We start from the raw sequence: 57,671 nt of genomic DNA, 5'->3' as shown, positions 1-57,671 counted from the left end.
TGCATGAAGGCCACGGGCCCGATGGCCGGTTCGCCCGGGTAGCCTAGGTACAAACTCAGGTCTACGTCGTCGTTCACAGCGTGGGTGTAGCTAGCCGAGAGGCCCGAAATCAGGTCGTGCGGGTGCTGCCGGTCAATCAGCGGCTGCCCTTTGTACGACTCGCCGGTTTGGAACAGCAGCGGGTAGCCACCGTTGGTTTCGGTGAGGGGGTCGAGCGATACCATCAGGCTCAGGTTGAGCAGGCCCCGGGCGCCTACCTCGCGCTGGGCCATGGCCATGGCCCAGTTGGGGCCATCGAAGGCGTTGTCGTGCCCGCGGCGGTTGCGGTTGTTGAAGTTTTGGCTGGTGTAGCGGGCATACGCGGCACCGTGGTACATGAGCATCCAGGGGCCTTTGTGCTGCATCCACATGTACATGGGCGTCTGGTCGGGGTGCCAGCTGGTGCCCGAGCCGTTGCGGCTCATGGGCAGGTTGCGCGAAAGGGCGTGGCTCATGCCGGACATGGCCATGCCGCTGTCCTGGGCCATATCCATGTGCATGGCGTGGTCGCCGGCCGGCATGTCCATGCCGGGGGCGTGCTGCATCTCGCCGGCTTTCATGGTTTCGCCGGGCTTCATGTCTTCCATGTTATGCGCGGGCGCAGCGGGAGCAGCCGGAGCTCGGCTGGTTTTGGCAGGAGCAGCAATGGTCGGCGCTGGCGTGGGCCGGGCCTTGGAGGTCTTAGCTGGGGCCGGTTTGGCCGGAACGGGCTTGGCCGCTTTCGGCTTGGTTGCTTTGGGCTTCGGCATGGGCATCGACATGTCCATGTGCTCGTGTGTTTGCGCTACGGCAACAAGCAGCGGCGCCGCAGCCAGCAGTGCGGCCAGGGCCAATTTATTGAATAGATGCAGCATGAGAAGGCGGGTAGTAATATGGCAATGCCATGGTGTAATACCCGTTAGGCGACCCCAAGGTTGAAGCATTATTCGGCCAAAAACCTACAGCACGCCGGCCTGGACCCGACTCATGTAGGTTAAAAAGTGAATTCTATATGTCCTTCACGCCCCTGCTCTCGTAATGATGAAGCAGGCCAACTGGCCGAATTATCTTTCACCTAACCTATTCACTGCCATGCTAATGCCCTTATCCCCGCGCACCCGCCAGAATAATAGCGCCGTCCTCGACGCAATCAGCCGCTGCATTGCCGCCTGCGAGCTGTGCGCCGACGCTTGCCTCGACGAAAAAGACGTAGCCATGATGGTGCCTTGCATCCGCCTCGACCGCGACTGCGCCGACATCTGCCGCATCACCGCCGCCTTCATTGCCCGCGGCTCCGACTACGCCAAGCACGTGCTCAAGGAGTGCATGGAAATTTGCCGGAAGTGCCACACCGAGTGCGCCAAGCACCCGCACGACCACTGCATACAGTGCGCCAAAGCCTGCCAAGCCTGTCTGGAAGCCTGCCAGGCCTACGCGGGTTAACAGGTTATTAATAGTCTGTCATGCAGAGCGTAGCGAAGCATCTTATCACGGCTCAACGATTGGTTCTAACCTGATAGGATGCTTCCTTCGTCAGCATGACAGACGAAAAAAAAAGACATGAAAAGGCGGCCACCTCTTCAGGAGCGGCCGCCTTTTTACGTCTGTTTTATAAGCGAGAAGCTTACGCCAGCGCGTCGAGCGACACCCGCTCGGGCAGCATCAGGCGGCGGAACTCGCTTACGGAGTAGCCCGTCACCTGGCGGAACTGATTGCTGAGGTGCTGGCCGGAGCTATAGCGCATCTGATCAGCTATTTGGTTCAGGGTCAGCTCACCGTAGCTGAGCATTTCCTTTACCCGCTCAATCTTGAGGCGGATGAGGTATTTCTCGATGGTGAGGTGGGCAGTGCGCGAAAACACCTTGCTCAGGTGCGAGTACGTGGCGGCAAACCGGTCGGTGAGAAACGCCGACGTGGTGAGCGGCGAACGGGCCGTGCGCAGGTGCTCGAGGTAATCGGCGAGCACGGTTTTGATTTGTTCGGTGAGCTGTTCGGCGCGGCCGCGCAACAGCTCGAAGCCGGCGTCGTGCAGCAGCGGGGCCAGCTCTTCGGGGTCGGCGGGGGTGGCTTCGTCGAGCTCGGCTACTCCCAGGGTCACCGTCTTGGGGCGATAGCCGGCCCGTTCCAACAGGTTGTGCACGGCTTCTACGCACCGGGGGCACACCATATTTTTGATATGCAGTAGGTTAGTTTTCAAGGGCTTTAACGTGTTTCGGGCCGCCGCGAGGAGGCCGGTGAAGAATTAGAACGAGTGGCCAGCGCACCAGCTGCTGCCCGGCGCGGGCGCGGCGCCGGAGTGGAGGCTTCGGCCCAGCCGGGACCAAACCAGTGCCCGGTGGCCCAAGTCACAAACGGAACAACCGCCAAGAAGGTGACAGCCAAGAGCCAGAACAGTACGAGAAAGGCAGAAAAAAGTCGACCAAAAAAGTGGTCACTGACGCCAAACAAATAAACCACCAGCATTAGTGCCAGCACCACGCTCACGCCCGCCAGCACGCCCACCCGGCGCCAGGGCCAGGCAGCTACGTGTTTTTGAAGGCGACGCAACGGCAAGGGCATAGTTCGGAGAATTGGGGATGTGAAAATAGGGCAAAAATTGGTTAAATCACCATCTTAGCTCCACAAAGCGAGCAACTCATATTGCAAGCTCTCACCGGTATCGGCCTCGTACCAGGCATTCATGGCCTTTATAATATGGTTGGTGTGCAGCGATTTGTCGGCGTGCAGCTGCTGCGCCAGTGCTTGCGCCGCGGCCGGCCGCGGGCCCCAGTCGCTCAGGTGGTTGCTGGTGGCCTGGTCGAGCCGGATAAGCTTGGGAATGCTGTTGGCGCCGTTGGTTTGGTGGGCCGCCATCAGCTCGGGGTGTTCCGAGCGCAGCAGCACGTGCAACCGGATGTTGCCGGCGCTGGCCTCGGCCAGCCGCGCCAGCACAGGCAGCAGGTGGGCCGTATCGCCGCACCAGGCTTCGCCCAACACCAGCCACTGCTCGGGGCGGGGCAACTGGGCCAGGGCTGACACCAGTTGGGGCAGCAGGGCGTGGGTGTAGGCGCGGTCGAGGTGGACCTGGTTTTGGTCGGTGTAGTGGATGAGGCCAGGGTTTTGGTCGGGGCCACTGGTGCGGCGCTCGGCCGCGAGCACCCCCACCAGGGCCCGAAACTCGGCATAGGTATAGGAGGGGGCCGGCACCCCGGCCGGCGAAGGAATCTTATTGATCATCAACTAAAAAGGAGAATATGTGAAGCCGTGCGTAACCTAAGCAGGGCGCCCGCCGCTACAACCGTACCCACGACCAACGGTTCGGGTTGCGGCAGCGGCAGGTTATTTTTCTACCTTGCAGCTTCGCTCATCCTCAACTTCTTCACTTACGCTCTTTCATGCTGCTGAAAAACTTCCTCCGCCCTTTCGCTGTGGCCTGTGCCATCACCGCTACCTTCAGTGCCTGCAGCTCGGGCACCAAAGAGGGTGACACCAACGTGGAGCGCGGCTACACGAAAAAAGGCCCCGCTGCTCCCGCCGACGGCGTGCCCAACGGCGACTCTACCACGGCCGGCCTCAACCGCGAAACCGGCCCCCGCCAGCCCACCGGCAAGGAGCTCTACAAAGCCGCCGGCGAAGCCAAAGACCGCAACCACGACGGCATTGCTGATTAAATAAGTAAGCGTTGGGAACCTCACCCCTGCCGGGCACGGCCCCGGCCCCTCTCCAAAATAGAGGGGAGCCACGGCTCAAGCTTTAGCTCAATTTCTAAAAACAGAAAGCCCCGGCTCAACATTGAGCCGGGGCTTTTTGATTCTATAAATTACCGTTCGGCTCCCCTCTCTTTTGGAGAGGGGCTGGGGGTGAGGTTCCCAACGCTCAGGTCCTAGTAGAACAAAAACCCGTTTGGCCCAACCTTCACATCGAAGGAATCAATAGCGGCGCCGGAGGCCTGGTAGCGAATGAAGCGGCCGTTGCTGTTATAGCTGGGCGAAATGCCGCCGAAAACGGTGTTGTCGCGCGGGTCGATGGCAAAGCCCGAGAAGCTGCGGCGGATAAAAGGGGCCGTGGGCAAGGCCGTAGCGGCGGTGCTCATTTGATATTCGGCGCCGCCAAAGCTGTAGTAAAGCTGGTCTTTGGCGAGGTTGATGCGCAGCTTGCTGGGGCCGGACGTGGCCGGAAACGTGAGTTTGAACTGCGTGGCCGGGCTGCCGGGGCTGAAGCGGACGAGGGCACCGTTGGAAACGCGGGCCGTGTAGGGTGGCGCACTCAGGTACGTTACGAAGCCCGAGCAGAGCACCCAGATGTTGCCGTCCTTATCGGCCACCATGTTCGAGGGCCCATCGGCCACGGTGATGGTGGAGGAAAGGGTGCCGCTGGCCTCGTCTATTACCGAAATGGTGTTGTCCAGGCTGTTGGGCACGTAAATACGGCCTCCCAGCGCCAGTGGCTGCTCGGGGTTGCGGCCCACCGTCACGCGGCTGGCCACGGTGTTGGTGCCCAGGTCGAGAATGCTGAGCACGCCGGGCAGATAGCCGGTGTAGGGCCCGCGCCACTCCGTGACATAGCCGCGGGTGGCGGAGGTGGAAGTGAAGTAGCGCGGCTGGTCGAGCCCGGCAATGGTGCCGGCAGTTTTGAAATCGGGCAGGTTTACCACTTCAATTTTCTTGGAGGCATTGACTACGATGTAGCCGCGGCTGCCCTGCACGCCCATGTTCTGCACCACGTCGCCCAGCTTGGCGCCGTTGTTGGCACTGCCAAAAGCATCGAGGGTGACGGCTTTGGTAGCTTTATCGAATACGCTAACGGCCCCATCGCCGGCCCCAAACTGGCCTTCGCTGAGGATGAACACGCCGGTAGTGGCGGCCGGGGCGGGTGTATCAGTGGCACGCTGGGGGTCGCAAGCGGCCAGCACGGCCAGCGCCGCAAGGAAGGGGACAAACTGTTTTTTCATAAAATGACGTTGCCGGCCCGGCCGGCAGATGGGGTAAAAAAATTAGGTAGAGGAAGTAAGTAGGAGACTTTTCGAGCGCATCAACGCCAGCCCAACCGCAGGCTGGCGCTCAGGGCGCGGGGCGGGGCCGGCCGGCCCGGGTAGCTGTCGTAGGCAAGGTTGAGCAGGTTGGTGCCATGCAGCAGCACGAGTAGGCTGGTGCCGGCCGGCCCACGCAATGTGCGCCCCAGCGTGGCGCCCAGCAGGCCCGTAGCCGGCAAATAATCGGTGCCCGAGGCGTTGATGTAGCGGAAGCTGGTGAAGACCAAGGTGCCGCTCAGCAGCCAGCCCCGCCAGCGGTGGTCGGTACTGACGCTGGCCTGATGCCGCGGCACAAACGCCAGCTGGACGCCCACCGGGTCGGAATCGGCGGCCGAGCCCTGGATTTTGCGGGTATCGGTGAAATGATAGGCCAGCTGCACGCCGCCCGCGTAGCGACGTCGGCGCAGGTGCAGCGCGGTGCTGGCTTCCAGGCCCTGGCTGCGCACTTGGCGCAGGTTGCGCGGGCTCCAGATGCCGGTGTTGGCGCAGGGCAGCCACTGCACCCAGTCGTCCACGTCTTGCCGGAAGGCGGTCAACTCCGTTTCCAGCGCGGCGCCGGGGTGCAGCGCCACGCGGTGGCGCAGTCCGGCCTCGTAGCCCAAGCCCGATTCGGGGCGCAGCAAGGGGTTGCCGCCGGGCAGCCAGTACCGCTCATTGAGGGTGGGCGCACGGTAGCTGCGGGCCGCGCTGGCCTTAAGAGTGACTGAGTGGCTGAGCGACTGAGTGAGGGTATCTATGGGAGCCATTAGCAGGTCCCACTCCACGCCCACGGTGGGGGTGAGCGGGGCCAGGCCAGCGGGCAGCGCTGCCTGGCGCAGGTTGGCCGAAAGGCGCAGCGCTGGGCGGGGGTCGTAGCGCAGCAAGGCGAAGGCGGCCGCGCGGTTTTCGGCCACTGGCTCGGTGCCGTAGCCGCCCACCAGCGCGGCGAAGTGCTGGGCTTCGGCGCCCAGCCGCAGGCTGCCGCGGGCGCCCAGGGCGGCGGTGTGCTCGGCCTGGACCTGGGTGGTGCGCACGCGGGAGTTGCTCGGGGCGCCGCCGTCGCGGTAGTTGAGCACGTCTTCAAACCAGGCGCCGCGCACGGCCCACTGCTGCCGCGCGGCCACGTGCCGGTAGCCGAGCACCAGGCGGCGGCTTTGGTCGCGCTCGCGGGCCTGGCTGCCCGCCACGTTCACGCCCGACTGGATTTCGCGGTCGGCATCGGTGAGCCAGGCGGCGGCGGTGAGCTCCCCCGCCAAGCCCACGCGCCAGGCCACGTTGGGGCTGAAACTCCACTGGTGGCGCAGGGCGGCGTTTTGCAGGGTATAGCGCACGGGGCCGCGGGCTTCGCGCAGCACGTAGGAGTAGTTGTTCTGGGCCTGGCGGTAGCTGGCGGCCACGCGCACGGCCACGGCCGCGGTGGCAGTGTGGGCTTCGAGGCTGCCGCCGGCCAGCCCAAAACTGCCGGCATCGGCCTGCGCGCTGCCCCGGAAGCCCGGGCGCCAATCGGGGTCGGTATTGAGGAGGACGGCGCCGCCCACGGCCCCACTGCCGTAGAGCGCCGCGGCCGGGCCGGGCTGCACCGCCACCCGCGTGGTGGCACCCACCGGCAGCAAAGAGAAGTCGTTTTGGCCCAGGGTGGGCAGCATGATGTTGAGCCCGTTCCAGAGCACGGCGGTGTGCTGGGCTGAGGTGCCACGCAGGGCAATAGTGGCCAGCTGGCCGGGGCCGTAGCTCTTCATGGCCAGTGGGGTGCGAGCCTGCAGCACGTCGGCCAGGGTGGCACCGCGGTACTGGGCCAGCACCGCCGAATCCAGCTCAATTTTTTGGCTGCCGACGGCAAACCGCTCAGGGCCCACGGCCCGCACCCGCACTTCGCCGAGTCGGTGCTGTCGGCGGCTGAGTTGGGCTGAATCGAGGGGAGCAGCGGCGCCAGCGGGCAGCTGCTGGGCACGGGCGGCTCCCAGCCCCAGTAAGACCAGCAGGCCGCTGCGGAGGCTAGCCCAACCAAATAAAAAACAACGCATCCGAATCAAATTTTCGATGAAGAAAATTCGATTCAAAACCCGTCGCCGCTTGCTTCAATTTGAAGAAAATGGCGGCCGGGCCGAGGCCGAAAAACAGTTGATAAACCAGCGGCCCGGGAGCCGCTGCTGTTCTCTTTCTCCATTCGTCCTCCGCGAATGCTGAACCTGTGAATGCCCGGGCAGGTCTCCTGGCTTGCTTCGCCGAGTGGGCCGCCTTCCCATCCAATTGAGTTGGTTTTCAAAGCGAAAACCAACCGTGAACAGTGGCGTGCGGGGCCCACCCCGATGTGAAGCGTACAGTTGCGGGGACAGCTCCGGCCTTGAACCGGATTCCCTTTTCAGCCGCGCCCCGCGATTGGGGGTTGGCACCTTGGCGGGGCAAAGATACGTGAAGACAGTTGGCAGTTAATAGTGAGCAGTTATCAGTGAGCAATACAATAAGAACGTCATGTCGAGCGCAGCCGAGGCATCTCGCGTGCAGCAGTAATCCAATCGATTGAGTTACTACCACACGCGAGATGCCTCGGCTGCGCTCGGCATGACGTTCCTTCTTCGGACTGCCCACTGTTCACTGATAACTGCTCACTGATAACTATCCTTCTACCGGCGCAGGGTGAAGCCCACGAAATACTCGTGGTCAATCTGCCGGTCCAGGGCTAGGTGGGTGCCGGCGTCGACCTGGAAGTTCTCGGTGATGTTGAAGATGGGCGCCAGGTTCACGGAGCTTTGCCACTGGTGCTGCAGCGAGTTCCACTGAGTCACGCCCTCGGCCAGCAGGCTCAGCTTTTTGGTGAATTCGTAGTCGAAGGCCAGCGAAGGCGCCAGGCGCAGGAAGTGCTGCGCCTCTTCGCGGTCGTAGTTCAGGTCCGATTCAATCTGGGCTTCCAGGGTCCATTTTTTGCTCAGCCCCACGTTCATCGGCACTATCAGGCCGTATTCGGCGGCGCCGTTGCCGACAGCTCCACCGGTGGGCAGGCGCACAAAGGCCACCGTGGCCAGCGCCACCGGCACTTTCTGGTCGTTGCCCAGCCAGTTGTGCTTGAGCCGGATGGCCATGTCGCCAAACCCCGAGTTGCGGTCCTGCCACGCGTCGGCGCTGGCAGCCTGCTGTTTGGCAATGGCGTAGAGCGGCACTTCGGCCTGAATGTCGGTGCGGCGGCTCAGGCCGAACTTCACGTTGCTATAGGCCACGTGCAGGTCGCGGGTGCGGGTATCCTGGCCCGAGCCGCTGTTTATCAGCCGCAAGCCATCGACTTCGACCTGGGCGTGCCCGGCATCGACGGTGAAGGGGCTTTCGGTCACGCCGGGGCGGTCGGGCTGCAGCTCGCGCAGGCGGGTGCGGGGCACCGGCTGGCGCCAGCTGAAGTGGGCCGAATCGTAGGGCGAGGGCTTGGGCGTTTCCTGGGCCCAGCTGAGCGCGGGCAGCGCGCACAACAGGCAAGCGAAAAGGTGTTTCATGGCCGCTTGTACGCGCGGGCGGCACTTTTAGCTCAACTTCAGACCTAAAACGGCACTACCACTTTCACGCCCACGTTGCGGCCGGGGTTGTAGATGCCCGCGCGGCCGTTGGGCGCGGCGGCGTAGTACTCAAAGTATTTCAGGCGGTTGAGGTGGGCCTGGTAGGCGGCATCGAACACGTTATCGACCTGCACAAAAAGTTGGGCTACCGGCCGGCCGACGCGGCTGGTCCAGGTGGTGCCGGCGCCCAGGCCCAGCAGCGCGTAGCCGGGCGTGGCGGTTTCGGTGTTGTCGAGGGCGTAGAAGCGGGTTTGGCGGGCGCTGCCGTCCACGGTGGCCCGGAAGTAGGTGCCCGTGAGGCGGCCCAAGGTGGCGGGCAGGGTGGCGCGCGCTTCGGAGCGGCCGCGCAGCGGCGGAATAAGGGGCAGGTAGCGGGCGGCCGCGCCCTGGCGCTCGAGCACGCCGACGTCGGCGTTCTGGCCGTTTACCACGGCCACGCTGGTGTTCCAGGCCAGCCAGGGCAGGGCGGCGGGGCGCAGGTTCAGGCTGGCTTCGAGGCCGTAGAGGCGGGCGGCCGACTGCTGGAACTGGTAGGTGGTGTTGCCGGGCACGATGACCACCGGCTGCCCCGCCGCATCGAGCAGCCGGGCCTGGTAAATGAAGTTCTGCACGTAGTTGTGAAACACTTCCACGCTGGCGTCGAGGGTGGGCTGGTGCCAGAGCACGCCCACGTCCTGCTGCCAGCTGAACTCGGGCTGGAAGCCGCGGTTGCCCAGGTACACGATGTGCGCGCCGGGGTCGAGGCCGTTGGAGCCGATTTCGGGGATATTGGGCGCGCGGTAGCCGCGGGCCAGGTTGGCGCGCAGGGTGAGCTGCTCGGTGGCCACGAAGCTCGCGCCCAGGCTGGCCGACACCCCCTGGTAGCGCTGCCGAAACGCCGGAAACTGCGGGGCCACGCCGCTCGTGCCGGGGCCTGCTTTGGCATCAAACCCCGTGGCGGGGTTGGGCGCCACGAAGAAGTCGTTCCAGCTCACGAGCCGGGTGTCGTAGCGCAGGCCGCCGCTCAGCTCCAGCTGGCCCAGGGGCTTTTTCAGGAGCAGAAACCCGCCCGCGTCCAGCAGGTTGTAGTCGGGGATGGGGAAATCGGTGGCGTTCTGGTGGCGGTTGAGCTGGCCCATGCCATTGTTGCCCAGGCTTATCTGCAGGCCACGCCAGTCCGGCAGGTGGTAGCGCACGTCGTAGGTGTAGGTGGTGAGGCGCAGGGCCAGGCCGGGCTGAGCCGGGGCCGTGGGGTGGTTGAACTCCTCGCGGCTGTTTTGCTGGGCGCCCAGCAGCAGGTGCAGCTCGCCGCCGCCCAGGTGCACCTGCGTTTTGGTGAACACCCGGTAGTGGCGGATGCGCTGGTGCAGGGCCCCGATGGCATAGGAGCGCAGCTCATCATCAGTCACCAAGGGCCGGTGCTTGACGTCATCCAGCTTGTTTTCGACCACCTGCCGGGTGAAGTGGCGGCTGAGCGAGTCGCGGCTGCCATCGGGGATTTCCTGCAGGTTGTCGTAGAGCGTGAGGTACCAGTGCGAGCTGCCCCAGTCCTTGCTCACGCCGGCCATGCCCGTGAGGGTCAGCTCCCGGAAGCCGGTGTTGTACACCCGGCCATCCACGCGGTTGTGGTAGTCGCGGGCGAGGCGGTGGCTGGCCCGGAAGCTGGTCTGGAAGCCGTTTTTCTGATAATTCAGACCCAGCGACTGCCCCACCAGTCCGTTGTTCGATTGGTATTCGGTGAGGGCTTCGCCGCGCAGCTGGCCCTGGGGGCCGCTGGGCAGGGCAGGCAGCAGGTTTACCACGCCGGCCACGGCATCGGAGCCGTAGAGCAGGCTGGCGGGCCCTTTCACTACCTCCACCCGCTCGATGTCGTAGCCATCGACTTCCACTCCGTGCTCGTCGCCCCACTGCTGGCCTTCCTGACGCAGGCCGTTGTAGAGGGTCAGCACACGGTTGTAGCCCAGGCCCCGGATGAAGGGCTTCGACACGTTGGGGCCGGTGGTGACGGCGCTCAGACCGGGAATGCCGCGCACGGCCGCGTCGATGACGTTGGTGTTGGCGTTCAGGCTGATTTCGCGGCGGCTGAGCGTGGCGATGGGCACGGGGCTGCGCCGGATTTCGGTGGCGCGCGACACGCCCGTCACCACCACTTCGGTGAGCGCGGCCGCGGCGGCTGCCAGCGTGAGCGGCACCTCCAGGGTTTGGCCCACGGCAAGGGTGGCGTTGTGCGTGCGGCTGGCGTAGCCCACCGCGCTGGCCACCAGCCGCACTTGGCCGGCGGGCACATTGGGCAGCAGGAAATTTCCTTCCGTATCGGCCGTGACGCCCTGGCCGCTGGCAGGCAGCGCTACGCTAGCAAACGGTACGGGCCGGCGCTGCTCGTCGCGCACGGTGCCGCTGAGCGTACCCGTTTGGGCCAGCAGCAACTGCGGAAACATCAAAAAAAGCAGTAGGATGCGTTTCATAACCCATGATTCAAACAGCTATAATTCAGATGAATAATTAATACACCATAGTATAGAGCAGCCGCCGGCTTACCGGCCCGTGGCCATTTGCCAGAGCAAAAACACGTTCAGCGAGATGATGACCGCCGACACCGTCCAGGCCAGCACCCGCACCACGGGGTGGTTCACAAACACGCCCATCTTGGCCCGGCTGCTGGTGAAAAGCACCAGCGGCACCACCGCGAAGCTGAGCTGCATGGACAAAATCACCTGGCTGAGCACCAGCAGCTTGCCGGTGCCCTTTTCCCCGTAAATCAGCGTCACGATTAGGGCCGGTACCACGGCCACCAGCCGCGTGATAAGCCGCCGCAGCCAGGGCGGCAGCTTCCAGTCCAGGAAGCCTTCCATCACAATCTGCCCGGCCAGCGTGCCGGTCAGGGTGGAGTTCTGGCCCGAGGCGAGCAGGGCAATGGCAAACAGCGCGCTGGCTGCCCCCGCCCCGAGCACCGGCGTGAGCAGCTGGTGCGCGTCGGCGATGTCGGCCACGTTGTCGTGCCCTTTGCCGTGGAAGGCCGCCGCCGCGGTCACAAGGATGGCCGCGTTCACGAAAAACGCCAGAAACAACGCCACCGTCGAGTCGATGGTGGCGAACTTGATGGCCATGCGCTTGCCGGGCTCGGTCTGCTCAATCTGCCGGGTTTGCACGATGCTGGAGTGCAGGTACAGGTTGTGCGGCATCACCGTAGCGCCCAGGATGCCGATGGCCACGTAGAGCATGCCGGGGTTGGTAACCACCTGCGGCTGCGGCACCAGGCCGTGCGCCAGGGCCACCCAATCGGGCCGCGACACTATGATTTCGTAGGCGAAGCAGCCAAAAATCAGCACCGTGAGGCCCGCCACTAGGCTTTCAATGATGCGGAAGCCCTTGTTCTGGAAGTACAGCACCACCAGCACGTCGAGGGTGGTGAGCACCACGCCCCAGGCCAGAGGCAGCCCAAACAGCAGGTTGAGGGCAATGGCCGAGCCAATGACTTCGGCCAGGTCGCAGGCGGCAATGGCCACCTCGCACAACACCCACAGCATCAGGCTCACGGGCCGCGAGTAATGGTCGCGACAGGCCTGGGCTAGGTCGCGCCCGGTCACGATGCCCAGCTTGGCGGCCAGGTGCTGCAGCAGCATGGCAAACAAGTTGGAAATCAGCACCACCGACAGCAGCGTGTAGCCGTAGCGCGAGCCGCCGGCCAGGTCGGTGGCCCAGTTGCCGGGGTCCATGTAGCCCACGGCCACCATCAGGCCGGGGCCCCAGAAGGCCATCAGCTTGCGCCAGAACGAGGCATCGGTCTTCGGCACCCGGATGCTGGCGTACACCTCACTCAGGGAATTGCCGCGGCGGGCGTGCCGCCAGCCGCTCTCGGGCGCGGGCATCTTGGGTTGAGTTGTAGTGGATGGAGGCACGGATGAGTATTGATTCTGAATAAAGATACGCAATTTTTAGGGCAACCTAAAAATATTTTTCGACTGCCTTAAATACATAATATTTACAAAAAGGTTTCGCTTAGGCTCCTGGTTTTTACCGAGCGCCCAGCGACCCGGCCCGCCGTGGCTGCCAGGCGTCGGGCGGCCGCTACGGTGGCGCTCGCCGCGGGCTGCCGACCTTTGCCCGGAAATTCGATTTGCATGACGCCTTCCCAAACCAAACGCCGCCTCGGCCTGCTTTCCCTTGTGGTGAGCGCCGGGCTCGTGGCCGTGAAGTTTTACGCCTACCACCTCACCCGCTCGCAGGCCGTGCTCACCGATGCGCTTGAGAGCATCATTAATGTGTTTACCAGCGGCTTTGCGCTGTATAGCCTCTACCTGGCCGGCCTGCCCAAGGACGAAAACCACCCCTACGGCCACGGCAAGGTGGAGTACCTGTCCATCGGCTTTGAGGGGGCGCTGATTTTTATTGCCGGCGTCTTCATCCTCTACAATTCGACGCTGAGCCTGCTGCACCCGCACCCGGTGGCCCGGCCCGACTGGGGCGTGGCGCTGCTGGCCAGCACCGCCGTCGTGAACCTGGGCGTGGGCCTGCTGCTGGTGCGCACCGGCCGGCAGCTGAAATCAGTGGCCCTCATCGGCGACGGCCAGCACCTGTACATCGACGCGCTTACGTCCATTGTGTCGTCGGGGGCGCTGGTGCTGGTGGCCCTCACCGGCTTCGTGCGCTTCGACTCCGGGGCGGCGCTGCTGCTAGGCGGCTTCATTCTGGTGAACGGTGGGCGCATGCTGCGGCACGCCGTGTCGGGCCTGATGGACGAGACCGATACCGCCACGGTGGCCGAGGTGATTGCCGAGCTGCAGGCCCAGCGCCGGACGTCCTGGATTGACGTGCACAACCTGCGCGTGCAGCGCTACGGCTCCAACCTGCACATCGACTGCCACATGCAGATGCCCTACTACTTCACCCTGGAGCAGGTGCACACCCAAGTGCACGACATTGAGGAGCTCATCCGGTCGCGCTTCGATGTGGAGGTGGAAATGTTCGTCCACGCCGACCCCTGCACGTTTGCGGCGTGCTCGCTGTGCCTCATGCCCGACTGCCCCGTGCGCCAGCACCCGTTCCGACACGAAGTAGAATGGAACCTGCGCAATGCCGTGAAAAACGAGCGCCACCACCTGTAGCGCGTTGAGCTGAAAATTGGGCTACTCTACCACCAGCTTGCGGGTGAGGCTGCCCGCGGGGCCGTCGGCCTGCACCAGGTAGCTGCCGGGGCGCAGCGTGGCCAGCTCCAGCGTGGCCACGGGGCCGGTGGGCCGAAACGTGAGCAGGGTGCGGCCCAGCAGGTCGCGCACGGTGAGGCGGGTGGTGGGGCCGGGCAGCTGCACGGTGGCCTGGCGGCGGGCCGGGTTGGGGAACAGCTCGAAGGCAAAGCCTGAGGCGGTGGGCCGGGTGGCGGTGGCCACGTACGCCCGGTTTTCGAGCACCAGAATCCGGTCGTCGGTGGCGGCAGGGCTGCCGCGGCCGTCGCGGTTGCTGGTGCCGATGTACACCCGGCCCTGCGGCGACACGCAGATGGCGCGCAGCCGGCCAAAGCCGGACAGGAAATCGGTGCGGTTAGTGATGGCGTTGCCGGTGGCATCAAGGGTCAGCTGGGTGAGCTTGCTGTTTTTGAGCACGGCCAGCAGCAGGCTGCCGCGCCAGCCGGGAATGGCGGGGTGGTCGTAGTACGTGAGGCCGGCCGGGGCAATGGTGGGCGTCCAGGTGGTGAGGGGCTCGCGCACGTTGTTGGCGCTACAAAAGGTCAGCTCGGCGGGCAGGTTGCAGTTGCCCTCCACGTTGGGCCAGCCGTAGTTGCGGCCCACCTCAATCTTGTTGATTTCGTCGTCGTTGCTGGGGCCATGCTCCGAGCTGTAGATGCGGCCATCGGGCAGCTGCACCAGGCCCTGCGGGTTGCGGTGGCCCAGGGTATAGAGGCGGTTGCCGGCGATGGGGTTATTGGCCGGGATGGTGCCGTCGAAGTTGAGCCGGAGGATTTTACCGTTGAGCGAGGCCGGGTTCTGGGCTTCCGACGTTTGCTGTGCGTCGCCGGTGGTCATGAGCAGGGTGTGGTCGGGCAGCACGAGCAGGCGGGAGCCGCTGTGCGTAGTGGTGGCCGTGATGTTGCCGAGCAGCACCTGCGGACTGCCCAGTCCCCCGCTGCTGGTGTAGGTGTAGCGCACCAGCTTTTCCTTCAGCACGCCTTGGTCCGTGTAGTTGTACACCACAAACACCCAGTAGGTAGCGGCCTGTGGCACGGCCGCCGGGAAGGGCTCCGTCACGGCCAGGCCCAGCAGGCCGCTCTCGCCGGTTTCGGTCACGTCGGATACGGTGAGCAGCGGCAGCACCTGGCCGGTGGCCGGGTCCACGCGGCTGATGCGGCCGCCACGCTCGGTCATCCAGATGAAATTGTCCGGCCCCCACACCAGCTCCCAGACGGTGCTCAGGTTCGTGACCAGGGCCGAGGCAGTGACGGTGGTCGCGCCCACCGGGAAGGTGGTCAGGGCCGGGGCCTGGGCGCACGCCGTGAGCGGCAGCCCCACGGCCCAAAAGGCCAGCAATGCGTTGCGTAGAAATTTCATGGCAATAGGCAAAAGGTTAATCCCGAGAAACTTGCTCTGATGAATCAACAAACGAAACCCCAAACCGTTCGGATGCTACCGGGCCGGCCGCGGGCTGTTTTTGTAGCTTGCGGGCGCATTCATCATATCCCCTGCTCATGTCTGCCATCTTCACCGCAACCCACCCTTCCGGCTACGTGCTCAGCACCGAGCTCGCCCGGCTCGACATCGCCGCCGTTCACCACTGGCTGAGCGTGGAGTCGTACTGGGGCCGGCACATGCCCCTCGACACCCTGGAGCGCGCCATTGCCAACTCCCTCAATTTCGGCGTGTATGCGCCCGATGGCCGCCTCGCCGCCTTTTGCCGTGTGGTAACGGACAAGGCTACGTTTGCCTGGCTTTGCGACGTATTCGTGCTGCCCGAGTTCCGGGGCCTGGGCCTTTCTAAATGGATGGTGGGCCAAATGCTGACCCATCCCGACCTGCAAAACCTGCGCCGCCACCTGCTCGCCACCTTCGACGCCCACACGCTCTACCAACGTTTCGGCTACGAGCCCATCGACCGCCCCGAGCGCTGGCTTGAAATCAAGCACCCCAACCCCTACCCCGCCCCTGAACAGAGCTAGCGGTTATTTCGCCGGGCTGGTCCACTGGCTGTTGCGCAGCCGGAAGCGCCACGGCAGCTCCGCCGCTTCCGGGCCGGCGTATTCCAGCCCAACCCGGGCGCTGGCTATTATATGGGCTGGGGCTACTTCCTCGCCGTGGTCTTCGAACCAGAGCACCTCGCCGGTAACGGCCAGGCCGGTGAGCGCCGTGGTGATGCCCAGGGCTTGGCTCAGCACGCCGGGGCCGGCGGTGAGGGCGCGCTTGGCGGTGGGCAGGCCGCGCCGTCGCAGCATTTCAGGAATGCCGATAGCGGGCTCCACGGCACGAATCAGCACCGCATCGGGGTGCGTAGCATCGTGGGTGGCGATGTTGAACAGCGCGTAGCGGTTGTAAACGGTGTAGATATAGGCGTGGCCGCCGGGTACGTGCAGGCCTTGGGCTTGCAGTCGCTTGCGCTGTAGGTGCAGCGTCAGCGAGTGGTCGCCTTCGTGCCGGTAAGCTTCGGTTTCGACAATACGGCCGGCCGTGACCACGCCGTCAATGTTGGTGTATAAGTGCTTGCCCAATAAGTCTTGGGCAATACGCAGCACATCAGGCCTCTGAAAAAAGGTGGCGGGTAACTTCTGGGATCTACTGGCCATAGACGCAGGTTAAAATACCAATTGTTACTTCCTTACGCAGCTCGCTGTAGAGATGCGACACTTCGCGTCTCGACGTTGAACGATGACGGCTTAACGAGCCCCACATGGCGCAGTCCCGGAGACGCGAAGTGTCGCGTCTCTACATCGTGATGTACGCTGTCCATCAAGAACCTGCAACTGACAACTGCTAACGCAACCGGTAGAGCAGTCCGAAGTTGAACAGCCAGCGGTTGGGCTGCCAGGGTACGGCAGAGGTCAGCTGCTCGTTTACTTGCAGGCTTACATCGGGGCTGGGCAAGGTGATGGCGGCGGAGCTACGGGTTAGAAAGAAGCCGCTTTCCTCGTTCACTTGCAGTTGGGTGCGGTTGCGGAGTGGCCACAAGTAGCCCAGGTCGGCCACCAGCTCAATTTTGTGGCTCAACTCCAGGCCCAGGCCCAACTTGGGCTGGAGGGCATCGGCCACGGACTGCACCTGCAAGCTCAACTCGTGGGCCGTGAGGGTGGTACCGGCCACGGAAACGCCACCGGTAGCATTATCAAAACTACCCAAAGTGCGGGCTACGGTTTGGCGCGTGTAAGAAAGGCCCGCGCGGCCGTATAGGGGCCGGTGGCGGGGGTTGAGGTTGTGCTCGTAGCTCAGGCCGGCTTCCCAGCCCTCACCGGCGAACTGCCGGAACACGTGCCGCGTGGCCAGGCGCACGGCCAATGCGGGCGTTACATCAAACTGATATTCCGCGCTCCACCAGCCGGTGAGGGCCTGCGCTGCTACGTTGGTGGTGGCTTGGGCCCGAAAGCTGGAGCCGGCCGGGGCAAAGCTCAGGCCCAGGCCCGCAGCGGGCACCGCCAGTGGCCACGCCCCTGCCGAAGCCCCATACCGAATGCGGCTGAGCCACTGCATGGCGGGCCGTGCGGGCGCCTGGGCGGCCGCGGCCGGCACGGCGGCGGGGTGGCGAAACAACGAATCGGCCCGTTGCTGGCGCTGCTGGTCGAGCAGGGCTTGCTGCACGGCCTCAGGTGGCAGCAGGGTGGTGTGGCTTTGCCAGAACGCCGAGTCGTAGGGCACGGCGTTGTTCAGGAACACGTCGTAGTACTGCGCCCGCTCCAGGTAGGGGGGCCGCGGGGCCTGGGCCGTGTCAATGGCCGTAGTCAGGAATTCGCCGAAGTACTGGAGCGGCTCGCCCACCGGCGGGCGGTAGCGGGTTTGCCACCACACGGTTTTCAAATGCCAGCGCCCGGCGTAGGGCTGGTAGGCCACGCGCAGGGCCCGGGCATCGGCCCGGTGAATGCCGACACGCAGGCCGGCGGGCGTGTAGTGCCACTCGGCCCCCAGAAAGGTGTAGCTGTCCTGGTCGATGTACATGCGGCCGGCAAAATCGGCGCGGCGGTTGCCGGGCTTCGGCGCGAAGGTGACGACGTACACCGGCCGGTCGGCGTAGGTGCTGCCGGGCGCGAGGCGGTAGTCGTAGTCGCGGAAGTGGGCCGGGTCGATGAACTGCGCGCGGCGGTGCACAAAATCAGCACGGTGCGCGATAAACGGCCCCCCGGCCCAGTCTATCTGCACCGGCGCGTGCGGCCGCAGGTCCACCTTGCGCGACTGCTGAATCTGCACGTCGCCGTCGTCGGCCCGCTGCTGGTAGGGCGCCTTAAACACCGTGAGCAAGCCCTCGACGAGGTAGCGCGGCCGGCCGGCCGGGTCGTTGTCGGACTCGCGGTAGAAGCCCGTGAGGCGGGTGGGCCGCGTGGGGTAGTTGCGCGGAATGCGCGCCACGGCTTCCCGCACAATGCCCACCACCGACGCCGTGACCTGCACCTCGCCCAGCGCGGCCGGGCTGAGTCGCAGCTCAATGTGCAGCTCCGGGCCGGGCAGCGGCGGTAGCGCCTGGCTGAATTTGCGGTAGCCCAACAGCGCCACTTCCAGTTGCTCCTGCTGGTATTGGGCCGGAATGCTCAGCGCAAAGCGTCCTTCCTCGTTCGTGCTCGTGCCGATGCGGTTGCCGGCCACCCCCACCTGCGCGTTGGGAATGGGCTGATGGGTTTCGGCATCCAGCACCCGGCCGCGCAGCACCACGGGCCCTTGCGCCCAGGCAGCGGAGGACATTAGCACCAACCAAATACTCAGTAGCCACCGCATGCCTAGCGCTTGAAAATAGTCCGCAAAGAAAGAGCGTCATGCTGAGCGTAGCCGAAACATCTCTACCCGAGTAGTAAACCAATCACAAGGATTACTTACGCAGTAGAGATGCTTCGGCTGCGCTCAGCATGACGTTCTATGAAAACGTTTCGACTAGTTTCGCCCCAAAAAATCAGCTCACCGGCTCCAGCTTTCCTACTAGGTACTCGGCAATTTGCACGGCGTTGGTGGCGGCGCCTTTGCGCAGGTTGTCGGCCACTACCCACATGTTGAGGGTGCGGGGCTGGGTTTCGTCGCGGCGCAGGCGGCCCACCAGCACGGCGTCTTTGCCGTGGCTGTCTTTGGGCATGGGGTATTGGTTCTGGCTGGGGTCGTCCACTACTTCCACGCCGGGCGTGCGGGCCAGGATTTCGCGCACCTCGGCCAGGTCAAACTCCTTTTCAAACTCCACGTTCACGGCCTCGGAGTGGCCGCCCATCACGGGGATGCGCACGCAGGTGGCCGTCACGCGGATGTTGTCGTCGCCCATAATTTTCTTGGTCTCGTTCACCATCTTCAGCTCCTCCTTGGTGTAGCCATTGGGCTCAAACACGTCGATGTGGGGCAGCACGTTCAGGTCGATGGGGTGCGGGTAGGCGGGGTTGCTGGCGGTTTGGCCGGCGCGCTCCTCCATGAGCTGATCCACGGCTTTTTTGCCGGTGCCGGTCACGCTCTGGTAGGTGCTCACCACAATGCGCTGCACCTTGTAGGCCTTGTGTAGCTCGTTGAGGGCCACCACCAACTGAATGGTGGAGCAGTTGGGATTGGCAATGATTTTGTCGTCGGCCGTGAGGGTGTCGGCGTTCAGCTCGGGCACCACCAGCTTCTTGGTGGGGTCCATGCGCCAGGCCGAGGAGTTGTCGATAACGGTGGTGCCCACGGCGGCAAAGCGCGGGGCATGCTCCTTGCTCACCGAGCCGCCCGCCGAGAAAATGGCGATGTCGGGCCGGGCCGCAATGGCGTCATCCATGCTCACCACGGGGAATTTTTTGCCCAAAAATTCAACCAACTGGCCCACCGATTTGGCCGAAGCCACGGGCAATAGTTCAGTAAGGGGAAACTGGCGCTCGGCCAGCACTTTCAGCAGCTCGGTGCCAACCAGGCCGGTGGCACCCACAATTGCGAGTTTCATAGAATATCCAAAAAGATAAAAGCCAACGCCACAGCCGGGCGCAGAAGTACAAATGTCGCCATAATTGGGCTACTTTCGGTGCCCCGCTCGCAGCTTTTGCTCCCCTACCGGGTTGCCTAACCCGCAAATAGGCAGGCGATAGAGGCATCCTTTGCCGCCCCGGCTGCCGTGCCCAGGCCCTTGCTCTTTCCTTTTTCTACCCCGTCGTTTGAAATACCTTTTCCTATCACTCCTGCTTTTGCCTGGCCTGGCAAAGGCCCAGCTGCGCGACGACTTCGCCGATAGCAATTTCACCGCCAACCCCGCTTGGACCGGCGACGCCACCAGTTTTCAGGTTACCGCCCAGCAGTTGCAAAGCAACGGCCCGGCCGTAACCGGCTCCCAGATTCAGCTCAGCACGCCCAGCCGGGCCAGTACCGGCACAGTGTGGGAGTTTTGGGCCAATCTGCGGCTGGCCACCAGCTCCGGCAACCTCGCCGATGTATGGCTCATGGCCTCCCAAAGTGACCTGAAGAACCCCAGCAACACGGGCTACTTCGTGCGCCTCGGCGGCAGCGACGACGAAGTGAGCCTGTTCCGGAAAGACTCGACCCGCGCCGCCGTGCCGGTCATCGACGGCCTCAACGGCACCCTGGCCAGCACTAACAACAACCTGGTGCGCGTGCGCGTGACCCGCAGCCCGGCCAACCGCTGGACCCTGGAGCGCGACCTCACCGGCGGCCGCACCTTCGTGGCCGAGGCCGCCCAGCCCACCGACGCCACCTATCAGCGCAGCGTAGCGTTCGGTGTGTCGCTGCTCTACTCCGCGGCCAACAACCGCAACTTCTACTTCGACGATTTTGCCGTGACCGATGCCACCGCGCCGCTCCTGCTGCGGGCCGTACCCCTGGATTCGCGCCGGCTCGATGTCGCCTTCAACGAAGCCGTGGCCCCAGCCAGCGCCACCACCCCGGCCAACTACCGCCTGCAAAGCGGCGCCGTGCCCACAGCGGCCATAGTTCTGCCCAACAACCCGGCCGTGGTGCGCCTCACCTTCGGCGCCGATTTCGCGCCTTCCAATGTTATCGAAGTCCGCAACGTGGCCGACCTCTACGGCAATGTGGCCGCTGGCCCGCTCACGGCCGCATTTGTTGGCCCGCCGGTAGCGCCACAGGTGGGCGACTTGGTTATCAGTGAAATATTTGCCGATGAAACGCCGCAGGTGGGCCTGCCGCTGTCTGAGTACCTGGAAATTTACAACCGCAGCGCCACCAAAACCCTGAGCCTGGGCGGCGTGCGGCTGGGCAAAGGCGGTACCGTCACCGTGGCTATCTTTCCCGATACCGCCCGGCTGCTGCCCGGCCAGTACGCCGTGGTGTGCGGCAGCACCCGCACGCCGCAATTTGCCAGCTACGGCAAAGTCTACGGCCTCACCAACTTCCCCGCGCTCAACAACAGCGGCGACCAACTGGTACTGCGCGGACGCGACGGCCGCACGCTGTTTGAAGTTACGTATGCTGATAGCTGGTACCGCGACGCCCGCAAAAAAGACGGTGGCTGGAGCCTGGAAATGATAGACGCCAGCAACTACTGCGCCGGCGCCGACAACTGGACCGCTAGCACCGACGCCAGCGGCGGCACGCCCGGCCGGCTCAATTCCGTGCGCGCCGCCCACCCCGATGCCGTCGCCCCGGCCCTGCTGCGCGCCGTGGCGCTCACGCCCACCACCGTACGGGCGTATTTCTCGGAAAAGCTGGACAGCATCACAGCCGCCATTATGGGCCGCTATTCGCTGGCTGCACCCAGCCCAACCATTGTACGGGCCGCGCCCCTGGGGCCTGATTTCCGGCAGGTGGACCTCACGCTGAGCGCGCCGCTGCAGCCCAGCCGCCCTACCACACTGGCCGTGCAGCTGGCCACCGACTGTGCCGGCAATGCCAGTGGCCCATTGCAGTCGGCTCCGCTTGCCCTGCCCGAAGCGGCCGTGACCGGCGACGTAGTGCTGAACGAGCTGCTATTCAACCCGCGCGTGGGCGGCGTCCGGTTTGTGGAAATCCTGAATCGCAGCAACAAATTCATCGACCTGCAAGGCTGGCAGATTGGCAATCTCAAACCCGACGGCAGCGTCGACGCCGATGTGCTCAGCACCGGCCCGCTCCTGGTGGCCCCCGGGCAGCTGCTGGCCTTCAGCACAAGCAGCAGCATTCTGCAAGCACAATATCCAACGGGCAGCGACGCTGCCAACCTGGTACAGCTGGCCAGCCTGCCCACCTTCCCGGACGCAGGCACAGCCTTGCTGTTCGACAGCCGCGGCCAGGAAATCGACCGATTTGCTTACAATAAAAACCTGCACCTGAGTTTGCTGGCTTCTCAAGAAGGCGTGTCATTGGAGCGCATCCGGGCCAGTGGGCCCAGCCTGGGCAGCAACTTCCATTCGGCGGCTGGGGCCGTGGGCTATGCCACGCCCGGCCGGCCCAACTCGCAAGCCCAGGACACGCCCGGCGGCAACCAGGAGCTCACCGTAGAACCCGAAGTCTTTACCCCCGACGACGATGGCCAGCAGGATTTCGCCACCCTCACCTACCACCTCGACCAGCCCGGCTACGCCGCCTCCGTAACGGTATACGATGCCCTGGGGCGCCTCACGCGCCGCCTCGTGCGCAACGAAACCCTGCCCACAACCGGCTTTCTGCAATGGGACGGCCTCGATGACCACGGCCACAAAGCCGCCGTGGGCTACTATATTTTGCTGGTTGAGCTGTTCAAGGCCAGCAGCGGTGAGAAGCGCGAGTACAAGAAGACTGTAGTGCTTGGCGCAAGATTTTAGACGCAGCTGTCTTTGCGAGGCCGTAGGACGTGGCATCTGGCATGGAGCAGCAATTAAAATCGACTGTCATGCAGAGCGCAGCGAAGCATCTTCTCACGTTCGAACCAATCGTTCCGCGGTGATAAGATGCTTCGCTGCGCTCTGCATGACAAAAGGCCTCAGCATGACGGTCACGTGCCTCCTCGCAATGACAGCGCGTTAAACCCCCGCGTCTGTTTCGCATCTCAGAAGGCATGAACAGCACGCTGCAACTTCAGCATCTTTACTGGCGGGCCGGGTTTGGGCCGCGGCCGCAGGAGCTGGCCGCTGGCCTCAGCCCCCGCAAAGCCCTGCGGCAGCTGCTGCACGATTCGGAGAAGTACGAGCCGCTGACCGGCCCCGGCCTGAGCTACACCGAGCCCCAGGGCATGGTGATGGCCGAACCCACGATGGCCAAAAAACCAGTGCCGGACGGCACCGTCACCACCCCGCCCGACCAGCCGCTGGCGCCCCTGCCGCCGCGCTCGGCGCTGCGTGGCGGTGGCATCGCGGCCGGCGTGCCCCGCCTGCGCCGCGCCGACCTCACCCCCGAACAGCGCAAAATGCAGAACCTGGGCATCCGCGATGCCTTCGAGAACTTGACCACGGCCTGGATGGACCGCATGGCCACTTCGCCGGCGCAGCTGCGCGAGAAAATGACGCTGTTCTGGCACGGGCACTTTGCCTGCCGCGTGCGCCAGCCCAACGCCGCCCTCAGCCTGCACAACACCACGCGCCGCCACGCGCTGGGCAAATTCCCGGACCTGCTGCTGGCTGTGAGCCAGGAGCCGGCCATGCTGCAGTTCCTCAACAACCAGCAGAACCGCAAGCAGCACCCCAACGAAAACTTCGCCCGCGAAGTGATGGAGCTCTTTACCCTAGGCCGCGGTCACTACACCGAGCAGGACGTGAAAGAAGCCGCCCGCGCCTTCACCGGCTGGGGCTACGACTACGAGGGCAACTTCAAATTTCGGGAGCGTGAGCACGACGCCGGCGCCAAAACCTTCCTGGGCACCACCGGCAACCTCACCGGCGAAGACGTGCTGCAGCTCATCCTAAAGCAGCCGGCAGCCGCTACGTTTTTGGTCACCAAAGTCTACCGCTTCTTTGTGAACGACGTGCCCAACCCGGCCCACATCGAGCCCCTAGCTAACGCCTTCTGCAAGAGTGGTTACGACATTGCTGACCTGATGGAGCGACTGTTTTCGGCCGACTGGTTTTATGAGCCGGCCAATGTGGGCACGCACATCAAGTCGCCGGTGGAGCTGCTGGCGGGCATCCGCCGCACGCTAAGCGTGCAAATCGACAAGGACTGGCCGCTGCTGGGCTACCAGAAAGCCCTGGGCCAAACCTTGTTTCAGCCGCCCAATGTGGCGGGCTGGCCCGGCGGCCGCAACTGGATAGATTCATCGTCGCTGCTGCTGCGCCTGCAGCTGCCGGCCATCCTGTTCAAAAACGCCGAGTTTGCCGTGGCGCTCAAGCAGGATGAAAACGACATCGCGCCCAACCTCAGCAAGGCCGAGCGCACCGTGCGGCCCGGTGCGGGCGCCCACCTGCCCCTGGCGCCGCTGCAGCAGCTGCTCGGGGCCACGCCCGCCCCGCAGCAGCCCGCGAAGCTGAGCGCCTTTCTGCTGCAAACCGCCATTCGCCCTGAAAACCTGCAGTTGGTGCAGCAAGCCGCGCAGCAAAAGGAGCCCGCGCAGGCCCTGCGCGCCACGCTTGTGAGCCTGTTGAGCCTGCCCGAATACCAATTGGCGTAAGTAAACAACTCCCCTCCTTAGCTAAGGAGGGGATGTTCGAACCGAAGGTTCGGACGGGGGTGGTTGGATTCGTTGCACGATACCCGAACGATTAACACGCGAGCTGTTCTACGCCCACAACCACCCCAGCTGCCGCTTCGCGCCAGCATCCCCTCCTTGGTAAGGAGGGGAGTCTGAAGTTCATTCAATCGTCTTATCGCTATCATATCAATTATGGCATCCACCCGCCGCGACTTCCTCCGCACCTCTGCCCTGGCCAGCTCCTTGTTGCTGGTGCCCAAGTTTTTGCACGCACTCGACCGGGGGCCGGGCTTAGCTCAACTGAGCGATGCGCCTGGTGCGCGGCGCCTCATTGTAGTGCAGCTCAGCGGGGGCAATGACGGCCTGAACACTGTCATTCCTTTCCGGAACGATTTGTACTATAAGGCCCGGCCCACGCTCGGCATTAAGGAAACCGAGGGAATTCTGGCGATGGAGAAGGACCTGGGCCTGCACCCGGCGCTAAAGGGCCTGAAGGGACTCTACGACCAGGGCCACCTGGCCGTGCTCAACTCGGTAGGCTACCCCAACCCCGACCGGTCGCACTTCCGCTCCATGGACATCTGGCAGAGCGGCTCGAGTGCCGACCAGGTGGTGAGTACCGGCTGGCTTGGCCGCTACCTCGACTCGAATTGCCCCGACTGCCAGCGCCCCTACAACGCCCTGGAAGTAGACGACACCCTGAGCTTGGCCCTAAAAGGCAGCCAGCGCAAGGGCCTGGCCCTGAAGAACCCCGGCAAATTCCATCAGCTCAAACAGAACCGCTTGCTGGCCAAGGTGAGCCAGGAAACCACGCCGGTGCACCAAGAGCAGGTAGATTACCTCTACAAGACCCTGGCCGAAACCGCTTCCTCGGCCGACTATCTGTACGAGAAGTCGAAAATCTACAAGTCCGGCGTGGCTTACCCGAACTCTGATTTCGGCAAAAACCTGAAGACCACGGCCGAGCTGATTAACTCCGGCGTGGAGTCGCGGGTGTATTACCTGGCCTTATCCGGCTTCGACACCCACGTGCGGCAGCACGAGCAGCAGCGCCTGTTCACCGACCTCGGCGACGGCCTCGCGGCCCTGGCCGATGACTTGAAACAGCACAACCAGTGGGCCAACACCGTGGTGCTGGTGTTCTCGGAATTTGGCCGGCGCGTGGGCCAGAATGCCAGCAACGGCACCGACCACGGCACCGCCAACAACGTGTTTTTGCTGGGCGGCGCTCTCCAGAAAAAAGGCGTGCTCAACGATGCCCCGGATTTGGCCAACCTCGACCAGGGCGACCTGCGTCACCAAGTGGATTTTCGCAGCATCTACGCCACCCTGCTCAAAGACTGGCTCGGGGCCGACGACGCGGCCATCCTGGGTACCGGTTTCGGCCGGCTGAGCGGGCTGGTATAAGGCAGGCAGGGAAGGCAGAAAGGCCTTTATTTGTAGCTCAGGCATATCGTTTGGCACGGGCAGGTCGTAAACGAAGGCATGTTCTACCCGTTTGATTATTGCCTGCTATGAAGCCCATTTCGCCCAAGGTGCACGGCGTGCTCGATTATGCCACCTGCGCCTTTTTTGCCCTGGCGCCGTCCTTGTTCAACCTGCACGGCGCCTACGCCACCGTTTGCTACGTGCTGGCGGGCGGCTACCTCGTCTTATCGCTGCTTACGAGCATGCCGCTGGGGCTGCTGCGTGTCATCCCGTTTCCGGTGCACGGCAAGCTGGAGCTGGTCAGCGGCCTGGTATTTCTGGCCTCGCCCTGGCTGTTTGGCTTTGCCGATGACAGCCCAACGGCCCGCAACCTGTTCATCGCCATTGGCTTGGTTACGCTGGTGGTGTATTTCCTCACCGATTGGGCTGGCCAAACGCAGGATGCCGGCCACGGCCGCACCATGCCCGAAGCGGGCGCCCGGCCGCACGGCGCTACGTAAAGGCATCCCTCTCTATTGAGCGGTATCTAGCCCGGCCTTCTCCTCACGGAGGCCGGGCATTTTTGTATACCATTATATGCTAGCTTGCGGAGCTAACCCTCATTATCTACCCTAATGAAAAAGCTGTTTACCAGACTTTTTACCATGAGTGCGCTGCTTCTGGCGGCAGCCTCCACCGTTTCGGCCCAGGATGCGGTGCCATCGGCCGCGTACGATGGTCCGCGCTTCCCGGGTGGCCCCGATTCTTTGCGGACCTTCGTTTACCGCAGCACCCGGCTGGCTGCACCGGCTTCCGATAGGCAGCTGGTGGCGCAGTTTGAGCTAAAAGGGGGCCAGCAGCCCCAGAATTTCAAGCTCCTGCCTCCGCCCAGGCCGTTTAAAGCGCCGCTTATCAAAGCAGGCACCGCGGCCCTTGGCCCACTGCAGGCCAAGATGCCCAACTGGGCCCCCGGCACCCCCGACCCCAAGGCCACCGCCGAACCCAAAATCTTCCTGCCGCTGGATGTTAGCCGGCCCCTGGCCAGCCTCCCCTACGCGTATGCCGACACCAACCCGGTGTTTCCCGATGCCGTCGCGCTGGTACCGGTTTCCCAGACGCTTTCGGCCCTGGACTACTCCTCGCACAGCCTGCAGCACTATATTCAACGAAGCACCCGCTACCCCGCGGCGGCCTTGCGCCAAGGCCAGCAGGGCGTGGTATACGCTTACTTCGAGGTAGCCGAAACGGGCGCAATCGAGCACACCGAAATAGTGGGCACGGCCGGCGATGCGCTTGACAACGAAGTACTACGGGCCCTGAAAACACTGCCCGCGGCTACCAAACCAGCCATGCTGCAAGGCCGGCCGGTGCGCGTATTCTACGTGGTGCCCCTCACCTTCAAAATGATGATGCGCGGCGGAGCGTAGCAGCCCCGCGGCTACGCTCACTAGTCGAACGCCGCTTGCACCAGCTGGCGCACGGCCCGGCGGGTATCGGCGGGCCGCTCCACAAAGCCGAGGTGGCCCACGTTGGCCAGCCAGAGCACGGTGCTGTGGTCGGGCAGCAGGCTTTCCTCGTGCGTTTTTTCGGGTGGCACGGCTTTGTCTTCCTTCCCGGCGATAAACAGCACCGGATAGGTGGCCTTTTCGAGCACCGGGCGGCGGTCGGGGCGCTGGCCCATGGCCTCCAGCCCCGCCAAGGCCACGGCCTGGGGCACCGCCGCAGCCAGGGTCTTGAGTTGGGCCAAGTGGTGGGCCATCGATTCGCGGTGCTCGGCAGCAAACTGGGGCTGCAAAAACTCTTCGGCGAAGGCGGCCACGCCGTGCTCCTCAATAAAAGCGCGATTGCGGCCGCGGCGTTCCCGGTCCTGGTCGGTGTCGGGCAGGGATGAGGAGTGAAACAGGCCGAGGCCGGCAACCAGGCCGGGATATTTTTCGGCAAAGGCCAGGGCCACGTAGCCGCCCATGCTATGGCCCACCAGTACGGCGTGCCCGGCCCCGGCCCCTTCCAGCGCGGCGCGCACGGCATCGGCGGCGGCTTCCAGGGAGTAAGCTTCTTCGGGTGTGTCCTGGCCATCGTAGCCCGGCAAGGCGGGCGTCAGCACGTGGCAGTCGGCGAAATGTTCGCCGATGAATTCGGCCCAGATGGCCGGACTCTCGAGGTAGCCGTGCAGAAAAACCACTACCGGCCGGGATGTAGTGCTCATAGGCACCGCCATACGCGCCGGCTGGCGCTATCGTTTATCAGCTGGGCAGCGCGCGTCTCTTAAAAATCAACTCCTGATTACAGGAAAGCAGCGCCTTACAGCCCAATAACCGATGCGTGCCAGCTACTTGCCAATTCCCTTTGTCGGCAATTCAAATAAAGGGTTTTCTTGAGCCAACCGGCTGAAAACGGCTTCTACGTAGCCGCTCATTTCGACGACTCAATTTCCCAATTTGTTGGGCTGACTGCGGTGTTACTTCCCAAACACGGCCGCCGCCAGTGCCAATACGCTCCGGCGGGTCTGCTCCGGCTGCTCCAGATACGCTTGGTGCCCGCTGCATTCCAGAAACAGCGCGTGGCCCTCGGCGGGCAGCGCGGCCTGGCGCACGGCGTCTTCGAAGTGCACCGCGACGTCGTGCTTGCCCGCTACCATCAGCACCGGGAATTGGGCGATGCTGAGCACGGCCGTGCGGTCGGGGCGGGCGGCCATGCCGCGCAGCGCCCCGGTGATGGTGGTGGGCGGCGTGACCTTGCCAATTTCTTCCAGCAGCGCGCGGGCATCGGTCAGCTTGTCGCGGTTGGAGGGCGCAAAGAGCGGGCGCACAAAGGATTCCATGAACTTGGCCACGCCATATTTTTCGACGAAGCCGATGTTCTTCTCGCGGTTCTGGCGCTTCTCGTCGGTATCGGCCAGGGCCGAAGAGTTGATGAGGGCCAGGCCGGCCACGCGCTGGGGCCAGCGCTCGGCCAGGGCCAGGGCCACGTAGCCGCCCATGCTGTGGCACACCAGCAGCACGGGTTCGGAGCAGCCTTTCTGGTTGAGGTAATCGATAACGTAGCGGGCCTGGGCCTCCATCGAGAAGTCGGGCACGGGCGCCAGGTTGGTGCCGTGGCCGGGCAGGTTGGGCGCGAGCAGCCGGTAGCCATCGGGAAAGGAGCGAGTGAAATCGGACCACACCTCCCGGCTTTCGGCAAAGCCGTGGAGAAACACGATGGTGGGCTGGTTGGGCGTAGCAGACATGAAGGCAAAAGTAGCGCCTCGCAGCAGCCAATAGCTACTGCGGGCAAGAAGTAGCGGCCCGGGCTTCCGGCCGCCGCCTTTAACCATGGGAATGAGGCTTACTTACTCCTTAGGCGGGGCCGGTGCGCAGCGACGAGGCCCGCACAAACAGCTGGGGCTGCAGCACCACCTGCCGCTGCGAAAACGCCGTTCCCTCGGCATCCACCAGGTCCTTAAACAGCCGGAAAGCCGCTTGGCCCATTTCCTCGCAGCGTTGGTCCACGGAGGTGAGCATGGGCTCGGCCACGGAGGTCAGGGCCTCGTTGCTGAAACCGGCCAGGGCCACGTCCTGCGGCACCCGAATCCCGCGGCTCTTCAGCAGCTGCAATGCCCCTAGGATGGCCGAGTCGCCGGCCGAGAACACGGCGTCGGGCGGGTTGGGCAGTTCCAGCAGTTGGGCCATGCAGGCGGCGCCACTCTCCAGGGTCATGTCGCAGTCCATTATCAGGCTTTCGTCGGGCGCGATGCCAAAGCTTTCCAGGGCGTCGAGGTAACCCTGGCGGCGGTTTTTGTAGATGTTCAGGTGCAGCGGGCCGGCCAGGTGCGCCACCCGGCGGCAGCCCTGCTCCAGCAGGTGCCGGGTGGCCTGGTTGGCCCCGCCCCGGTCGTTGAGCACCACGGCGTTCACGTTGTCGCCCTCCAGAATGCGGTCGAAAAACACCAGCGGCACGCCGTGCTTGCGCACCTTCTCAAAATGCCGGAAGTCCAGCGTGTTGCGCGACACCGACACCAGAATGCCGGCCACCTGCGCACTCAGCAGCGTTTCCACGTTTTTGCGCTCCTGGGCCACGTCCTCGCTCGACTGGCAGATAATCACGCTGTAGCCGGCCTTGCTGGCGGCCGTTTCGATGCCGTGCACCACGGAGGCAAAAAACCGCCCCTCGATGTACGGCACGATGACGCCCAGCAGCTTGCTCTTGCCCTTGCGCAGGGCCGCGGCCAAGTGGTTGGGCTGGTAATTGAGCTTTTTGGCCAGCTTGAGCACGGCCTGCTTGGTGGCCGGCCCGATGCTGTGGTGGTCGCTCAGCGCCCGCGAAATCGTGGTCATGGACACGCCCAGTTCCCGGGCCAAATCGGCCATGGAAACGGGGCTGCTGGCCGCGTCGGTTGGTTTCGGAAGGTTGCGGCGTGCTGCCATTTTGCAGAGCGAAGAGGGTAAAAAGTCGTGTAAAGCTACTGGTCCGGGGAGTAAGCACTCGCGTTGCTCGCCTGCCGTGGGGCCTTTGGCCGGGTTTTGCGCAGGCCCTTGAGCCAATGGAAAATAACGGCTCCTGCGGTTGGGCTCGGCGCCTGGTTGTTGGTGTTATAACCCCCGTTTTTCCATTTTTTCATCGAAAGAAACAGCAATTTAAAAAAATATTTTACACAAACGATTGTGAAAGCATATAACTTTGATTGGCTGATAAATACTGAAGGCGCCGACAGGTGCTGCACAACCGTTAATCCACCTTACCGCATGGCTATGCCCAAACTGCTTCTACTTGCGCTGCTGCTAACCTGCCTCGGGGCCACCGCCCAAACCGCGCCCGCTGCTACGGGAGCCATTCCGGCCCACGACCCGGTCATGATTCGGCAACAGGGCACGTATTATTTGTTTTGCACCGGCAACGGCATCACGGTGTGGTCGTCGGCCGACCGCAAAACCTGGAAGCCGGAGAAACCGGTGTTTGCCGCACCGCCGGCCTGGGCCGTGGCCGCCGTGCCCAGCTTTAAAGGGCATATCTGGGCTCCCGACATTTCCTTTGCCAACGGCCAGTACAGCCTGTTTTACTCGGTATCGGCGTTTGGCAAGAACACCTCGTGCATCGGGCTGGCTACCAACAAAACGTTGGACCCAGCCTCGCCCGACTTCAAGTGGGTCGACCACGGCCGGGTCATTCAGTCGGTGCCGGGGCGCGACATGTGGAACGCCATCGACCCCAACCTGGCGCGCGACGCGGCCGGCGCGCCCTGGCTTACGTTTGGCTCGTTTTGGGACGGCATCAAGCTCGTGAAGCTGCGGCCCGACCTCACGGCGCCCGCCCAGCCCGAGCAGTGGCGCACCATCGCCCACCGCTCGCGCGACCCCAAGCTCAACGACTCGCTGCCCGGCGACGGCGCCATCGAAGGCCCGTTCATCTTCAAAAAAGGCGGTTTTTACTACCTCTTCACCTCCTTTGACTACTGCTGCCGCGGACCCCAAAGCACCTACAAAATGATGGTAGGCCGCGCCGCCGGCATCACCGGCCCGTACGTGGACCGCGCCGGCGTGGCGCTGGACCAGGGCGGCGGCACCGTGGTGCTGGCCGGCGACAGCAAGTGGTACGGCGTGGGCCACAACGCCGTGTGCAGCTTCGACAACGTGGACTACCTGGTTTTTCACGGCTACGATGCCTCTGACCGGGGCCGCCCCAAGCTGCGCATCGAAAAATTGAGCTGGGACAAGGAGGGCTGGCCGGCCGTAGCCGCGGCACAATAGCATCATAGATAATCGCCTGTCATGCAGAGCGCAGCGAAGCATCTTATCCCCGCTGAACGAGTCGCCCGAACGTGATAAGATGCTTCCTTCGTCAGCATGACAAAAGGCGCGAGCGAGATGCTCCGCTACACCCGGCATGACGGGCTTTTTTCCTTCGACACGGCAATTCCACCAATAGCAATTGAAAACAAACCGGTTCTTTCCGGACCTTTGGCGCACTTACCAACTGAAATTCTATGAACCCTCTCGTTGCCATTCGCGAGTTTGACCAGAGCCTCTGGCTGGATTTTATCAGTCGACCCATCCTGATTGACGGCAAGTTGCAGCGCCGCATCACCGACGAAGCCCTGCGCGGCGTAACGTCCAACCCGGCCATTTTTGCCAAATCCATCGGCGACAGCACCGACTACGATTCGGCCATCAAGGCGCTGGCCCTGCAAGGCAAAACGACCGACGAAATCTACACCAGCCTGGCCGTGGCCGACGTGCAGCAGGCCTGCGACCTGTTTCGCCCGCTCTACGACCGCGAGCACACCAGCAGCGACGGCTACGTGAGCCTAGAAGTATCGCCCACGCTGGTGAATGACACGGAAGGCACCATCGAGGAGGGCCTGCGCCTGTGGAAAACGGTGGACCGGCCCAACGTGATGATAAAAGTGCCGGCCACGTTGGAAGGCCTGCCCGCCATCCGCCGCCTCATTGCCGAGGGCGTGAACGTGAACGTGACCCTGATTTTTGGGCTCGAGCGCTACCGTTTGGTAACGGAAGCCTTTTTGGCGGGCCTAGAAGACCGCGCGCAAGCCGGCCTGCCCCTGGCCCGCATCGACTCGGTGGCCAGCTTCTTCCTAAGCCGCATCGACGTGCTGATTGACCCCATGCTGGAGCGCATCGCGGCTGAAGGCGGCGAGAAAGGCGCCCTGGCGCAGAGCCTGGTGGGCGAAGTGGCCCTGGCCAGCGCCAAGCTGGCCTACCAGATGTACAAGGAGATTTTCTCGGGCCCGCGCTGGGAGGCGCTGCAGGCCCAGGGTGCCGAAACCCAGCGCCTGCTGTGGGCCAGCACCGGCAACAAAAACCCGAAATACGATGACCTGAAGTACGTCGAAAACCTCATCGGCCCGAAAACGGTGAACACCGTGCCCGTGGAAACGCTCGACATTTTCCGCGAACGCGGCAAACCCGCCGTACGCCTCGAAGAAGGCCTCGACAAGGCCCGCGAAGTGCTGCGCCGCCTGCCCGAGCTGGGCATTAACCTGGAAGAGCAAACCAACTTCCTGGAAGTGGACGGCGCCAAGAAATTCAACGAGCCCTTCGGCAAGCTCATGGAGTCGATTGAGAAGAAGCGCGCGGCAGCCCTGACCCAGACCGTGGTGGCACAGGACATGCAGTTGGGCCAGTACCAGGCCGCCGTGGATGCGAAGATTCAGGAGCTCAACGACAAGAATTTCACCAACGGTTTCTGGGACAAAAAGGCCGACCTCTGGGTGCAGGACGAGGCCGGGCAGCACAGCATCCGCAGCTTTATGGGCTGGCTGCGCGTGGCCGAAACGATGGTGGGCCGCGTGCCCGAAATTGAGCAGTTTGTAAACGAGATAAAGGCCGCCGGCTTCAAGCACGTGGTGGTGATGGGCATGGGCGGCAGCACCATGGCGCCCATCGTGTTCAAAGCCGCGTTTGAGCAGGGCACCAACGGCCTGCCGATGTCGGTGCTCGACACCACCGACCCCGGCACGGTGCGCCAGATTGAAGCGTCGGTGCCGCTGGCCGAGACGCTATTCATCGTGGCCAGTAAATCCGGCACCACGGCCGAGCCGCTGGCCTTCGGCGACTATTTCTACGCCAAACTGAAGGAGCTGAAGGGCGACAAAGCCGGCGAAAACTTCGTGGCCATCACCGACCCGGGCTCCAAGTTCGTGACCGACGCCACGGCTGCCGGCTACCGCCGCATCTTCCTGAACTTCCCGGAAGTAGGCGGGCGCTTTTCGGCCCTCTCCTACTTCGGGCTGGTGCCGGCCGCGCTGTATGGCCTGCCCATCGGCGAGCTGTTGGAGCGCGCCATTCTGATGATGCGCGCCTGCGGAGCTTATGGTGCGGTAGAAACCAACCCCGGCCTGGAGCTGGGCGCCGCACTGGGCGTACTCGCTGAGCAGGGCCGCGACAAGCTCACGCTCGTCGTGCCCAACTCCCTGGCTGACCTGGGTTTGTGGCTGGAGCAACTCATCGCCGAAAGCACCGGCAAGGAAGGCAAAGGCATTCTGCCGGTGGCTGGTGAGCCGCTCGGCGACGTGAGCATCTACGGCAACGACCGGGTGTTTGTGTACGTGGGCTACGAGGGCCAGACAGATGCCGACAACACGGCCCGACTGCAGCAATTGCAGCAGGCCGGCCACCCGGTCATCACCATCCTGATGAAGGACGCGCTGGACCTGGGCCAGGAGTTTTACCGCTGGGAAGTGGCCACGGCCGTAGCCAGCGCCGTGTTCGGCATCAACCCCTTCGACCAGCCCAACGTGCAGGCCGCCAAAACCGCCACCGACGGCCTGATGAAGGTGGTGGAAAGCCAGGGCAGCCTGCCCGAAAAGAGCCAGCCCGTGGCTAACGAAAACGGCGTAACCTACTACTCGACCGTGAGCGGCAGCAACGCCGCTGAAGTACTGAAGGCGTTTTTTGCCCAGGCCCGCCCCGGCGACTTCCTCTGCCTGCAGGCCTACCTGACCGAGACGCCGGCTGTGAGCGAGTGCCTCCAGGAGCTGCGCCGCCGTGTGCAGCAGGCCCTGCACATTGCCACCACCTCGGGCTACGGCCCGCGCTTCCTGCACAGCACCGGCCAGTACCACAAAGGCGGCCCCGATACGGGCCTGTTCGTGCAGTTCACCGACGACAACCCGCAGGACCTGGCGCTGCCCGGCCGCTCCTACACCTTCGGCACCTTCAAGAATGCCCAGGCCCTGGGCGACCTGGAGGCGCTGCAGAGCTACCACCGCCGCACTCTGCGCGTGCACCTGGGCAAGGGCGCCGAAGCCGGGCTGAAAACGATGCTGGCGGCGCTACCACTGGCTTAATATCCCATTGAAAAAAGGCGGCGGGCTTCATGCTCAGCCGCCTTTTTTAGCTCCATTTACACAATCGATAATCTAACGTATGCAGGCTCCTCAGATTACTCACAAACTGTCTATTCGCTCGGCACTCGGCCTTCGGCTGCCCGGCTTGCTGGCCCTCGCCCTGTCAGCATCGGCAGCGGTGGCGCAAACCGTGCCGGCTGCCCCCGCTACGCTGGGCGCGACGGTGGGCGGCAACCCCATCATCAAAAGCAAGTACACCGCCGACCCCGCGGCCATGGTGCAGAAGGGCACGGTGTACCTCTACACCGGCCACGACGAAGCCCCCGCCCGTCAGGAGCGCTACGTTATGAACGAGTGGTTGTGCTTTTCCTCGACGGACATGGTGAACTGGACCGAGCACCCGGTGCCGCTCAAGGTGTTGGACTTTGCTTGGGCTAAGGGCGATGCCTGGGCCTCGCAGGTGATTGCGCGCAACGGCAAGTTCTACTGGTACGCGGCCGTAGAGCACGGCACCATTCCGGGCAAGTCCATTGGGGTGGCCGTGGCCGATAGCCCGACCGGGCCATTCAAAGACGCCCGCGGCTCGGCGCTCATTGCCAACAACATGACCACGGACGACAAGCACCCGTGGGACGACATCGACCCAACGGTTTTCATCGACAGCAAGGGCCAAGCGTACCTTTTTTGGGGCAACGTGACCTGCTACTACGCCAAGCTCAAACCGAACATGACCGAGCTCGACGGCCCCATCCAAACCGTGAAATTGCCGCAGTTTACCGAAGCGCCGTGGGTGCATGAGCACAACGGCTGGTACTACTTGAGCTACGCCTCACAATTCCCCGAGAAAATCGTGTACGCCATGAGCCGCAGCCTCGAAGGGCCGTGGGAATACAAGGGAATTTTGAATGAAATAGCTGGCAATTCCAACACCAACCACCAGGCTATCATCGACTTCAAAGGCCAGTCGTACTTCATCTACCACAACGGCAGTATCAACCCCGACGGCGGCAGCTTCCGCCGTTCGGTGTGTATCGACAACCTGTATTACAACAAGGACGGCACCATGAAGCGTGTGGTGATGACGACGGAAGGTGTGAAGGCAGCGAAGTAAAGGCACCTCACCCCCGGCCCCTCTCCTGCGGAGAGGGGAGCCTGACAAATTCTGCAAGTAAAAAGCCCCGGCTCAATTGAGCCGGGGCATTCTGTTTTTTTAAGAATTGAGCTAAAGCTTGTGCCGTGGCTCCCCTCTCCTTGGGAGAGGGGCCGGGGGTGAGGTTCCTCACGCGAGATGCTTCGCTGAGCGCTGCATGGAGCCTTTTAAAACTTACTCCGCCGTCAACTCAAAGACGTGGCTGGTGAGGGGCTTGGCTTCGCGGTCGCTCAGCACCACGCCGACCTTCATCAGGTAGTCGCCGGAGTAGGTTTGGCCGTTGGCAGCCAGCTCAGACTTCTGGCCGGGCATGAGGTTGATTTCCGTGAGCTTGTAGCGTTTGGCAGGGTCGAGGCCCTGGAGCTTTACGGGCAGCACGGTTTCGAGGAAACGGGTGTGCAGGTTGTAGCCGAAGAGCACGGCCTGGCGCTGGGCTTCGTCCACGTACAGCAGCGAGGCTTGGTTGCCCTCGTAGGGCGAGCGCAGGCGGAACAGGTCGCCCTGCCAGATAATGGGGCTCAGGCGCTTGTATTCCTTCACGGCCTGCTGGCTGAATTTGAGCTCGTCACTGGTCATTTTCTCCACCTCGATGTCATAGCCCAACTTGCCCATCATGGCCACGTCGGTGCGGAATTTCAGGGTGTGCTGGCGGTTCCAGTTGGTGACGTGGCTGGCGATGGTGTTCGAGGGGAAAAATTGCGAGAAGCCCCACTGAATGAAGATGCGCTCGAAGGCATCGGTGTTGTCGGAGGCCCAGAATTCGGTGAAGTATTTCAGCCCCCCGTACTCGGCGCGGGCGCCGCCACCGGAGCAGAGCATCATGGGCAGGTGCGGGTACTTCTGGCGCACGCGCTCGAGCACTTTGTACAGGCCGCGCACGTAGTCAACGTAGAGGTGCGACTGGTCTTTGCCCAGGTACTGTGAGTAGCCGCTGCTAATCATGCGGTTGCAGTCCCACTTCACGTAGGCCACGCCTTGGCTGAGCTGCTCGTCCACGGTGCGATACACGAAATCCTGCACCTTGGGATTGTTGAGGTCCAGCACCAGCTGGTTGCGGTAGAGGTCGTCGGGGCGGTTGGGCAGTTTGAGCAGCCAGTCGGGATGTTTTTCGGCCAGCTCGCTCTTGGGGTTCACCATTTCGGGCTCCAGCCAGATGCCGAATTTGATGCCTTGCTTGGTAGCGGTTTTCACCAGATGGCCCACGCCGTTGGGCAGCTTGCTTTTGGTGGTTTGCCAGTCGCCGAGGCCCTGGGTGTCGTCCTTGCGCGGGTACTTGTTGCCAAACCAGCCGTCGTCGAGCAAGAATAGGTCAACACCGAGCTTAGCGGCGTCGCCCATCAGGCGGTCGAGCTTGGCTTCGTTGAAGTCAAAAAACGTGGCTTCCCAGTTGTTGAGCAGCGTGAGGCGTGGCTGGGTGCCGTCGAGGGTGCCGCCGTGGCGGCGGGCCCAGCGGTGCAGATTGCGCGAGGCCTGGCCCTTGCCGGTGGTGCTGTAGGTGAAGATGAACTCCGGCGTCACGAACGGCTGATTGGCCGGCAGCGTATACTCCGAGGCGTAAGGGTTGATGCCCGCCGACATCCGCAGCGAGTTCTGATTGTCCAGTTCAAACGCCAGGCGGAAGTTGCCGGTCCAAGCCAGGGAACCGGCCAGCACGTCGCCGGTGGTTTCCTCGGCGGGCTTGTCGAGGCCCAGGAAGAAGCTCGGCGTCTGGTACCAGCCGGCGCGGGTGCCCAGCTTGGTGTCAATGACCTTGATGCCACTGGTGAGCTGGCTTTCCACCTGCTTGGCTTCCTCGGCCCAATCGCCGTGGAACTGGGTTAGCCAGTACTGCCGGGCGTCGAAGTGCAGCATGGCCGAGGCGTAGCTGGTGAGCACCACCGGCTGGTTTTCGCGGTGCGTGATTTCCGTCCAGGTTTTGATGACGTCCTCTTTGTAGTAAGCTGTGAAGTGCAGCTGCACGTCTACCGGGTATCTGGGGTCGCGCAGGCGGATGGTGGTTGTGGTCACGCCATCGGCCGGCTTGCTGGTTTTCACGTCGGCAAATGCCAGCGCCAGCGAGGGGTTGCCATCAGTGTGCACCACGCGCAGGGCAGGCTCAAACAGGTTGTCGGTGCCGGCCGGCACATAGGCCTCGTGGCGGTTGGGCAGCACCTGGTGGTCGGTAGCGGCTAGCTTGGGTCCAAGGTAAGTCTGAAAAATGCGCTGCTTATCGCCCACAGCCAGCACCAGGCTCACGTGTTCGGTTTCGATGGCAATGGGAGGTGTGGTTTGCGCCATGGCGGGCACGAAACGGGTGAAGAGCAACAGAAAGCAGCAGAGGTAGCAAAGAAGCATGTGATACGTAGGAAGCCGGCGGGTATGCAGAGTGGTTTTGGGATGGGGGTTTATCGAATAGGTCGTCATGCAAAGCGCAGGAACTTCATGCCGAGCGCAGCCGAGGCATCTCGCCCGCTTCGTTGAGCCAGCCTGATTACTACCCCACGCGAGATGCCTCGGCTGCGCTCGGCATGACGGCCTTTTTTGCTATTCTAATTATTCTAACACACAGTCACTTGTAGAAGCTGACCTACTTGGCGTGCGTCACTTCTTCGGCTTGGCGGGTCACCAGGTCCACGTCGGTCACGCGCTGCGGAAACCAGACCATCATTTCGCCCTTGCCACGGTTGGCCCAGGCGTAGTACGGGATGGCCGTTAGGGTCTGGCGCACGGTGCTGATGGTGTTGGTGGCGGCATCGACTTTCACCACGGGCACGGTGGCCGTGAGCGCCGTGATGCCGTTCAGCAGGTCGGGTTTTTCGACGGTAGTGAAGGTGGTGCCGGCGGGCACGATGATGTTGCTGGCTTTGCCTTCGTTGTCCTTCCACTCGGCGCAGTACATGACCGGGCCGCGCTGCAGGGCAACTTTGCCCACGTTGTCGCGCACGTTGGGGTGGGCCACCACGGTGCGCACGTCCATGGGCAGGCGCACGTCTACTACGTCGTCTTTCTTCCACTTGCGGGCCAGGACGGCGTAGCCGTTTTTCAGCTGATATTCCACGGCCTTGCCATTTACCCGAACGGTCACCTTCGCGTCAGAAGGCTGGGCAAACCGGTACAAATCCGACGGCATAGCCTCGTTGCGCGCCCAACCCGGAATACGCACCAGCAGGTTAAAATCCGAAGTCGAAGCCTGATTCACGGTGAATTTCAGGTCGCCGCTCCAGGGGTAATTGTTCTGCTGGGTGAGACGTACGGCCTTGTTTTTCACGGCCAAATCGGTGCTGCCGCTCACGAAGAGGTTTACGTAAATGTCCCGGTCTTTCTGCCCGTACACGTAACCCGGCAGCGCGGGAAACAGCCGCGCCAGGTTGGTGGGGCAGCACGAGCACTCAAACCAGCCCGCCCGCGCCGGCTCGGTCTGGGCAAAGCTGGCGCTGTTTTTAATCTGCATGGCGTTGGAGTAGAAGAACGATTTGCCGTCGAGCCCCACGCCCGAGAGCAGGCCGTTGTAGAGCACCTTCTCGATGATGTCGGCGTACTTGGCCTCGCCGTGCAGCTGGAACATGCGCTGGTTCCAGTAGATGTCGGCCACCGAGGCGCAGGTTTCGTTGTAGGCCGTGGCGTTGGGCAGCTCGTAGTTCTGGCCAAACCGCTCGCCGCCGGGCACCGCGCCGGTGCCGCCAGTCACGTAGAACTTCTTGCTCACCATGTTCTGCCAGATGGTATCCACGGCAGCCAGCAGCTGCTTGTCGCCGGTGAGGGCGGCCACATCGGCCATGGCCGAGTACAGGTATTCGGCGCGCACGGCGTGGCCTTCGGCTTCTTTTTGGGCCACCACGGGCTTGTCGTCCTGCCAGTACTGGCCGTTGCGGAAGGGGTCTGGGCTCTTGGGGTCGTAGCCCTTGTGCTGGCCGCGCGCATCAAGGAAAAACTTGGCCGTTTGCAGGTATTCGGGCTTGCCGGTTACACGGTAGAGCTTCACGAGGCCCATTTCCGCGATTTCGTGGCCGGGCGCCACCACGCGCTTGCCGGGGCCAAATACCGAGCACACGAGGTCGGCGTTTTTCAGGGCGATGTTGAGCAGGGTTTTCTTGCCAGTGGCCTGGTAGTGGGCCACGGCCGCTTCGTAGAGGTGGCCGGAGTTGTAGAGCTCGTGGCTCAACTCGCGCTCCTTTTCCCACCGTTCCTGGCCGGCCCAGGCGTGCGGGTGGGCCGGGTCGATGGTGCGGGCCGTGTAGAGGTAGCCGTCGGGCTCCTGGGCCGCCCCGACTTTGGCAATCAGCGCATCCATGTAGGCCGATAACTCCTTGTCCGGGCACAGGCTAAGCGAGTACGCCGCCCCTTCCAGCGTCTTGTAAATGTCGGTGTCGTCAAAGGGAAATGTGGTGGCGAATTTGCCCGAATGCGCTGCCGCCATCTCGAAATTCTTTACCCGATTCGTGGCTTCGCAGCGCTGGAACGAGGCCGGAATGGTGACGGTAGTATTCGTTTTGAGCCGCGGCTGCCAGAAGTTATCCGTTAGCTTCACCTTGGTGAACGGCACGGCCTGAATGGGGTAGTCGGCGCGTTGGGCCAGGGCGGGCAGCGCGCCGCTCAGGCCCAACACCAGCAGGAAAGTTTTCGGAGATATCATGGCAGTCCGTAGTTATGAATCCGGGGTAGAGACGCGAAGCTTCGCGTCTCTACAAGGTTCTAAGAGTTACTTTTTGACTTTCACAATGCGGTACAGCTTAGCGCCGTGCCGCCGGACGTAAGGCGCAAAATCGCCCGTCATTGGTCCCAGGTTTTTATCCGTCCACAAGTCTTGGATACTACCGCCGCTGGCCAGCCCAAGTTCCGCCAGCGTCACTGGCACGCGCACCGAATCGGCGGGGGCGGGCCGGTAGGGGTTCTTGGTAAATACCAGAAAGCTGAGCGTGCCGCCGGTGTTCTGCGCCGCGCCGGCCTGGTCCAGGCCCACGGTGGCCGAGAAGCGCGTGTAGCCGGCCGGCAAGTCGTACTCGATGATGGAGTTGGCGTGCGTGCCGATGCCGGTTTCGTACCGCTTCCCTCCCACCATCAGGCTGGCGCCCGATACGCTTTTGTTGACGGTGGCCTTGCCCCAGCCGGCCGTGGCCGACTTCCAGGGCAGCGTGCTTAGGGGCGTGGTTTTGCCGCTGCCGCTGAGCACCGGGTTGAGCCAGTCGGCGTGGTCCCAGGCGATGTCATCGCCGCCGTTGCGCACGTTCAGGTACAATTTGGTAGCGCCGGTGATGTCGACGTCGGCGGCTTTGCTTTGGCCCGCGGTTTGGCGGGTAATGGGGCCGCTGGCCCAGGCGGCTTCGGTTTCGGGAGCCAGTTCCTGGTCCTGGACATTGAAGAGGGCCAGGAATTTGTCGCCGGTAGCGGGGTCGTCGCCCGTCCAGGCCACTAGGTTGTCGCGGCGGAACAGCTGGCGGTTGTGGGTGCTACGCCGGTGCACAGCCAGCACGTTTTGGTTGGTGAGCAAGCCCAGGGTGAAGGCGTCGTTGCTGGGCAAGTCGCCGCCGAACATGAGCGGCGAGCGGAAGATGCTCCACAGCGTCATCAGGGTGAATTGCTCGTCGCGGGTGAAGCGGGTCATGCGGTCATCGCCCCGCTCGGCGCGGATGCCCAGGCGGCCCAACGGCAGCATGTCGGCATCGGGCCAGGCGCCGGGCGCGATGTGCGACGCCCACCGCTCGCACACGTCGAAGTGCTCCTTGAGCTGCTCCCAGCTGTCCCAGAAGTCACCCACGGTGCGCCACATGTTGGCATTGGCGGCCACGTGCTTGGCTTCGGCAATGGGTGTTTCGCCCGGCGAAGTGCTCAGCACAATTTTGCGCCCCGAGCGGTCGATGGCTCGTCGAATCATCTCCACTTCCGGCTTATGGTAGGGCTCCGACAGGTCGTCGACTTTCACAAAATCCAGCCCCCACGAGGCGTAAAGCTTGAAAAGCGAATCGTAGTATTCCTGCGCGCCGGGCCCGGCTTTCACCGTGTACATGTCGTGCAGCCAGCGGGCCTGGCCTTCTTTGCTGTAGATGTCGGTGGCCGTGAGCTTGGTGCCGAGGATGGGCAGCTTGCGCTGCACCGCCGCCACCGGCACGCCGCGCATGATGTGAATGCCGAATTTCAGCCCCCTGGCGTGCAGGTAATCAGCCAGCGGCCGGAAGCCTTGGCCGCCCGCGGCCGAGGGAAACCGGTTCACGGCCGGGATGAAGCGGCCGTAGGCATCAAGGTTCCACTCGGGGTTTTTCTCGTTGTAGCCGTGGGCGGTGTCGTTGCCCACGTACCAGCGAATGTCCACCACCACGTATTCCCAGCCGCTGCTTTTCAGGTTTTTGGCCATGTAGTCGGCGTTGGCTTTCACCTCGGCTTCGGTCACGGTGGGGCCGTAGCAGTCCCAGCTGTTCCAGCCCATGGGCGGTGTTGCGGCCCACTGGTGGAAATCCGCTTTAGGGGGGGCTTTCTGGGCCTGCACCGGAGCAAGGCTTCCTACGAAAGCCGCCAATGCAAGCAGTTGTTGGGCTGGTTTCATAGGTACTTGCTGCGTCTTATAACCATTTTAATACCAGCCCGTCATGCTGAGCGCAGTCGAAGCATCTCGCTCGGGGCAGTAATTCAATCGTTCAATCGAAAGGATTACCACCACACGCGAGATGCTTCGACTGCGCTCAGCATGACGTTCATTTAGCGTGCTAGGTAGCGGGACTCTACGCCCCTACTTCTTGCCCGGAATGCGCAGCACCGTAAAGGAATTTGGCGCCAGCGTGTAGCTGACCGTGGAACCGGATACACTGAACTTCTCCTCTTTAGGCGTGAGCTTCTTAGGCTCCTGAATGCTGTTTTGGGTGTTCAGGTCGTCGCTGGCCATCACGAAGGCGGTGCCGGCTTTGCCCACTTTCTTGGCCCCGGCCAGGTTCACTTTCACGGCGCGGGGCGTGGTGGAGTAGTTCACCAGCTTCACGATGACGTCGCCAGTGGGGGCATCGGCCACGGCGCTGGCGAAAAGGTTATCGGTGCCGTTTTTGGCATTGCCGGGCAGCTCCACGGGCAGCACGCTGGTGCCTTTGTTGAGGGCGTAGAGCTTCTGCACGTAGTAGTTCACCGTGCCGTAGCAGGTCAGGTTATCGAACCAAATCATGTTTGGCGTCCACTGCCAGGCATCTACGTGGGCCAGCATGGGCGCGTAGGAGGCCATGGCCACCACGCCCGCGTTGCGCTCCAGGCCGGTCATGAAGGCGGCTTCGGAAATGGCGCAGTCCCAGTTGTTCTTGTTGTTTTCGCTGGCGATGCCCACGCTCTGGGCGGCATATTCGCCGGCGAAGATTTTGGGGCCGGTGCGGGGGTAGTTGTCGTAGCGGCCCACGTTCTGGCGGAACCAGTCGGGCTTGGCGTAGTAGTGCTCGTCGATGAACTCGGCCTTGAGCTCGCGCAGCTTCAGTGTGGCTTTGTCGAACAGCTCGCCTTCGGGCGCTGGGCCGGCGCTGCTCACGATTTGCATGTTCGGGTACTTGGCCTTCACGGCCTTGGCAAACGGCTCGTAACGCTCCAGGTACTGCGGGCCCCACTGCTCGTTGCCAATGCCAATCATCTTGAGGTTGAAGGGCGCGGGGTGGCCCATGGCCACGCGCTTAGCGCCCCAGGGGCTGCTGGCCGGGCCGTTGGCAAACTCAATCAAGTCGATGGCGTCCTGAATGAATGTATCCAGGGTAGGCTCGTCGCCCTGGCCGGCTGCGTTCGGGCCCTTGGCCGCGCTGCTGGTAATAGGCGCAAGCTCGGCCGAGTTGAACTGGCAGGCCATCCCCACGTTAAGAATTGGCAGCGGCTCGGCGCCAATGTCTTCCGACAGCTGGAAATACTCGAAGAAGCCCAGGCCAAACGACTGGTAATAGTCGGGCGTGTAGCGGTGCTTGAACTCCTTGTTCCAGCGGTTTATCATGGGCTTGCGTGAGGCCACGTCGCCAATGGTTTCCTTCCACTGGTAGCGGTTGTCAAGGGTAATACCCTCCACAATGCAGCCGCCGGGAAAGCGCAGGAAGCCGGGCTTCATGTCCTTGAGCAGCTGCACGAGGTCGGGCCGCAGGCCGTTTTCGCGCTTCATCCAAGTGTCTTTGGGAAAGAGCGATACCACGTCGAGGTCCACGGTGCCGGCGCCTTCCAGCGTCAGCTTGAGCCGGGCGTGGGAGGCCGTGGCCGAAGGCGTCATCACCACGGTGTACTTCTTCCAATCATTGGTGAGTCCCATCACCTGGGCTTGAGCTAACGCCTGGCCCGAGGGCGGCGTTTCGGGGCCCGGGCCCGGCCGGCGCGTCTCTTCCAGCGTCACGTTCAGGCCGCTCACACTGCCGGGGCCTTTACGTGCGTAAATCGAAAACGTGTACTCGGCGCCCTGCTTTACGCCCATGCCCCGGAAGCCTTCGTTCACGAAGCCGGCATCGGGACCGACTGTCCGGGCGCTCATCCGCAGGAAGTGGTTGTTGCTGTTGCTGATGGGCTTGTCGCTGGAGATGATGTAGCTCTCCAGCCCGGCGGCGCCCCGAATGGCCTTCCAGCCGATGAGGTGGTCGTCGGTTTCAAACGACTTGTTCTTCACCAGCTCGGGGTACAAGCCGCCGTCGGCCGCGAAGTTGATGTCCTCGAAAAACAGGCCGTACATGTTCTTGGAAACGGCCGCGCCCGGCTTGTGCACCTGCACGGTGAGGGTGGCCGGGCTGGCGCTTTGGGCACGGGCGGCGTGGCCCGGCAGCAAGCCGGCCAGGGCCAGTCCCGCCGCGCTGAGCAAGAATCGGGAATTAGAGAAAGTCATGGTTGGTGGGAATTAATTGATTTGTGCGTCAGTGACTACCAGGTTGTCATGCTGAGCGCAGCCGAAGCATCTCGCTCGTTTCGTTGCAATTATCTGGATTACTGCTGCACGCGAGATGCTTCGGCTGCGCTCAGCATGACCGTTTTTTATAATTCGTTCGGCTTAGCCGCGGAAGGCTACCTCGTTGTAGCGCAGCTCGTTTTTGAAGGTGCGCAGTTTGGTGTCGGCGTCGATAATCACGAACTCGATGCCGGCCATTTCGGCGAAGTCTTCCAGGTATTCGGCGGTCAGGTTTTGGCTGTAGCCGGTGTGGTGGGCACCGCCCGCCAGAATCCAGGCGGCTGCGCCGGTGGCTAGGTCGGGCTTCACTTTCCAGAGCACGCGGGCCACGGGCAGCTTGGGCAGGTCCTGCTCGGGCGCTACGGCTTCCACTTCGTTCACAATCATGCGGAAGCGGTTGCCCAGGTCCACGATGGTGGCGTTCAGGGCCGGGCCGGCGGGGCAGTTGAACACCAGGCGGGCCGGGTCGGCCTTGCCGCCAATGCCCAGAGGGTGCACTTCCACTTTCACCTTGCCTTCCGAAATAGTCGGGCAGATTTCGAGCATGTGCGAGCCGAGCACCTGCTCGTTGCCAGGCGCAAAGTGGTAGGTGTAGTCCTCCATGAAGGAGTTGCCGCCGGGCAGGCCGGCGCCCATCACCTTCATAGCGCGCACCAGGGCCGAGGTCTTCCAGTCGCCCTCGCCGCCAAAGCCGTAGCCCTCGGCCATGAGCCGCTGGGTGGCGATGCCGGGCAGCTGGGCCATGCCGTGTAGGTCCTCGAAGGTGTCGGTGAAGCCTTTGGCGCCGGTGTCCTGCAGAAACTTGCGCATGCCGGCTTCGATGCGGGCCGCTTCGCGCAAGCTGTCGCGCTTCGCGCCGCCGTCTTTCAGCTCGTCGCTCAGCTCGTATTCCTGCTCGTAGGTGCTCAGCAGCTCGTTCACCTGCTCGTCGCTCACCTGGTTAATAACCGCCACCAAATCGCCGATGCCGTAGGTGTTTACCGAGTAACCAAATTTGATTTCGGCTTCCACTTTGTCGCCTTCGGTCACGGCTACGTAGCGCATGTTGTCGCCGAAGCGCACGAACTTGGCACCCTGCCAGTCGGACCAGGCCGAGGCCACGCGCGACCAGATGCTGAGGCTGTTATGTACCGCCTCGCTCTGCCAATGGCCTACTACTACCTTGCGATTGAGCCGCATGCGCGTGCCGATGAAGCCAAACTCCCGGTCGCCGTGCGCCGATTGGTTGGTGTTCATAAAGTCCATGTCGATGTCGGCCCACGGAATGTCGCGGTTGAACTGGGTGTGCAGGTGCGCCAGCGGCTTTTGCAGAATCTTCAGGCCATTTATCCACATTTTGGCCGGCGAGAAGGTGTGCATCCACGCAATCAGGCCCACGCAGTTTTCGGTGGTATTGGCCTCCTGCATGAGTTTGTAAATCTCCTGCGGGCCGGTGAGCACCGGCTTGTACACAATCCTAATGGGCAGCTTGGTACCGAGCTCGGCGGCAATCTGCTGCGAGTGTTGGGCTACTTGCTCGAGGGTTTCGGGGCCGTAGAGATGCTGGCTGCCGGTGATGAACCAGGCTTCGTAATGCGAAATATCAATCATGGATTGGGGTGGAATTAGGGGAAGCCGAAGCTTACACAATCGTTAATCTAAGTTGGTCAAAAAGTAGCGCGGACTTTTAGTCCGCGCCTAAATCATTAGGTGTTGTTCCGGCGCGGACTAAAAGTCCGCGCTACATCACGACTGGCCGTAGTAGGAATTCACGCCGTGCTTGCGCTCGTAGTGCTTGCGAATGAGGGCATCTTTCAGGCGCGGCACGTTGGGGCGCAGCGTGCAGCTGAGGTAAGCCATGCGGGCTACTTCTTCGAGTACTGCACTATTGTACACGGCCTTCTCCACGGTTTTGCCCCAGGTAAAGGGCGCATGGTTGGCCAGCAGCACCATTTCCACTTCCGAAGGCGAGAGGCCGCGGCGCTGGAACTCGTTGAGGATTTGCCAGCCGGTTTGGTGCTCGTAGTCGCCGGCTATCATGGCGTCGTCCATGGGCGGGGCGCAGGGAATGTCGGCGGTGAGGTGGTCGGCGTGGGTGGTGCCCAGAATCGGAATATCGAGTTGAGCCTGCGCCCACGACGTGGCGTAAGTGCTGTGCGTGTGCACGATGCCGCCAATGTGCTCCCAGTGGCTGTAGAGCACGGCGTGGGTTTTGGTATCTGACGAAGGCCGCCTCTCCCCTTCCAGCACGTTGTTGGCGAAGTCGAGAATGACAATGTCCTCGGCCTTGAGCGTGTCGTAGGGCACGCCGCTGGGCTTGATAGCAAACACGCCCCGCTCCCGGTCGACCACGCTGGCGTTGCCGAAGGTGAAGAGCACCAGCCCAAGCTTGGGCAGCTGCATGTTGGCGTCGTAGCACGCCTGTTTCAGGTCTTGGTACTGGCTCATGCGGTGGTGATGGCGGGCGTTTCGGGTTCCATTACCGGCTCGGACTGGCCCAGGGTGGCGGCTTCCACAAACTGCCCAAAGGCTTGGTATTGCTGGTAGCGGGACTGGTAGTCGGCCACGCGGGCGGGGTTGGGCTCGTAGGTTTCGGCAAAGCCGCTGCCCATGGCTTTCTGGGCCGTGAGCACGTCGGGGTAGATGCCGGCCGCCACGGCCGCGTACATGGCCGAGCCCAAGGCCGGCGCCTGCTCCGACACCGCGATTTTGATGGGCCGGTTGAGCACGTCGGCCAGAGTCTGCATCACAAACTGCGACTTCTTGGCCACGCCGCCAATGCCGATAACCTGCTTGATGGCAATACCTTCCTGCTCGAACCGTTCCACGATTTGCTTGGAGCCGTAGCAGATGGCCTCCACCAGCGCCCGGAAAATCTGGGGGGCGCCGCTGCCCATGGTCAGGTTCATGATGGCGCCTTTCAGGGCTTGGTTGGCGTCGGGCGTGCGGCGGCCGTTCACCCAGTCCAGAGCCAGCACATGCGATTCGGCCGGGTCGACAGCCGCGGCGGCCGCGCTCAGCTGCACGAGCAGCGTATCACTCATTTCATCGCGCAGGGCGGCTTGCAGCTCCGGCGTGAGCACCTTGGAGCTGCTCAACACGTTGTGCAGGGGCCACTCCAGAATCTGGCGGAACCAGGCCAGCAAGTCGCCAAAGGCCGACTGCCCGGCCTCCAGGCCCAGCATGCCCGGAATCACGGAGCCATCCACCTGCCCGCAGATGCCGGCCACAAGGTGGCTGCCCACTTCGGCGGTCGGCGCTACCACGATGTCGCAGGTGCTAGTGCCCATCACCTTCACCATCGAGTAGGCTTCAATCTCGCCCGCCACCGCGCCGGCGTGCGCATCGAACGAGCCCACGGCCACCACGGTGTCGGTGGTCAGGCCCAGGCGCTGGGCCCACTCTTGGGAGAGGCGTCCGGCTACTTCGTCGGCGGTGTAGGTTTCGGTGAAGAGGCGGGCGCGTAGGCCGGCCAGCTTGGGCTCGAGGTGCGTGAGAAACTCTTCGGCGGGCAGGCCGCCCCAGCTCTCGTGCCACATGGCCTTGTGGCCGGCGGCGCAGCGGCTGCGCTTGAAGCTGGCCAGGTCGCCGCCGGTGAGCAGCAGCGTTATCCAGTCGCAGTGCTCCATCCAGGAGTGGGCGGCTTGGGCCACGGCGGAGTCTTCGCGCAGCACGTGCATGATTTTAGCCCAGAACCACTCCGAGGAGTAGATGCCGCCTTCAAACTTGGTGTAATCCTCGCCGCCCCAGGTGCGGGCTTTGTGGTTGATTTCGGCGGCCTCGTCCAGGGCGGTGTGGTCTTTCCAGAGCACGAACTGGGCGTTGGGGTTTTCGGCAAACTCAGGCAGCAAGCCCAGGGCCACGCCCTGCGCGTTTACTGGGCCCGGAGTTGAGCCAGTGGTATCCACGGCCAGGCCCCGAATGTCGGCAGCGGGCACTTGCTGGGCCACGCGGCGCACCACGGCCTCCAGCCCTTCGATGTAGTCGAGCGGGTGCTGGCGAAACTGGTTGCGGGCGGGGTTGCAGTATTGCAGGGTTTTCCAGCGCGCGTAGTGGTGCACGGCCTGGGCCTTTTCGGCGCCCGTGCGGGCATCGATAAGCACGGCGCGCACCGAGTCCGTGCCGTAGTCAACGCCGATGACGTAGGCGGGAGTGGCAGCTTGTTGTTCCACAGTAATTGATAGATAAGTTTCAGTTTTCGGCTGTCATGCTGAGTGTAGCCGAAGCATCTCGCCCGCTTCGTTGAGCTAGCTTGATTACTGCTGCACGCGAGATGCCTCGGCTACGCTCGGCATGACGGGCTTATATTTCTATAGGCTTGCTACTTCCCTATTTCCGGACGCCAAACTTGTAGGTGCTCACGGAGTGGAAAGTCTCGCCCGGCTTAAGCACCGTGCTGGGGAACTTGGGCTGGTTGGGCGAGTCGGGGAAGTGCTGGGTTTCGAGGCAGAAGCCGGCGTGCTTGCCGTACACGGTGCCGCCTTTGCCCTTGAGGGTACCGTCGAGGAAGTTGCCGGTGTAGAACTGGATACCGGGCTCGTCGGTGGTCACTTCCATCGTGCGGCCGGTGATGGGCTCATACACCGTGGCGGCCGCGTGTTGCGGCGTGGCGGCGTTGTTCAGCACCCAGTTGTGGTCATAGCCGCCGGGCACCTGCGCGATGCGCTCGCCGATGGCGTGGGGCGTGGTGAAGTCGAAGGGCGTGCCCTTCACGGGGCGCAGCTCACCGGTCGGAATCAGGGTGGCGTCAACCACGGTGTAGCGGTCGGCGGGGATGGTTACTTCGTGACCCAGAATGTCCTTGCCGGCGCCGTGGTTCAGGTTGAAGTAGGCGTGGTTGGTCAGGTTGATGGGCGTGGCCTTATCGGTTGTGGCCGTGTAGTCGATTTTGAGGGCGTTGTCGTTGGTGAGGGTGTACACCACTGCCACGTTCAGGTTGCCGGGGTAGCCTTCTTCGCCGTCCTTGCTCAGGTAGCTCAATTTCAGGGTTTGGCCGTCGGCCGAGGTGCCAGGCTCGGCCTTCCACACCACCTTGTCGAAGCCCACTTTGCCGCCGTGCAGGGTGTTAGGGCCATTGTTTGTAGCCAGAGTATAAGTCTTGCCGTCGAGGGCGAATTTGCCGCCTTTGATGCGGTTGCCGTAGCGCCCAATCAGAGCGCCGAAGTACGGGCCGGACTTCAGGAACTCGGGGCTCTGGTAGCCGCTCACGTTGTCGAAGCCGAGGATGACGTCGCCCATCTTGCCGTTTTTGTCGGGCACGATGAGGCTGGTGAGCGTGCCGCCAAAATTGGTAATGGTGGCCTTAGCCCCGCTGGCGTTGGTGAGGGTAAAAAGCTGCACTTCGGTGCCATCGTTGGTTTTGCCAAAGGATGCGGAGGTGGGCATGGCGGTAGATTTCGTTTGGGTGGAATCGGCAGCGGCGGGCGACGATGCCGAAGTTTGGTCGGCGGATTTATTGGAGCCGCAGGCGGCCAGCAACAGCAGGCTGGAGAAGGGTACGGCCAAACGCACGGCACGAAAGGAATGGGTCATAAAATTGAGCTGGGGGAACAGTGGGTTGAGTGGGATTTTGGCAAAAGCAAAAGCAAGGTTACAACACAGTCAGCTTCTGGGTAAACAATGCCGTTCCCTGGCGCACCTGCACCAGAAACAGCCCCGGCCACAAGGCCGGCGCTACGGCCTGCCGGGCCTGCGGGTGCGCAATTACTTGCCGATACACCGAGCGGCCCTGCAGGTCGAGGACTTCCACCGTCACGGCTTCCGTCGCTTTCCGCGCGCTCAGGTCGAGCGTGAAGGTGCCCCGCTCCGCCGGGATGGGGTAAATGCTCAGGCCCGTCAGGGCCGTAGCGGGCGTAGTGGCTGTAACGCTCGTGGCCGCCGTCAGGAACCAGTGCTGGCAGGTGCAGCCGTTGTAGTCGAAGATGCCCAGCTGCGCACCGGCCGCGGTGGAGGCGTAGGGCACTTCCACCACGCGGTTGCTATTCAGCGTCGCAAACACCAGGCTGCCATCGCTGGCCCGGTCCAGGTGAAACTGCTGGCAATCCTGACTGGCGTAAGCCCCAAGCTGCAGCAGCGCGAAGTTGGCATCGGAGCAGCTGGCTACGCTGGCGGCCAGGCCGCCCAGCGCGCTGGTGATTTTGTAGTCGCCATTGCCCAGCGCCGTGAAGTCCCACTGCTGGCAGGCGCTGCCCGTGCGGGTGTCCTGCGTAATGCCCTGGCCGACCGCGCCGGTGCAGCCCTGCGACTGCCACACCAGGCTGTTGGCGGCCGAAGAGGTGGCAATAGTGTAGCGGCCGGCAGCGCCCGCCCCGGTGGCCGGGGCCAGCCAGTCGCGGCTCACCACGGGCCAGCCCGCCGCGTCCCAGGTGAGCTTGGCGAGGCCGAGCTTGGGGGCGCCGTTGTCGTAAGAGTCGTAGTAATGGTGCGAGAAATAGGACGTACCGTTTTCCTCGAAAATGCCGGTGTGGCCGGGCCCCGTGTAGCGGCCGGCCGAGTTGAGCAGCACGGTGCCGCCGTTGTTGTTGAGGTCGGTGCCGCTCTGGTCCAGAAACGGGCCGGTGGGCGAGGCCGAGCGGCCCACCAGAATGTGGTAGGTGCTGTTGATGCCGTTGCAGCAGGCGCCGCGGTTGATGAAGAGGTAGTAGAAGTTATCGTGCTTTTTTAGGTAGGCTGCCTCAACCCCACCGTTGGCCACGGCGTAGCTGGTGCCGCCCAGGGGCTTGCCGGTGGCCGCGTTGAGCTGGGTGATGCGGATGCCCCCGAAAAACGAGCCATAGGTGAACCACACGTCGTTGTTGGTGTCCTTGAACACGGCCGGGTCAATGGCATTGACGGTGCTGTTGGCGTTGGTAGAGATTACCTCGCCCTCGTCTACCCAGTTGTAGTTGGGGCTGGTGGGGTCCAGCGTCACGTTGGTGGCCAGCCCAATGGCCGATACTTTGGAGCCAAACGTGGAGCAGGAATAGTACAGGTAGAACTTGCCGTTCATAAACACGCACTCCGGCGCCCAGAAATTACCCTGAAATCCAGGAACCTTGGTGTTAATCCAGCCCGGGTAGGCATTATTGACAAACACCGTGCGCGGCCCCGGCGTCCATTTGACCAAGTCGGTCGAATACATGCTGTAGATGCCCTGGCCGGTGGCAAAAACCCAGTACTTGTTGCCGTCTTTCACAATGGTGGACGGGTCGTGGGCGCCAATCGGACCTTGCAGCGCTTGCGCCTGGGGTCCGGCCCAGCCCAGGAGCAGCAACAGCAACGCTCCCACCCGCAACCACCGCCCGCCGGAGCGAGGCACAGTAAATCGGGACGGAGCAAGTAGAAGTAAAGTCGGCATCAGGGGGTGGGATTTTTAAGTAAAAAAGGAAGGACGGATAAGTGGCCGGGGCTACTCCCCGCCGGGTTTGGCGATGGGCGTGCTGATGGCCACGGGTACCCCAAAGCTGGGCGTGCCGTCGGCGTTCCAGGTGAACTTCTGTATGCGGGGGTTGCGCTTTTCGACGCAGCCTTCGCTGGGGTTCGAATTGGCGTGGTAGATAATCCAGTCTTCCTGCCCGTCTTTGGACTTGAAGAAGGCATTGTGGCCGGTAGCGTAGGCCCGGTTGGCGGGGCTCTGGGAGAAGACGGGTTGAGCTGATTTTGTCCAGGAAGCCGGCAGCATGGGGTCGGCGGTGGTGCTGGCGGTGAGCAGGCCCAGCGCGTACTGGTCGGTACCGCAGAAGCTGGCCGAGTACACGAGGAAGGTTTTGCCGCCGTGCTTGATGGTTTCGGGCCCCTCGTTCACGAAGGGCGGGCCCACGTTTTCCCAGCTGTACTCCGGGTGCGAGAGCTCCACCCGCGGGCCCGTGAGGGTCCAGGGATTGCTCATCTGCGAGATGTAGAGGCGCTGAATGCCATCGATGCCGTTGTGCCCCGACCAGATGAAGTAGCGGTTGCCGTTTTGCTCCAGCACCGTGCCGTCGATGGCCCAATAATCGGCCGTTGGATTGTACAGGCGGCCTTTATCCACCCAGCTGCCCGTGGTGGGGTCGGCGGCGGTGTTTTCCAGCACCCAGGTGCGCTGCTGGCCCAGGTTGGTGCCCTCGGGGCCGGCCGAGTAGTAGATGTACCACTTGCCATCCAGAAAATACAGCTCCGGCGCCCAGAGGTTGCCCGAGGCCGGGCCGGACACCGGCGGCGTCCAGGCCACCACGCTGGAGGTTTGCGACAGGTCCGACATGTTCGCGGTTTTCCAGATGCGCAGGTTGGTGTTCGTGGTGTGCATGTAGTAGTAATAGCCGTCCTTCTGGTACACCCACGGGTCGGGCCCGGAGGCCAGCAGTGGGTTGGTGAAGGTGGCCGTGCTCGTGGGCGGCGCGACCGGCGGGGCCGGCGCCACCGCCGCCTCACCGCCGCTTTTGCAGCTGAGCACGCCCAGCAGGAACAGTAGCGGCAGGTGCCGGCGCAAGAGAACAAAGAGGGATAGACTCATGTAAAAAGCGGGACAGGCACCGGGTAGCGGAAGGAATTACTTAATTGGGCTCAAGAGCGATAAAGCCGCCCCGGGTTGCAGCCCAGGACGGCCTTCTCACCACCTCACTTAATACCCCGGGTTTTGCTTGATGCCCGGGTCGATGTCGATATCGCGCTGGGGAATGGGCAGCAGCTTCGAGATGCCCAGGCGGAAGTTAGCAAAGTCGGAGTCGCGGGTTTTCAGCTCGTCGATGCCGGCTTGGTTGTCCATCAGGCCCCAGCGCAGAATGTCGAACCAGCGCGTGCCTTCGCCGGCCAGTTCCTTGGCCCGCTCGCTGCGGATGAGCAGGCGTAGCGCGTTCTGCGTGTAGGTGCCCGTTAGGGGCGCCAGGTTCACGGAAGGGCGCTGGCGTACCTGATTGATGAGCGGCACGGCGGCGCTCATCTGGTTGAGTTCCGTCAGGGCTTCGGCCTGCATCAGGAGCACGTCGGCGTAGCGAATCACGCGGTGGTTGATGCCGGAAGTGAAGTTCTCGTTGGTGCGGGTCCGGTCATTGAGGTACTTGCGCCAGTACTGCTGGTTGGGGTTCCAGTTCCACTGGGCAAAGGTTTTGCCGTAGAACTTGTCGGGGTTGCCGGCGTGGATTATGCTGATGTCGCGGCGCGGGTCAATCAGGTGCTTTTTGGTGCTGTTGGGCGCAAAGTTCACGGTCGAGTCCTTGTACTCGTCCAGCAGCCAGCGGCGGGGCTGCACGTCGGCAAACGTGGGGCCGGGAGGGCCGAAAAAGTTGGGACGGTCGTGGCTTTCCGACGACGACGCGTTGTCCTGCCCCTGGCCTACTTCCAGCACCGCGCCGGTAAACTGCACCTCAAACACCGATTCCTGGTTGTTCTCGTTGGCATCGGTGAAGTTGTCGAGGTAGTTGTTCACCAACGAGTACTGCTTCGAGTCGATAATGCTGGTGAAGAGCGCAGAGGCCTCGGCCCACTTGCGCTGCTGCATGTACACCTTGGCCAGCAAGGCCTGGGCTGACCCTTTGGTGGCGCGGCCCTTCTCGGCGTCGGGGTACGACAACGGCAGGTCGGGGATGGCCGACTGCAGGTCCGCGATGATTTGCGCTTCGGTCTCGGCCGGCGTGGCCTGCTTCACGCGGGTGGTCACGATGGGCTCCTCCACTATCAGCGGCACGTTGCCGAACAGGTACACCAGGTCGAAGTACGACAGGGCCCGCACGAACTTGGCTTCGGCTATCAGGCGCTTTTTCAGGGTGCCGTCCATCGAAATCTCGGGCACGTGTGTTACCACCTGGTTGGTCCGGAAAATGGTCCGATAGTAGTCGTTCCAGGCGAAAGACGAGATGAAGAAGTTGTTGTCCGGCGTCACAAAGCGCGTGAAGTTGGCCAGCTCCACGAAGGGGCTCTGGCTGTAGGACTCGTCGGAGCGGTGCACCATGAAGTGCCAGCTGCGGTAGTAGCAGGCAAACTGCTGCAGGCCGGAGTAGCAGGCGTACACCCCTTTCACGGCGTCGTCCTGGGTTTTCCAGAATTGAGCCGTGGAGGGCGCGTTGGGGTTGGTTTTGTCCAGCAAATCTTTTTCGCAGCCCGTGGTCAGCAACAAGCTGCCGGCTAGCAACAAAGCGGGAATTTTAGGGAATTTCATGGGGAGGCGATGAATAAGAATGGGCTAAGCACCAGGTGCTTAGAAGTTGACTTGCAGGCCCCCGATGAAGCTGCGCACATTGGGGTAAGCGCTGTTATCGACACCACGGCTGTAGAAGCCCGTGCCCGTAATTTCCGGGTCGAAGCCCGTGTACTTCGTGAAGGTCACCACGTTGCGGCCCGTCACGTACACCCGCACACTGCCCAGGCTGGGCATGAAGCTCGTCATGGTCTGGGGGAAGGTGTAGCCGAGCTGCACGTTTTTCAGGCGCAGGTAGCTGCCATCTTCCAGCCACCGCGTCGAGTTGAACCGGGCATTGGAAGCGGCCGCGGCAATTAGGTCGGGCGTGGCGCCGCCGCCCTGCAGCAGGCGAGGCGTGGTGGTCGAGGGGTTGCTCGGCGACCAGGGGGTTACGTCGGCGTTGTAGTTGTTGGGGCCGTTGTAGCTCTCCAACGCCACGCGCGCCGTGTTGTAAATCTTATTGCCGGTGGCCGACTGCAGAAACAGCGACAAGTCGAAGCCCTTGTAAGCGGCGTTCAGGTTCAGGCCCAGCTGCAGCTTCGGAATGGCGCTGCCCGAGTACACCCGGTCGGCGTTGTCAATCTTGCCGTCGCCGTTCACGTCGGTGTAGCGCACGTCGCCCGCCGAAGCGTAGGGCTGGATAACGGTGCCCGCCGCGTTCTTGTAGGCCAGTACTTCCTCTTTCGACTGGAAAATGCCGGCGAAGGGAATCAGGTAAAACTCGCCCAGGCCAGTGCCCAGCTCCGAACGGGTCACGCCCTCGCCGCCTTCAAAGGCCTGCCCCTTCACGGGCAGCGCCGTAATCTTGTTTTTGATGGTGGTCAGCGTGAAGTCGGCGCCGTAGGTAAAGTCCTTCTTGCCGGCGTGGTAGCCCAACGCCAGTTCGAAGCCCCGGTTTTCGATGTTGCCGGCGTTCTGGTACAGCACGTCGCCAAAGTGGCCCAGGTACGTGGGCACCTGCACTGGCGCCAGGGCCTTGCGGGTCTCGGCGATGTAGTAGTCGGCCGACAAGGTGAGGCGGTTGTCAAGGACACTCAGGTCCAGGCCGCCATTTTTGGTAAACCGCTCCTCCCACTGCAGGTCGGGGCTGCTCAGGGCCAGCTGCGTTGAGCCGTTCACAATGGTTTGGCCCGTGCCAATCACGTAGTTCACGTTCTGGCCGATGATGGGCGTGGTGAGGTAGTTGCCGCCGTAGCGACCGGCCAGGCCGTCGTTGCCATTGCCGCCGTAGCTCACGCGCAGCTTCAGGTTGTTGACCTGAGGCAGGGCCGACTTGAAGAAGTCTTCTTCGCTGATGCGCCAGCCCAACGAGGCGGCCCCGAAGTTCGCCCACCGGTTTTGCGGCGCAAATTTAGAAGAGCCGTCGCGGCGGAAGCTGCCCGAAATCAGGTAGCGGTTTTTGTAGTCGTAGGTAGCCTGGCTGAAGAAGGAGCGTTTGGCATTCTCGGTGGTAGAGCCGCCGATTACGCCCTTCGTTGAGCCGGCATCCAGCTCAAAGTAGTACTGGGGCAGGCTGGTGAAGCCCTGCGTGCCGGCCTGCACGTTGTGCTGCCGGTAGCGCTGCTCCGAGTAGCCGCCCAGCACGTTTACGTGGTGGTCGCCGAAGTTCTTGGTGAAATTCAGCGTGTTTTCGGCCAGCAGGAACACGTCGTAGCCCAGGAACTCGTTCAGCGACGACGTGTTGATGCGGGTGTTCTGGCGCAGGATGCCCGACTTTTGCGCATCGGCGTTGCTGTACATGTGCCCGTCGATGGCCGCGTTGAGCCGGTAGCTCAGGAAGTCGAAGATAGACACGTCCAGGCTGGCGTTGCCCGCCAGCCGGTTATCGGCCTGGGTGCGCCGCAGCAGCTCCTGTGCCCCAATGGGGTTGGTGGCAAAGGTGTTGAGTATCGGCGAGCCGGTACCAAAACCGCCCTCATTGGCCGGGTCGTGCACCGGAATGGTCGGGATGATGGTCAGCACATCGATGAACGGGCCGCCGTTGAGCAGCGTCACGTCGAGGTGGGTGAGCTGCGCGTTTTGCTGAAACTTGAACCGGCCGCGGGTCAGGCCCGAGTTGAGGCGTAGGCTAAAGCGCTGAAAGTCCGGGCCCTTCACAATGCCCTCCTGGTGAAAGTACTCGCCGGAAATCAGGAAGTTGCTGGCGCTCTTTTCGCCAACGTTGCCGCCCGAAAACGCCACGTTGTAGTCCTCAAGCGTGCCCGTCTGGAAGAACTCTTTCTGCCAGTCGGTGTCAATGTTGGGGTTAAAGGCGCCGCCCGGTCCTTTTACGGCCCCGGCGAGGCCGTTCTGGCCGTTGTTCAAGGGGTTGAGCCCGGCGTTGCTGTAGGCAATCACCGCGCGGTCGGCCCACTGGCTGGCGTTGGTCAGGTTGTAGCGCTTGTACACCTGGTCGAAGCCGCGGTAGCCGTTGAAGCTAACCGAAGGGCGGCCCGCCTTGCCTTTCTTCGTGGTAATAAGTATCACCCCGTTGGCGCCGCTCGAGCCGTACACCGCGGTGGAGGAAGCGTCCTTCAGCACCGTGAGCGACTCAATATCGTTGGTGTTCAAATCCCGGATGTTGAACGTCCATAGCCCGTCAATCACGTACAGCGGCGAACTGCCGGCCGCGCCCAGCGTGCCAATTCCCCGAATGGTGACCACTGGGGCAGCCCCCGGTCCGCCCGAGCCCTGCACCTGCACGCCGGGCAAACGGCCCTGCAGGGCTTGCGTAACGGTGGGCACGGGCGCCTTGGTGGCTTCTTTCACGTCGAGGCTGCTCACGGCGCTGCTCACATTTTGGCGGTTCTGGGTCAGGTACCCCACTACCACTACTTCCGACAAGCCCTGGGCGTCTACCGCTAGTTTTGCGTCGATGCTGGTGCGGCCGCCCACGGCCACTTCTTGTGAGGCATAGCCCACGAAAGAGAACACCAACGTGGCCCCGGCGGGCGCCACAATGCTGTAGCGGCCGTCGGCGTCGGTTTGCGTGGCCGTACTGGTGCCTTTCACCAGCACCGTAACGCCGGGAATGCCCGCGCCGCTCTCATCGGTAATCCGCCCGGTAACGGGGGCATCGTCGGCATGCAGCAAGGCGGCCGACCGGCTTTCGGGTGCCAGGGAAGTTGCCTGGCCAACCACAGGCAGCAGTAGCAAGCCTCCGAGCAAGGCTGGTACTGCTAACCCATTT

The 57,671-nt window shown here is 63.0% G+C and carries 40 protein-coding genes and 1 riboswitch (2 of these 41 running past the window's edge); of the genes, 12 read left to right on the top strand and 28 right to left on the bottom strand.

All coding sequences use genetic code 11. The annotated features are described in order from the left end of the window. On the bottom strand, positions 1–893 hold the 5' portion of the coding sequence (locus AUC43_RS05670) for a hypothetical protein (protein ID WP_099092879.1). Its footprint begins 799 nt before the window's first position; only the first 893 of its 1,692 coding nucleotides appear in the window; it begins with the start codon at positions 891–893; its stop codon lies off the left edge, out of view. A gap of 217 nt (positions 894–1,110) precedes the next feature. Here AUC43_RS05670 and AUC43_RS05665 point away from each other — a divergent pair, with 217 nt between their 5' ends. Continuing rightward, entirely contained in the window at positions 1,111–1,461 is a 351-nt protein-coding gene (locus AUC43_RS05665) for a four-helix bundle copper-binding protein (protein WP_068190911.1), read from the top strand. A gap of 181 nt (positions 1,462–1,642) precedes the next feature. Here AUC43_RS05665 and AUC43_RS05660 read toward each other — a convergent pair whose 3' ends face one another. From AUC43_RS05660 to AUC43_RS05655, 3 genes are all read right to left on the bottom strand, one after another. Beyond that, positions 1,643–2,215 (bottom strand): helix-turn-helix domain-containing protein, encoded by a 573-nt coding sequence (locus tag AUC43_RS05660; RefSeq protein WP_157780947.1) that lies wholly within the window; start codon positions 2,213–2,215, stop codon positions 1,643–1,645. Positions 2,216–2,220: 5 nt separating this feature from the next. Then, positions 2,221–2,565, bottom strand: a complete 345-nt coding sequence (locus tag AUC43_RS20840) for a hypothetical protein (RefSeq protein WP_157780946.1) — start codon at positions 2,563–2,565, stop codon at positions 2,221–2,223. A 66-nt stretch (positions 2,566–2,631) separates the two neighbouring features. Beyond that, positions 2,632–3,234: a thioredoxin family protein gene (locus AUC43_RS05655; protein ID WP_068190906.1), complete on the bottom strand. Its 603-nt coding sequence runs from the start codon at positions 3,232–3,234 to the stop codon at positions 2,632–2,634. 158 nt (positions 3,235–3,392) lie between these two features. On the opposite strand from AUC43_RS05655, the gene AUC43_RS05650 reads away from it, so the two are divergent. Next, positions 3,393–3,668, top strand: a complete 276-nt coding sequence (locus AUC43_RS05650) for a hypothetical protein (protein WP_068190903.1) — start codon at positions 3,393–3,395, stop codon at positions 3,666–3,668. Between the two features lie 212 nt (positions 3,669–3,880). On the opposite strand, the gene AUC43_RS05645 is transcribed toward AUC43_RS05650, so the two are convergent. The 5 genes from AUC43_RS05645 to AUC43_RS05625 form a co-directional block, all read right to left on the bottom strand. Beyond that, positions 3,881–4,948, bottom strand: coding sequence for a DUF5074 domain-containing protein (locus AUC43_RS05645; protein ID WP_068190901.1), 1,068 nt, complete (start codon positions 4,946–4,948; stop codon positions 3,881–3,883). 80 nt (positions 4,949–5,028) lie between these two features. Continuing rightward, on the bottom strand, positions 5,029–7,032 hold the full coding sequence (locus tag AUC43_RS05640) for a TonB-dependent receptor (protein WP_068190899.1): 2,004 nt from the start codon (positions 7,030–7,032) through the stop codon (positions 5,029–5,031). Between the two features lie 161 nt (positions 7,033–7,193). Further along, positions 7,194–7,420, bottom strand: a riboswitch (cobalamin riboswitch). Between the two features lie 212 nt (positions 7,421–7,632). Continuing rightward, a complete protein-coding gene (locus AUC43_RS05635) occupies positions 7,633–8,490 on the bottom strand; it encodes a transporter (RefSeq protein WP_082684931.1) in 858 nt (285 codons plus the stop codon). 44 nt (positions 8,491–8,534) lie between these two features. Then, positions 8,535–10,994: a TonB-dependent receptor gene (locus AUC43_RS05630; protein WP_068190894.1), complete on the bottom strand. Its 2,460-nt coding sequence runs from the start codon at positions 10,992–10,994 to the stop codon at positions 8,535–8,537. Between the two features lie 69 nt (positions 10,995–11,063). After that, a complete protein-coding gene (locus tag AUC43_RS05625; RefSeq protein ID WP_068190889.1) occupies positions 11,064–12,398 on the bottom strand; it encodes an Nramp family divalent metal transporter in 1,335 nt (444 codons plus the stop codon). A 252-nt stretch (positions 12,399–12,650) separates the two neighbouring features. On the opposite strand from AUC43_RS05625, the gene AUC43_RS05620 reads away from it, so the two are divergent. Continuing rightward, positions 12,651–13,634 carry a cation diffusion facilitator family transporter gene (locus tag AUC43_RS05620; protein WP_068190887.1) on the top strand — a complete coding sequence of 328 codons (984 nt, stop codon included), beginning with the start codon at positions 12,651–12,653 and terminating at the stop codon, positions 13,632–13,634. Positions 13,635–13,655: 21 nt separating this feature from the next. Here AUC43_RS05620 and AUC43_RS05615 read toward each other — a convergent pair whose 3' ends face one another. Next, positions 13,656–15,071 carry a PQQ-dependent sugar dehydrogenase gene (locus AUC43_RS05615; RefSeq protein ID WP_068190885.1) on the bottom strand — a complete coding sequence of 472 codons (1,416 nt, stop codon included), beginning with the start codon at positions 15,069–15,071 and terminating at the stop codon, positions 13,656–13,658. Between the two features lie 137 nt (positions 15,072–15,208). Between AUC43_RS05615 and AUC43_RS05610 the strand changes: the two genes are divergently transcribed. Beyond that, a complete protein-coding gene (locus tag AUC43_RS05610; protein WP_068190883.1) occupies positions 15,209–15,676 on the top strand; it encodes a GNAT family N-acetyltransferase in 468 nt (155 codons plus the stop codon). A gap of 3 nt (positions 15,677–15,679) precedes the next feature. On the opposite strand, the gene AUC43_RS05605 is transcribed toward AUC43_RS05610, so the two are convergent. The 3 genes from AUC43_RS05605 to AUC43_RS05595 all read right to left on the bottom strand — a co-directional run bounded on the left by AUC43_RS05605 (position 15,680) and on the right by AUC43_RS05595 (position 19,599). After that, positions 15,680–16,297, bottom strand: coding sequence for a DNA-3-methyladenine glycosylase (locus AUC43_RS05605; RefSeq protein ID WP_068190881.1), 618 nt, complete (start codon positions 16,295–16,297; stop codon positions 15,680–15,682). Positions 16,298–16,484: 187 nt separating this feature from the next. Beyond that, positions 16,485–18,395: a carboxypeptidase-like regulatory domain-containing protein gene (locus tag AUC43_RS05600; protein WP_068190879.1), complete on the bottom strand. Its 1,911-nt coding sequence runs from the start codon at positions 18,393–18,395 to the stop codon at positions 16,485–16,487. Between the two features lie 205 nt (positions 18,396–18,600). Next, a complete protein-coding gene (locus AUC43_RS05595; RefSeq protein ID WP_068190877.1) occupies positions 18,601–19,599 on the bottom strand; it encodes an aspartate-semialdehyde dehydrogenase in 999 nt (332 codons plus the stop codon). A gap of 238 nt (positions 19,600–19,837) precedes the next feature. On the opposite strand from AUC43_RS05595, the gene AUC43_RS05590 reads away from it, so the two are divergent. The 5 genes from AUC43_RS05590 (at position 19,838) to AUC43_RS05570 (ending at position 27,038) form a co-directional block, all read left to right on the top strand. Further along, positions 19,838–22,405, top strand: a complete 2,568-nt coding sequence (locus AUC43_RS05590) for a lamin tail domain-containing protein (protein WP_068190875.1) — start codon at positions 19,838–19,840, stop codon at positions 22,403–22,405. Between the two features lie 233 nt (positions 22,406–22,638). Continuing rightward, a complete protein-coding gene (locus AUC43_RS05585; protein ID WP_068190873.1) occupies positions 22,639–24,183 on the top strand; it encodes a DUF1800 domain-containing protein in 1,545 nt (514 codons plus the stop codon). A gap of 213 nt (positions 24,184–24,396) precedes the next feature. After that, positions 24,397–25,611: a DUF1501 domain-containing protein gene (locus AUC43_RS05580; protein ID WP_068190871.1), complete on the top strand. Its 1,215-nt coding sequence runs from the start codon at positions 24,397–24,399 to the stop codon at positions 25,609–25,611. Between the two features lie 107 nt (positions 25,612–25,718). Further along, complete coding sequence (locus AUC43_RS05575) at positions 25,719–26,132, top strand: SPW repeat domain-containing protein (RefSeq protein WP_068190868.1); 414 nt, start codon at positions 25,719–25,721, stop codon at positions 26,130–26,132. A gap of 144 nt (positions 26,133–26,276) precedes the next feature. Beyond that, positions 26,277–27,038: an energy transducer TonB gene (locus AUC43_RS05570; RefSeq protein WP_157780944.1), complete on the top strand. Its 762-nt coding sequence runs from the start codon at positions 26,277–26,279 to the stop codon at positions 27,036–27,038. 20 nt (positions 27,039–27,058) lie between these two features. Here the strand turns inward: AUC43_RS05570 and AUC43_RS05565 are convergent, their stop codons facing one another. The 3 genes from AUC43_RS05565 to AUC43_RS05555 form a co-directional block, all read right to left on the bottom strand. After that, a complete protein-coding gene (locus AUC43_RS05565; protein WP_157780943.1) occupies positions 27,059–27,817 on the bottom strand; it encodes an alpha/beta fold hydrolase in 759 nt (252 codons plus the stop codon). Positions 27,818–28,069: 252 nt separating this feature from the next. After that, positions 28,070–28,837 (bottom strand): alpha/beta fold hydrolase, encoded by a 768-nt coding sequence (locus tag AUC43_RS05560; RefSeq protein WP_068190863.1) that lies wholly within the window; start codon positions 28,835–28,837, stop codon positions 28,070–28,072. Positions 28,838–28,946: 109 nt separating this feature from the next. Then, positions 28,947–30,014, bottom strand: coding sequence for a LacI family DNA-binding transcriptional regulator (locus AUC43_RS05555; RefSeq protein WP_068190861.1), 1,068 nt, complete (start codon positions 30,012–30,014; stop codon positions 28,947–28,949). A gap of 324 nt (positions 30,015–30,338) precedes the next feature. Here AUC43_RS05555 and AUC43_RS05550 point away from each other — a divergent pair, with 324 nt between their 5' ends. The 3 genes from AUC43_RS05550 (at position 30,339) to AUC43_RS05540 (ending at position 35,504) form a co-directional block, all read left to right on the top strand. Then, positions 30,339–31,334, top strand: a complete 996-nt coding sequence (locus tag AUC43_RS05550; protein ID WP_068198266.1) for an arabinan endo-1,5-alpha-L-arabinosidase — start codon at positions 30,339–30,341, stop codon at positions 31,332–31,334. A 236-nt stretch (positions 31,335–31,570) separates the two neighbouring features. Then, on the top strand, positions 31,571–34,393 hold the full coding sequence (locus tag AUC43_RS05545) for a bifunctional transaldolase/phosoglucose isomerase (protein WP_068190859.1): 2,823 nt from the start codon (positions 31,571–31,573) through the stop codon (positions 34,391–34,393). Between the two features lie 79 nt (positions 34,394–34,472). Then, positions 34,473–35,504, top strand: a complete 1,032-nt coding sequence (locus tag AUC43_RS05540) for a glycoside hydrolase family 43 protein (RefSeq protein WP_082684928.1) — start codon at positions 34,473–34,475, stop codon at positions 35,502–35,504. A 213-nt stretch (positions 35,505–35,717) separates the two neighbouring features. On the opposite strand, the gene AUC43_RS05535 is transcribed toward AUC43_RS05540, so the two are convergent. The 12 genes from AUC43_RS05535 to AUC43_RS05480 all read right to left on the bottom strand — a co-directional run. Beyond that, complete coding sequence (locus AUC43_RS05535; protein ID WP_068190858.1) at positions 35,718–37,877, bottom strand: alpha-galactosidase; 2,160 nt, start codon at positions 37,875–37,877, stop codon at positions 35,718–35,720. 232 nt (positions 37,878–38,109) lie between these two features. Beyond that, complete coding sequence (locus AUC43_RS05530) at positions 38,110–40,155, bottom strand: glycoside hydrolase family 127 protein (RefSeq protein ID WP_068190855.1); 2,046 nt, start codon at positions 40,153–40,155, stop codon at positions 38,110–38,112. 66 nt (positions 40,156–40,221) lie between these two features. Beyond that, the gene (locus AUC43_RS19985) at positions 40,222–42,060 is read right to left on the bottom strand and encodes an NPCBM/NEW2 domain-containing protein (RefSeq protein ID WP_071885823.1); all 1,839 of its coding nucleotides are present in this window, start codon (positions 42,058–42,060) and stop codon (positions 40,222–40,224) included. A gap of 183 nt (positions 42,061–42,243) precedes the next feature. Further along, positions 42,244–44,331, bottom strand: a complete 2,088-nt coding sequence (locus AUC43_RS05520) for an alpha-L-arabinofuranosidase C-terminal domain-containing protein (RefSeq protein ID WP_068190853.1) — start codon at positions 44,329–44,331, stop codon at positions 42,244–42,246. Between the two features lie 162 nt (positions 44,332–44,493). Next, the gene (araA, locus tag AUC43_RS05515) at positions 44,494–45,981 is read right to left on the bottom strand and encodes an L-arabinose isomerase (RefSeq protein ID WP_068190851.1); all 1,488 of its coding nucleotides are present in this window, start codon (positions 45,979–45,981) and stop codon (positions 44,494–44,496) included. 135 nt (positions 45,982–46,116) lie between these two features. Beyond that, a complete protein-coding gene (locus AUC43_RS05510; protein ID WP_068190849.1) occupies positions 46,117–46,818 on the bottom strand; it encodes an L-ribulose-5-phosphate 4-epimerase in 702 nt (233 codons plus the stop codon). Beyond that, positions 46,815–48,542 (bottom strand): ribulokinase, encoded by a 1,728-nt coding sequence (locus AUC43_RS05505; protein ID WP_068190847.1) that lies wholly within the window; start codon positions 48,540–48,542, stop codon positions 46,815–46,817. Before AUC43_RS05505 ends, AUC43_RS05510 begins: the two co-directional genes overlap by 4 nt. Before the next feature lie 157 nt (positions 48,543–48,699). Continuing rightward, entirely contained in the window at positions 48,700–49,902 is a 1,203-nt protein-coding gene (locus AUC43_RS05500; protein WP_068190845.1) for an aldose epimerase family protein, read from the bottom strand. Positions 49,903–49,960: 58 nt separating this feature from the next. Then, entirely contained in the window at positions 49,961–51,667 is a 1,707-nt protein-coding gene (locus AUC43_RS05495) for a family 43 glycosylhydrolase (RefSeq protein ID WP_199243501.1), read from the bottom strand. Between the two features lie 90 nt (positions 51,668–51,757). Next, positions 51,758–52,840 (bottom strand): glycoside hydrolase family 43 protein, encoded by a 1,083-nt coding sequence (locus tag AUC43_RS05490; RefSeq protein WP_068190841.1) that lies wholly within the window; start codon positions 52,838–52,840, stop codon positions 51,758–51,760. A 108-nt stretch (positions 52,841–52,948) separates the two neighbouring features. Then, positions 52,949–54,481, bottom strand: a complete 1,533-nt coding sequence (locus AUC43_RS05485) for a RagB/SusD family nutrient uptake outer membrane protein (RefSeq protein WP_068190838.1) — start codon at positions 54,479–54,481, stop codon at positions 52,949–52,951. A 39-nt stretch (positions 54,482–54,520) separates the two neighbouring features. Continuing rightward, positions 54,521–57,671: the 3' portion of a SusC/RagA family TonB-linked outer membrane protein gene (locus tag AUC43_RS05480; RefSeq protein WP_199243500.1), read on the bottom strand. 23 nt of this gene lie beyond the right edge of the window; 3,151 of the gene's 3,174 nt are visible here — the last part of the coding sequence; its start codon lies off the right edge, out of view — the gene reads right to left on this strand; it ends in the stop codon at positions 54,521–54,523.

Origin of the sequence: Hymenobacter sedentarius, assembly GCF_001507645.1 — a bacterium.
In the GTDB taxonomy this organism is placed as follows: domain Bacteria; phylum Bacteroidota; class Bacteroidia; order Cytophagales; family Hymenobacteraceae; genus Hymenobacter; species Hymenobacter sedentarius.
Note: the sequence above shows the minus strand (reverse complement) of the source record. Positions and strands in the feature narration are given on the sequence as shown.

Bases quoted from the DNA above. Each gene is read 5' to 3' on its own strand.
- AUC43_RS05580 (WP_068190871.1), top strand. From the start codon at position 24,397: ATGGCATCCACCCGCCGCGACTTCCTCCGCACCTCTGCCCTGGCCAGC.
- AUC43_RS05490 (WP_068190841.1), bottom strand. From the start codon at position 52,840: ATGAGTCTATCCCTCTTTGTTCTCTTGCGCCGGCACCTGCCGCTACTG.
- AUC43_RS05605 (WP_068190881.1), bottom strand. From the start codon at position 16,297: ATGGCCAGTAGATCCCAGAAGTTACCCGCCACCTTTTTTCAGAGGCCT.
- AUC43_RS05600 (WP_068190879.1), bottom strand. From the start codon at position 18,395: ATGTCCTCCGCTGCCTGGGCGCAAGGGCCCGTGGTGCTGCGCGGCCGG.
- AUC43_RS05595 (WP_068190877.1), bottom strand. From the start codon at position 19,599: ATGAAACTCGCAATTGTGGGTGCCACCGGCCTGGTTGGCACCGAGCTG.
- AUC43_RS05560 (WP_068190863.1), bottom strand. From the start codon at position 28,837: ATGTCTGCTACGCCCAACCAGCCCACCATCGTGTTTCTCCACGGCTTT.
- AUC43_RS05625 (WP_068190889.1), bottom strand. From the start codon at position 12,398: ATGCCCGCGCCCGAGAGCGGCTGGCGGCACGCCCGCCGCGGCAATTCC.
- AUC43_RS05575 (WP_068190868.1), top strand. From the start codon at position 25,719: ATGAAGCCCATTTCGCCCAAGGTGCACGGCGTGCTCGATTATGCCACC.
- AUC43_RS05650 (WP_068190903.1), top strand. From the start codon at position 3,393: ATGCTGCTGAAAAACTTCCTCCGCCCTTTCGCTGTGGCCTGTGCCATC.
- AUC43_RS05550 (WP_068198266.1), top strand. From the start codon at position 30,339: ATGCCCAAACTGCTTCTACTTGCGCTGCTGCTAACCTGCCTCGGGGCC.
- AUC43_RS05540 (WP_082684928.1), top strand. From the start codon at position 34,473: ATGCAGGCTCCTCAGATTACTCACAAACTGTCTATTCGCTCGGCACTC.
- AUC43_RS05520 (WP_068190853.1), bottom strand. From the start codon at position 44,331: ATGACTTTCTCTAATTCCCGATTCTTGCTCAGCGCGGCGGGACTGGCC.
- AUC43_RS05610 (WP_068190883.1), top strand. From the start codon at position 15,209: ATGTCTGCCATCTTCACCGCAACCCACCCTTCCGGCTACGTGCTCAGC.
- araA (WP_068190851.1), bottom strand. From the start codon at position 45,981: ATGATTGATATTTCGCATTACGAAGCCTGGTTCATCACCGGCAGCCAG.
- AUC43_RS05655 (WP_068190906.1), bottom strand. From the start codon at position 3,234: ATGATCAATAAGATTCCTTCGCCGGCCGGGGTGCCGGCCCCCTCCTAT.
- AUC43_RS05500 (WP_068190845.1), bottom strand. From the start codon at position 49,902: ATGACCCATTCCTTTCGTGCCGTGCGTTTGGCCGTACCCTTCTCCAGC.
- AUC43_RS05535 (WP_068190858.1), bottom strand. From the start codon at position 37,877: ATGCTTCTTTGCTACCTCTGCTGCTTTCTGTTGCTCTTCACCCGTTTC.
- AUC43_RS05640 (WP_068190899.1), bottom strand. From the start codon at position 7,032: ATGCGTTGTTTTTTATTTGGTTGGGCTAGCCTCCGCAGCGGCCTGCTG.
- AUC43_RS05485 (WP_068190838.1), bottom strand. From the start codon at position 54,481: ATGAAATTCCCTAAAATTCCCGCTTTGTTGCTAGCCGGCAGCTTGTTG.
- AUC43_RS05665 (WP_068190911.1), top strand. From the start codon at position 1,111: ATGCTAATGCCCTTATCCCCGCGCACCCGCCAGAATAATAGCGCCGTC.
- AUC43_RS05570 (WP_157780944.1), top strand. From the start codon at position 26,277: ATGAGTGCGCTGCTTCTGGCGGCAGCCTCCACCGTTTCGGCCCAGGAT.
- AUC43_RS05635 (WP_082684931.1), bottom strand. From the start codon at position 8,490: ATGAAACACCTTTTCGCTTGCCTGTTGTGCGCGCTGCCCGCGCTCAGC.
- AUC43_RS05555 (WP_068190861.1), bottom strand. From the start codon at position 30,014: ATGGCAGCACGCCGCAACCTTCCGAAACCAACCGACGCGGCCAGCAGC.
- AUC43_RS05565 (WP_157780943.1), bottom strand. From the start codon at position 27,817: ATGAGCACTACATCCCGGCCGGTAGTGGTTTTTCTGCACGGCTACCTC.
- AUC43_RS05585 (WP_068190873.1), top strand. From the start codon at position 22,639: ATGAACAGCACGCTGCAACTTCAGCATCTTTACTGGCGGGCCGGGTTT.
- AUC43_RS05510 (WP_068190849.1), bottom strand. From the start codon at position 46,818: ATGAGCCAGTACCAAGACCTGAAACAGGCGTGCTACGACGCCAACATG.
- AUC43_RS05615 (WP_068190885.1), bottom strand. From the start codon at position 15,071: ATGAAATTTCTACGCAACGCATTGCTGGCCTTTTGGGCCGTGGGGCTG.
- AUC43_RS19985 (WP_071885823.1), bottom strand. From the start codon at position 42,060: ATGAAACCAGCCCAACAACTGCTTGCATTGGCGGCTTTCGTAGGAAGC.
- AUC43_RS05620 (WP_068190887.1), top strand. From the start codon at position 12,651: ATGACGCCTTCCCAAACCAAACGCCGCCTCGGCCTGCTTTCCCTTGTG.
- AUC43_RS05645 (WP_068190901.1), bottom strand. From the start codon at position 4,948: ATGAAAAAACAGTTTGTCCCCTTCCTTGCGGCGCTGGCCGTGCTGGCC.
- AUC43_RS05530 (WP_068190855.1), bottom strand. From the start codon at position 40,155: ATGATATCTCCGAAAACTTTCCTGCTGGTGTTGGGCCTGAGCGGCGCG.
- AUC43_RS05545 (WP_068190859.1), top strand. From the start codon at position 31,571: ATGAACCCTCTCGTTGCCATTCGCGAGTTTGACCAGAGCCTCTGGCTG.
- AUC43_RS05630 (WP_068190894.1), bottom strand. From the start codon at position 10,994: ATGAAACGCATCCTACTGCTTTTTTTGATGTTTCCGCAGTTGCTGCTG.